Below are 57,671 nucleotides of genomic sequence, written 5' to 3'. Positions count from 1 at the left end.
GGTTCCTTGCAGTAGGAGCACACGCGCTTGAGCAACCGTTGCGCGGCGGCCAGCGCCACCGACGATTGCACGAGGAAAGGCTCGACGCCCATGTCGGTCAAGCGGGGGAAAACGCCCGCCGCGTCGTTCGTGTGCAGCGTGCTCAGCACCAAATGACCGGTCAACGCCGCCTTCACGGCCACATCGGCCGTTTCGTGATCGCGGATTTCGCCCAGCATGACGATGTCGGGGTCCTGTCGCAAAATCTGGCGAAGCGCCTCGGCGAAGGTAAGGCCAATCGCCGCGTGCGTCTGAACCTGGGTGATGCCGAACAGTTCGTACTCGATGGGGTCCTCGACCGTGACGATGTTGCGGCTGACCACGTTGAGTTTGTTGAGTGCGCTGTAGAGTGTGGTGGTTTTCCCCGAACCGGTGGGGCCTGTCATCAGAATCATGCCGTGGGGCAGTTTGAGGGCGTGGTTGAAGGCTTCCATGGGTTGTTTCTCGAAGCCCATGCCTTCCAAGTCCAGGGTCAGGTTGCTCTTGTCCAGCACACGCAGCACGACCTTTTCGCCGTATTTCGAGGGCAGATACGCCACGCGGAAGTCTATGTCGCGGTTATTGTATCGGATGTGAATGCGCCCGTCTTGGGGTTTGCGCGTCTCGTCAATGCGGTTGCCGCTGAGAATCTTTAGCCGGGCGACCAAGTTGCTTTGCAAATTTTTGGGCGGCCCTTTGGCCTCCTCGAGGGTACCGTCCACGCGGTACCGGACCCGGACGATCTTCTCGAAGGGTTCGATATGGATATCGCTGGCACCCAATTCGAGTCCGTTGAAAAGAATAAGGCGCACCAGCCGCTTGACGGGCTCGTCTTCCGCGCCCGCTTCCAAAGCGGAAACGTCCTCGACCTGATCGTTCTCTTCGACGACTTCGAGTTCTTTTTCCTCTTTGTTGGCGGCCAGCAGTTCGTCGTACAAATCGTGCGCTTTGCCGCCGCCGTAATTCTTTTCGATGGCCGCGAGCAGTTCCGACTCGATGGCCACGACCGGCTCGATTTCATAACTGGTCAGCATCCGGAGGTCGTCCAGCGCCATGATGTTCAGCGGATTCGACATGGCCAGCGTGAGCACGTCGCCCGTGATCGAAATCGGCAGCATGGTGTGCTGGCGCGCGAGGGTTTCCGGCACCTCGGCCAAGACGTTCTTCGGGATGTTGTAATTGGCCACCCGCATGTGGGGAATGCCAAGTTGCTCGCTCAGCGTGATAACCAGATCTTCTTCGGAAAGGTATTTGCGCTCAACAAGAATATGCGCCAGATTCTGGCCGGTGGCGCGTTGGAGGGCGATGCATTCCTTGAGTTGCTCCTCGGTTACCAGACCCTGTTCAAGCAGCAAATCGGGCAGGCGTCGTTTGATCACTTTCGTTGCCATGACTCAGTACCTCCAAACAGGACATTATGCATCATAGGGGCCGAAAGAAAAAACCGCCTTCTGTCGTTCCGGCGTCATGCCACCTCCACGATTCCCAGCTGGATCAGAATGTCGTTGGCCGTTTCGGGGGTAATGTCCCCCTCCTGAAGTTTCGCAAAGGCCATGATTTTTCTCAGCGCGCCGATCATCTTGCGCATGTCGTGTGTCACGCGCCGGGCCACCAGCGCCAGGATGTCGGCGGACAACGTTGCGCCGCTTTTCTCCGCTATCCGTTCCAGAATGGCCACGCGCGCCTCGAATTCGGGCGGGCGCACATTGGCCACAATGCCTCCCGAAAAGCGGGAAATCAACCGTTGTTCAAGCATGCCGAGGCGGTCGGGGGGCTTGTCCCCCGCGATAATTATCTGGCGGTTTTGCTGTTGCAACGCGTTGAAAATGTGAAAAAATTCCTCCTGCGCCTCGACGCGTCCGCCGAGAAACTGGATATCGTCGAGTATCAGCACGTCCCAATGGCCGTAACTGGATCGAAATGCGTCCACAGCGTCGTCGCGTTGGGCTTCGGCGAGGCGCGTGGCGAAGCGGCTTGCCGACACATAGCCGATGCGCATGTCGGGATGGACTTCCGCGATGGCGTTTCCAATCGCGTTGACCAGATGGGTCTTGCCAAGTCCGACATCGCCGTAAATAAAAAAGGGATTGTATTCGCCGCCGGGCTGGCTGGCGACGGCCCGGCACAATTTCACCGTGAAGGCATTGCCTTTTCCCACCACGAAGGTCTCGAACCGGTACTCGTCCAACAGATGGTCTGAATTGAAAGCATCCAAGACTTGATCGTCGGACTCGATTCGGGCTTCGGAACGGGCGGCGAAACCGCGTCCCATGGCCGGCGCATGTTTTTGTCGCTTGAGACGTTCGGCGTCGCGCATTTCGAGATCATGCAGGGTCGTGCGGGCCACGGCGGCGGCTTCGTTGCCGCGCAACGCCTCCTGAACGGCCGCCCGTAATAGTGTTTGAATCTCGTCTTGTGTCTTGGATCCCGCGGTGTTACGACCACCCAGCGTTTCTTGCATTGCCGCCGCAACGCTTTCCCGGATCATGGCGCTCAAATCCGTTCCCTGCGCGGTTTTCGCCGGCATGGGCGAAACCGCCATGACTTCCCGAACCGCGTCGGCGACACTTTCGCGAATGGCCCAATTCAAGTCGTCCCTTGAAAGCGTCGTCGCCTTGGCGCCCTTTTGGTCCTGTTTTCCCATGTTGCCGGCCATAAGATTGGCCATGGCGTCCTGCAGGATGCCCCCCACGCTTTCCCGCACCATGGCCGTAATGTCGGAGGCCGGGGCGTCGGCGAGGTTCGGCTGGACAGGGGCTTGCGGGATGGCGGGTTTCGGCGAGACCCTTTCCGTTGCCGATTGTTGGATGAGGTCTTTCGCGACGGCATCCAGTTGGGTCATCACATCCGCGTCCGGTTCGCTTGCCTTGTCAAATTGCCGCTTGGGTCCCAAGGGGAGGCTGTGTTCGTCGAGATTCTGCCGGGCCGCGCCGTAAGTCCGTGTAAATACCGTTTGGAGGTGTTGCCAATCGCACAAGATCGGCTTGATCCGAAGATCCGGACACACTTTCTTGACTTCGTCGAGCGCGGCGGTGTCCAGCGGATTCACCATGGCGACGGTCAAAATCCGGCCCAGTTTGTCTATGGGGATTAGGTTGTGGGTCTGGCACAATTCCTTGGGCACCAGTTGGAGCACTTCCTTCGAGATATCGTAGTCGAGCAGGCTGATATGGGGAATCCGGCATTGCTTGACCAGGCACAATACCAAATCGTTCTGACTGATATAGCCCATTTCAACCAAAATTTGCCCCAAAAATCCCCCGTGTTCCCGCTGATAGGCCAAGGCCTCCTCGATTTGTGCCTGGGAAACCAGATGTTCCTCGACCAGAATGGATCCCAGCCTTTTCGGCGGCACGGCCAATGGTGTTCCATCCGCCGGAACGCGTGGCAATTCCGAAGCACCGGGCGGATCCGCCGTTTCGCCGGAAACAGTCCCGCCCGATTCCACGGGGTCCGGGGTAGTTCTGGCCGTCTGGGCGGCCCGTGAACGGAAACCTAACATCTTTCGCCGTTTTCCTCTCGCGTAAATCCTAGCACCATTTGGGTTTTACATCAACCGCCATCAAAACCGCCGGGACGGGGCGCGCCGGCGCCCGCTGGCTTGCTTGTGTGTTTGACAAGCGCGCGGCGTTGGCATAGGATACGCCTTTGGTGGGGCCAGACAGGCTCCGTGATGCGTGTGTAGCTGAGAGAGGGCTTTCGATCGTGGTTAAGAAAATCGTGCTCATCGTAGTGTTGTGTTTGATTGCCGCCGTGGTGGTGGCGGCGCTGGTGGTGGACAGCAAGTTTGGGGTGATCTGGGGATCGCCGCGCATTCCCCACGCCACGCTGGTAAAACCGGAAACGCGCGCGATGTTGTCGGTGGACGTGCCGCGCGCGAAGGATTTCATCAAGCGGCAATTCCTCAAGAACCTCCGGGTGCCCGATTCGGTCATTCCCTATGCGCTACCTTACGAGGCGGGCCTGATCGTTACGCCGGACTATGTCCTGGGCGAGATGAACATGACGCTGTTCGTGAACGATCGCCGCCTGGCGCCAGTCATTGCCGACAAGGTCAACGGTTTCAAACTGCCGGCCCCGATGGACGAGTGGTTTACCGAAAAAATGGCCGCAAAGCAGCGCGGCCTGTTGCGGCGGGACGGCACGGCGAAAATGGACAAGCTGTTCCTGGCCAAGCTGAAGACGCTGTGGAACAAGCCGGCCCCCGGCGACACGCTGAAAATCGAGGGCGGGCACACGCTTGAACTGGTGTTGGACAACCGCGACGGGAGCCTCCTCGCAATGGCTTCGGCGGTGGCGTCCGCCAAAGGTTTCGACTTGAGCACCGTATTGACGGAGGGCCGGATGGGCGTGTTCACGAACATCGGATCGATCCGGTTGCAGGGCGACATTCTTCCGGACGACTCCATCAAGCTGCTGTTGACCGTCGAATGCACGCCGGAAGCGGAGGAGGCCATGGCGAAGGTGCTGGGAATGGCGCTGGAAATGGGCTTCAACCAGCTGCAGATGATGGCCAAGATGAAAGGCATTTCCATCGAAGGCAAGGCGGCGGTGGAAGGCAAGCGGGTCAGGGGCGAATACACGCTGACAAACGTGATTGAACTCCTGAATTGACCTCGGGAACAAATGGCGCGCCCCAAACGGTTGGGGTTGCAGACGCTTGAACAGGATAAAGGAACTCGACGATGAACAAGATAACGCGAATACACGGGGCGGCGCTCGCATTCGTTTTTCTATTTGGAGCGCTTGGAGGCGTGGCATGCGGGGCATCGGACCACCCGCTGCTCGGCAAGGCCGCGCCGGCGCTGTCGCTCGATTTGATGGGCGGCGGCAAACTCGACCTTGCGGCGCTCAAGGGCAAGGTGGTCGTCATGGATTTTTGGGCGACATGGTGTCCGCCATGCCGCGCCGCCATGCCCGTCTATGTCCGGGTAACCGACAAACTGAAAGAAAAGGGCGTGGTGTTTTACGGTGTCAACCTGAAAGAAACGCCCGAACAAATCAAGACCTTCCAGGAAAAGAACAATCTGAAGTTTTCCGTGGCGCTCGACAGCCAACTCGAGGCGGCGAAATTGTATGAAGTCGAGAGCATTCCCCAACTGGTGATCGTCGGCAAGGACGGCGTAATCGAGGCTGTGCATGTCGGCATGGCGCCCGGCGCCGAGGAAACACTCACCAAGGAATTGGAAACCCTGCTGGCCGGCAAGAGCCTCGTCAAGAAAGACGAAAAAAAGTAGCGATTACGCGCGCGCGGTAAAGCGGTCGAGGAGCACCGCGGCCAGGATGACGAGGCCGAGGATTACCTGCTGGCCGAAACTTTCGACGCCGATCCAGTTCAGGCCGCTGTTGAGCACCGACACGATCAAGAGGCCGATGAAGGTGCCGGGGATGGTTCCGCGTCCGCCGCTGAGGCTCGTCCCGCCGACCACCACCGCCGCGATAACGCTCAATTCGTCGCCAAGGCCGGACTTGGGGTCGCCGCTGCCCAGCTTGGACGACGCGATCAGGCCGCCCAACACGGCCAGCATGCCGCACATCATGTAGACGACCGTCTTGATGCGTGCGACGGGCACGCCGCTCAGTCGGGCGGCTTCCTCGTTGCCGCCAATCGCGCGGACATGACGCCCGAAACGCGTCGCGTTGAGCAGAATCCCGCCCAGCACGAATACGGCGAGCATGACGAGCACACCCAGGGGAATCAAATCGAACAGGCGGTAACGGCCCAGGATCGTGTAGGCGGAGGGTAGCGGGGCGATGGGCTGGCCGCCCGCCAGAATGTATCCCAATCCGCGCAACGAACTCATGAGCGCGAGCGTCGCGATGAAGGGCGGCACATGGACGCGCGTGACCAGCAAGCCCGTCGCGCCGCCGCACAGGGTTCCCACGGCAAGCGCCGCCATCCAACCCGCGAATATCCATGGCGCGGGCGGCGCGCCCCCCCACCGGACAATCCATGCCGCGATGATGCCGCCAAAGGCAATCAACGAGCCGACGCTCAGATCGATGCCGCCCGTCAGGATGACAAAGGTCATGCCGACGGACAACACCCCGTAAACGGCCGATTGATTGAGGATGTTCACAAGACTCGCGACGGACAGGAACGGGGGGCGCTCCCGGTATTCCGCGGCGACCGCAAACACGACGCATTCGATGACGATGGCCGCCAGCAGAAAACCGTACGCGCCCAGAAAACGCCGAAAACCTCCGGTCATCCGTCTGCCTTTGCCGCGCTCAGGGCGGCCCCCGTGGCCAACTGCATGATGCGTTCCTGCGTGGCCTCGGCGCGGCTCAACTCGCCGGCCAACCGGCCCTCGTGCATGACGAGAATCCTGTCGCACATGCCGAGCACTTCGGGCAGTTCGCTCGAGATCATGAGGATGCACGCTCCCCGGCGGGCAAGGTCGTTCATGAGCTTGTAGATTTCAACCTTCGCGCCAACGTCAATCCCGCGGGTTGGCTCGTCGAATATCAGAATTTTCGATTCCGTGAAGAGCCACTTTGCGAGCACCACCTTCTGCTGGTTGCCGCCGCTGAGGTTCTGCGCGGACTGTTCGATGGACGGGGTCTTGATTTGCAGTTCCTTGACGTATTGCTCGGTGATGGCTCGCTCGCGGCGGCGGTCCACAAACAGGATGCGCACCAGCGACTTCAAGTTCGCCAAGGTCGTGTTTTCCCGGACCGTCATGCCGAGCACGAGACCCTGGCCCTTTCGGTCTTCGGTCAGCAGGCCGATGCCCTGCCGGATCGCGTCCTGCGGCGAGGCGACGGTCACCGGCTTGCCGTCGAGCGTCAGGGTTCCCGCATCGGGCGTGTCGGCGCCGAAAATCGCGCGCGCCACCTCTGTCCGCCCCGCGCCGACGAGCCCGGTGAGGCCGACGATTTCGCCCGCGCGCAGCGAGAATGACACATTGTTGAATGCGCCGTGCCGTGAAAGGCCCTCGACGCGCAACCGTTCCGCCCCCGGCGTGAAGATTTCCTTGGGAAACTCGTCCTTGAGTTCGCGTCCGACCATCATGCGGATAATGTCGTCGCGCTTGAGATCGCAGACGGCGTGCGTGCCGATGTATTGTCCGTCGCGCATAACGGTGAGGCGGTCGCCGATCTCGAAGATTTCCTCGAGGCGGTGCGAAATGTAGACAAGCCCGATATCCTGCCGGCGCAGCGTGCGAATTAGATCGAACAACGCGCGCAGTTCGTGATCGGTAAGGGTCGCGGAGGGCTCGTCCATGACGATAATCTTCGAGTTGAACGAGATGGCCTTGGCGATTTCGACCATTTGCTGCTGGGCGACGCTGCATTCGTTGACCGGTTTCCGGACGTCTATTTCGACCCGGATGCGGCCCAGCACTTCGCGCGCATCGGCATACATTTTGGACCAGTTGATGAAGGGCGTCTTGCCGATGCGCGGTTCACGGCCCAAAAAGATATTCTCGGCGACGCTTAGATACGGGCTGAGATTGAACTCCTGGTAGATCATGCTAATGCCGAGTTGTTGGGCATGATGCGGGGAGTGTATATCCACCCGCTCGCCAGACAGCCGGATTTCGCCGGAATCCATCGGCTGCGCGCCCGAAAGGATTTTCATCAGCGTGGATTTGCCCGCGCCGTTCTCGCCGACGAGGCAGTGGACCTCGCGGGGGCGCAGGTCGAACTGCACGTTGTCGAGGGCGAGCACGCCGGGAAACCGCTTGACGATATTGCGCATTTCGAGAACGAACTCACTCATTTCGACAACTCCGCTTTCAGGCTGGCCTGATCGATGATATCCACCTCGACGGGAATGACGGGCGGCACTTTCTCCCCGGCGAGATAGGCCGCGATGGCCCGAATGGCCTGTCGCCCGATTTCCTTTGGGTGCTGGACGGTGTCGGCCTTGAGCGCCGACCCTTTGAGAATGGCGTCGCGTGCTTCGGGTGTGCCGTCGTATCCGACAATGACGATGCGATTTTGGGCGCCGATGGCCTCGACGGCAGCCAGCGCGCCCAGCGCCGAGTCGTCGTTGATCGCGAAGATGCCGTCGAGATCGGGATTGGCCTGCACAAGATCCTGCGCGGCGCGGAAGGCCTTGTCGCGCTGGCCCTCGCCGGGCACCTTCTGGACGATTCGGATATCCGGATACCGTGCGATGGCCTTTTCGAATCCCGCCACGCGATCCTGGACCGACGCGACGGCGGGATGGTCAATAATCGCGACTTTACCCTTGCCGCCCATGGCCTTGGCGAGGTATTCGCCCACCAGTTCGCCGCCCATCACGTTGTCCGAGGCAATGTGCGACACCACGTCGGCGCCGTGCGCCGCAATGTCCACCGTGAACACGGGGATGCCTTTCGCGCGCGCATCCGCGATGACCGGCGCAATGCCCGCGGAATCGTTCGGCGCCACAATCAGCGCATCCACCTTCTGGATGACGAAGGTTTCGATGTGGTTATTTTGCTTGCTACTGTCGAAATCGGCGTACTGAAGAATGAGTTTGAACCCATGCTTGCGGCTTTCTTCCTGCAGCGCCGACACCATGTCCTGGTAGAAGACATGCGTCTGGGTCAGCAGCGCCGCGCCGATCGTCTTGCCGGACGATGTCGCCGGGGCGGACGTATCCGGCGGCGGATTCGGATGTCCGCAGCCGGTTGCCTGCAATACTATCGCCAACGCCGCCGCGGCCAGCGTGACCCGTCTTCCCATAAATTGTTCTCCGTTCGTATTGCTTTCCGTGTGCGCGCCGCCCTCCCGGTATGTCGGGCGAGGCGCGAACCATTGTCAAGGCTCGAATTCGTATGCGCCCATGTCGTATTCCGATCCGTCTCCGGTGGCGGCCCCGAGGCCGTCGCCGTCCAAACCGCGCGCCACGCCGAGAATGTCCGTCGAGACCGATCCCAATCCGGGAACGTCCGCAAACCGGCCGGCGTCTATGCCCGGCGAACCCGCCTGCAACGCATAGGGATCGCTGCCGGTTCCAACAAATACTGGAGCGAATTCAATATTGCCGATGCCGGAGAACCCATTCCGGATGAGGCTGTATGTCACCGTGTAGGAAGCATCGGGCACGAGCGGCAATTCGAATATGCCGGGATTCCACAGGATGCAGTTGCCGATTCGGGCGGTCGCTTCGGATTCGTTTCGGACGGCCTGCGCGGTGAAACCGACGCCGGTGTTGTTCACGATCGTGCAGTTGGTGACGACCGCCGCCGCCGCGCGATTGTGAATGCCGGCCCCGTTGCTCGCGGTGTTGTTTGCGATGACGCAGTTGGCGATGATCGGCGCCGAACCCTGGTCGTTTCCGATGGCGCCGCCGACCGCCGCCTCGTTGCCGATGAAGTACGATCGCTGGATCAGCGGCTTTGCGCCGGATCCGTTGAGTATCCCCGCGCCCAAACCGTCGCAGCGATTGCCCACAAAACGGCAATCGGCGACACGCGGCTCCGCCTCGCCGTTGTTGAACATGCCCGCGCCGCCTTGGAGCGATTCGTTGTAATAGAACGCCGAACTGGTGAACAGCGCCAGGGAAGTCTGATTGAAGACCGCGCCCCCCACGGAAGCGTAGTTGGCCTCGAAGGAGCAGTTGACAAACGAAGGCGATCCACCGGCATTGAACAGCGCGCCGCCGGAACCCGAGTCCGTCGTGGAATTCGACGCGAAAACGCAATTATCGAAGACCGAGGAACCTTCCGAATTGAACGCGGCCGCACCCCATTCCGCCGAATTGAACATGAACATGCAATTGCGGACGGTGGGCGAACCCGCCGGATTGTATAACCCGCCGCCATAATCGGCCGCATGGCCGCGCAGCAGGAGGAAACCGTCCAGGAGCGCGCCGTCGGCGCCGATAACGCACCGCCGCGTATCCTCGCCGTCAATAACGGTCAACGCGGGGTCCGTGCCCCGTTGTTCACGGACTGTCTCCGTTCCGGCAAAGCCGCCGTAGACCGCCACGCCCGGCGCGAGCGTAAGCACCGCGTCGCCCGCGTCCGTGTAGACGCCCGCGGCCACCCATACCTCGCCGATACCGTCCGAGGCCGCATCGTCCACGCCCTGTTGGAGGGTGGCGTAAGCCGTGGCCCACGACAAGCCGTCGTTCGTGCCGCCGGTGTTGCGTGCGTCCACGTGCACGGGTTTTTTGACCACGACGCAGCCGGTGCGCGCCATGGCATTCGTGCCGATCGAGGTCCTGACCGTCAACGTCACGTTGTACGTGCCCACTTCCGCGTAGACGTGCGAGGGATTCGCGATATTGCTGGTGGCGCCGTCGCCGAAATCCCACGTCCATTGCGTAATCGGAGCGCCGGCCGGCCACGAAAGATCGCTGAACACCACCGTCAATGGCGCCACGCCCTTGACCGGCGTTGCATCGAATATGGCAGCGGGAAGGCCTTGGGAGCGAATCTCGAAAGCGCCGCGGTCGGCCCGGCCGTTCTGCGGCCGCGCCACGCCGAGGCGATCCGTCGCGGGGACGCCCTGCAACGCGCCCGTGTCCATGCACGGCGAAGCATAGCCGATGCGCAGATCGCCGCCGGCCAGATTCGCGAATTTCGGATTGGCGTTGATATTGGCCACGCCCATATAGCCGCCCTGGACATCGCAGTAGGAAAACTGGGCGTCGTCTTCGAGATTGGCGATTTCCTCGGGCGCGTCGGCCCAGAAGATACTGTTGACCACGGTCGGAGCAGCCTTGTTGTTGCGCATTCCTCCGCCTGCCTGCGTTGCGACATTGCCGCCGAACGTGCAACTGTCCACGGTGGGCGTCGAGGCGCGCCCCCAATTGTACAGGCCCGCGCCCCACCCCGCCTTGTTGTTCCAGAACACGCAATTCGTAAACGTGGGCGAGGCGTTGTTGACGGACGCGCCGCCGCCGTTGCCTGACGCGTCGTTGCGACCGAAGGTGCACTGGCTCACGGCCATCGTCGAACCGAGACTTGCAAACAGGCCCGCGCCCTGCGAACCGGAGTTGCCGTTGAAAGTGCACTCCGTAATCGAGCCTTTTCCGCCGCGCAGGAAAATCGCGCCGCCGGACGATCCGGAATTCGACGCAAAATCGCTCTTTTCGATGACGGGACTCGCCGCGTCGAAGAACAACGCGCCGCCGTCGCGGCCCGCCGTGTTGCCGGTCAGCGTGCATCGCGCAAGCGACGCCGATCCGCCGTCGGACGACATCGCGCCGCCGTCGTTCGACGCTTCGTTGTTCGTGAACGTGCAATCCGCGATCGCCGGCGAGGCATTGGCGTTGGCGATGGCGGCCCCGTTATTTCGGGCCGTGTTCCCGCTGAACGCGCAGGATTCGATGGACGGCGATGAATCCAGATTCCGGATGGCGCCGCCCGAACCGGTGGCGCTGTTTCCGGTAAACGTACAGTTTTTGATTGCCACCGAGGAACCGGCGCGGGTGTAGAGGGCGCCGCCTTCGGTGGCGGAGTTGCCGGTGAAGGAACAATCAAACACTTCGCCTTCCGTGCCGCTGCTGAACACGGCACCGCCCGACGCGCCTTCGTTTTCCGTAAATGCACATCGCTCGATAGTGGGCGCGCCGCCGCTGGAAAACACCGCGCCGCCGTACCCGCCCTCGGTGGAGCGATTGCCCGTGAAAACGCAATCCTCGATGATCGGAGACGCCGAGGTGTTGAAAATCGCCCCGCCCCATTGCGCGGCGTTGTCCGTAAACGTGCAATTCGCGATCGTTGGCGACGTCTCCGAGTTGTAAATACCGCCGCCGTAGTCGGCCGCGTGTCCGCGGGTGATGGTAAAGCCATCCAGCACGGCGTCGTCGGCGCCCGTTACCCCCCGCCGCTTCTGTTCGCCGTCAATCACGGTGGGGTATTCGTTCCATTGGCGTTGATCCCGGGCGGTTTCATTGCCGGCGAATCCACCGTAAACTTGAACCTTTTCGCGCAACGTCACGACGGTGTCACCGGTTCCCGTGTAGGTTCCTCCGGCCACCCATACCTCGCCCGCCTCGGCTTCCGCCGCCTTTTCGATGGCGGGTTGTATCGTTTTGAACGCCGTTTCCCACGACATGCCGTCTTCGACGCCCGAAGCATTGCGCGCGTCCACCAATATCGCCGTGTTGACCGTCACGGCGTTGGCGACCGTCTTCGTGTCGGCGCCGAGCGACGTGGTAACGGTCAGCGTGACGGTATAAATGCCTGCCTCGGTGTACGTGTGGGTGGGATTGCGCAGGATGCTCGTGGCGCCATCGCCGAAATTCCACGCCCATGCCGTAATCGGCGCGCCGCCCGTCCAGGATTCATCCCTGAATTGCACCCGCAGGGGCTTGGCGCCGATGCCCGGTTCCACGTTGAACAGGGCCTGCGGCGGACCTGACGCCGTCACTTCGTACGCGCCGATGTCTATTCCGCCGCCCTGCGGGCGCGCCACGCCCGCAAAATCCGTCGCGGGCGCGCCTTCGCCGGTCCCGGCGTCCACGCAGGGCGAATTGGCGGAAATGCGCAGGTCGCCGCCCGCCACATCCGCAAAGATCGGATCGGCATCCATGTTGGTGTTTTCCGCGTCGGCATAGCCTCCTTCGATGTTGCTGTGGGTGACTATAACCGCGTCGCCGTCGAATGCATCACTCTCGTTGCCCCACACAATGCTGTTCGTGACCCGCGGTCCGGCGTTGAACGAATAGATGGCGCCCCGCCGCGCCTCGTTTCCGGTAATCGAACAATTCATCAGACGGGATGCGCCATACCCGTCGAACAACGCGCCGCCCGCCCCGTTCGCCGCTTTGTTGCCGTAAAACAGGCAGTTGACAGCGTTGACGGATGCGCTGGCATTGTATATTGCGCCGCCATCCAGCGCCTCGTTGTTCCGCAGGATGCAATTCGTCATTTTGACCTGGGCGCCATAATTGAACATCGCGCCGCCCTTGTAGGCGGTATTGCCCTCGAAGATGCAATTCGCGACCTGCGGCGAGACGCCGTAGTTGTACATGCCCGCGCCGTTTCCGCTGGATTCGCCCTCGATGGCGTCCGCTTTTCCGCCCGTAACGGTGAATCCGTCCAAAATGGCGCCATCGGCGCCGAGAACCACATGCCATGCCGCCTTGCCCGACCACGATTTTGACCCGTCAATGATGGTGGGATTTGCGGCGGGATTGCGCTGGGATCGATCCTTTTCCGTGCCGGCAAATCCACCGTACAGGGCGATACCCTTCGCCATGACGAGTGAACCGTTCGCCGCGCTGGCGCGGATTTCGTCGTAGGTTCCACCGGCCACCCATACCTCGCCGATGCCGTTTTCCCGCGCGGCGTCTATGCCGGATTGGATGGCATGAAACGCCGTCTTCCACGTTTTTCCGTCGCGAACGTTGCTTGGATTGTTCTTGTTGACAAAGATGGCTTTCCCGTAGGGCACGAACGGACAGCCCGTGAGGACCACCGCCAACAACCCCAACAGCACGACGATGTGTGGCTTTTTCGGACGCATTCCTATCCCCTTACCATTTTCCGGCGCAAAACTGAACGCCGTACGCCATCCAGCCAAACTTCTTCACCCTAGATATTATGAATAACCACGGGCGGCGGTCAAGAAATAATCCGCTCATTTGCGCCGCCTTCAAATGTTCTTCAAGAGACTCGCGCGCGCCTTGGCGGGATCCATCGCGGGCGTTGCGTCGAGCAACGTGCGCGTATGGGCATGCCGCGGCCGGTCGAACACGTCCCCCGCGGGGCCGATCTCGATGATTCGGCCTTCTTTCATGACCGCCACGCGGTGCGCCAAATGCCGCACAACGGCCAAATCGTGCGAAACCAGAATGAGCGCCAGCCCGCGCGCCCGAATCAGGTCCGACAACAGATTGAGAATCTGCGCCTGGACCGAAACGTCCAGCGCGGAGACCGGTTCGTCGGCAATAATCAGTCTCGGATCCAGGGCCAATGCCCGGGCAATCGCGATACGCTGGCGTTGGCCGCCGGAAAACTCGTGTGGATACTTGCGCGCAAAGCGTCCTGCGAGGCCCACTTGCTCCATCAGCCGGACGACGCGGCCGGCCGTGTCGCGGCGTGCCACGCGGCCATGCACCCGCAGCGGTTCGGCGATCGTGTCGAAAACCGTCATGCGGGGGTTCAGCGAAGAGTAGGGATCCTGGAAAATCATCTGGAGCCGCGGGCGTATCCCGTTCAAAAGACGCCGCGGTAGGCCGGCAAGATCCACGCCCTCGAACCGGATACGCCCGGCGGTCAGCGGAACAAGCCGCATGACGGCGCGCGCCAAGGTCGTTTTGCCACATCCCGATTCACCGACCAATCCCAGCACCTCGCCTTCCGCGACCGAAAGGTCCACGCCGTCCACCGCTCGGACGCACGACGCCCCTTTCGTGAAATAGACCCGGACCTCCTCGATCTCAAGCAACGGGGAGGTCATAACTCGCCTTCCTGGACGCGCAGGCAAGCGCTCGCATGGTTTTCGGCAATCGCCGCCAGAACCGGCGTCTCCTTCCGGCATTTTGCCGCCACGTGCGCGCAACGGGGGGCGAACGGACAGCCCGTGACCGGCCGTAGCGGATCGGGCGGCATGCCGGGTATCGTATACAGCGTCTTGCGCGCCGCGTCCAGCGAAGGAACCGCTTCCATCAGCGCTTGCGTATAGGGATGCCGGGGACGCCGGAACAACACGTCTACCGGCGCGGATTCGACCATGCGGCCCGCATACATGATCAATACGCGATCGCACACGCCCGCCACCACGCCGAGATTGTGGGTGATCAGCAAAACCGACAAGTTGCGCGCGCGCTGCGTCCGCGCGATGAGCGACAGAATTTGCGCCTGAACCGTCGTGTCCAGCGCCGTCGTCGGTTCGTCGGCCAGCAGCAGGACGGGGCGCAGCATCAGCGCCATGGCGATAGTCGCGCGCTGGCGCATGCCGCCGCTGAATTCATGCGGATACGAGCGCATGCGATCCGCCGCGTTCGATATCCCGACGGATTCCATCATTTCCGCGGCCCGCGCCCATGCCTCCGCGCGCGTACAACCCTCGTGAACCCGTAACGGCTCGGCGACCTGATCGCCGATGGTCTTGTACGGATTCAGCGCCGTCATCGGATCCTGAAAGACCATGGAAATGCGCCGTCCGCGGATCCGCCGCAACTCGGCGTTGCCGCAATGAAGCAGGTCAAGGCCGTCGAAGCAAGCCTCGCCCGATTCGATGCGGCCCGGAGGCATTGGAATCAGCCGCAGCAGCGCATACGCCGTGACGCTCTTGCCCGAACCCGACTCGCCAACGAGTCCGACCGTCTCTCCTTTTCCAATCCCGAACGACACGCCGTCCACCGCGCGCGCCACGCCGTTGCGCGTGTGAAAATGGACCCGCAAATCCCGGACGTCCAGCAACGATTCCATGATCATCACTCCAGGACGCCATCATAAGATCCCAACCCCGCAAATCCAAGCCGGAATTTGAACGCGTTGCAGGGCCGAAGGCGGCGTACCCGTTGCACGCGATCCATTCGCAGGCATCTCTGTGCCTACGATCGCGGATCGCCGAGCCGGATTGTGCGGCCTTCAGCGGCCGAATCGAACACGGCCTGAATCACCTGCATGTAACGGAGCCCGTCCTCGAAATCGGGATGATAGGGCCGTCCTTCCCGGATGGCGGCGATGAAATCGCGTTCAACGCGCCAGTTGGCCACGTCGTAGACGTCCTCCGGCAGAATCTCGACGCGCTCGACAGCGTTCGATTGCCGCGTGATTACAGCCGTATCCGACGCGACATGGTAGTGCAAAGTCGCGCGTGTTCCGTAAATTTCGATGGCGTCCGCGCCGCCGGCGACGACCCCGCTGAAAACATATTGCACGGGCAATCCCGATTCCATCTCGGACAGGATCATAATCTGGTCCGGAATTCGCACGGGCATGCGGCGGCCTTCGGCATCCACGCGTTCGGGAGTGAAGGTCTGCGTCCATGCATGGACCACGCGCGTCCAGCCGAACCAACGATGAATGACCTCGATGAACATGCCCAGCGTCAGTGTGTTGAGTCCGCTCAGGCGGTGATCTTTTCGCCAATTCATCGGGGCTTCTGGATCGGCATAGGCATCCGTGAAACTCTGGGCGCGGACACACCGCACCTCGCCCATCCGGCCTTCCCGTAGCCAGCGCGCCATCGTGGCGTCCATGGAAAGACCGAAAGGCACCGGACAAAGCGCCGCCACGAGTCCAGACTTCCGTGCGGCCTCGTACATCATCCGGGCTTCGGCCAAATTCATCGCCATGCGCGCCTGGCAGAACACGTGCTTGCCGGCTTCGAGCGCCGCAAGGCTTATTGGACAGTGCATGTAGGGCCATGTCCCGATGAAGACCGCGTCGAGGTCGTCGCGGGCGACCAATTCCTGCCAGGAATCGCAGACGTCCGGGATGCCGAATTCGCGCGCCGCGGCTTCGCCCGATGCACGCGTCCGGTTGGCCACGGCCACGATTTCGACGCCCTCGATGCGTTTCAGACCCGGGACATGCCGTTGCCGGCAAATACCGCCCAGTCCCACGAATCCCACACGAATGATTTTCATTTGTCCGCCTCCCTGATGGCCTTTGCGATGGCATCCACCTGATCGTACAGGTGTTGCAGCGACCCGTCATTATGGATAATCCAATCCGCACAGGGGATCTTGCGTTCGGGCGGCGTTTGCGCCCGAATGCGCCGCAGCGCCTCCCCGCGATCGAGACGACGCAATGCGACCAGCCGGTTGACTCGGTCCGTTTCGGCGCACAATACAAGAATCAAGCCCTGTAAATAATCGTCCCGGCGTCCTTGTTCCGCAAGCAGCGCCGCCTCCACCACGGCCGTGCCGTGCCCTGCCTCCGCCAACGCGGCGCACCGCCGGCCGATTTCCATGCCGACAAGGGGATGCATTATGGCATTCAGCCGTTCCAGCCGTTCAGGATGGCCGAACACCTTCTCCGCCACGCGCGCGCGATCAATACGACCACGGACAAGGATATCCCCTCCAAGGGCGTCCAATACCGCCTGTTCCGCCGCGCCCCCCGGCGCGATCAACTCATGGGCTATTTCGTCCGCATCGAGAACGGGTATGCCGTTTTCGGAAAAGCGGCGGCCCGCCTCCGACTTGCCGCACCCGATCCCTCCGGTCAATCCTATGATCCGCATGGTCTGCCGTTACCTTGTCCTGCCCGGCCCCGCCGGAATGATGATCGGAAAGTATATCACGCCCGATTCGGTCAATTGCGTCTATCCGTCGAATTTTTGTACGGTATTTCGACCCACGACACGATTCGTGGACGGTTTTTCGGTTTTGCGAAGGAGGTCGGCTATGAGTTCAACAAAGGAACATCCAGTTGAAACCAGGGAATTTCAGGCCGAGGCCCGGCAGGTACTGGACCTCATGGTACACGCCATTTATTCGAACCGGGACATCTTTCTGCGCGAGTTGATCTCGAACGCGTCGGACGCGCTCGACCGGCTGCGCTTCGAGGCCATCGCGAAGCCGGAACTCGTTCCGCCGGATACGGAACTAAAAATCGTCCTCGTCGTGGACAAGCAGGCGCGCACGTTGGCCGTCAGCGACAACGGCATCGGCATGACCCGCGACGAGGTGATCAATCTGATCGGCACCATCGCGAAATCCGGCACGAAGGACTTCGTCCGACAGATTCAGGAGGCGCGCAACGCCGCTGCGCCGGAACTGATCGGGCAATTCGGCGTCGGTTTTTATTCGGCGTTCATGGTGGCCGACAAGGTCACGCTGATTACGCGCCGCGCCGGCGAACCGGCGGCCACGAAATGGGAATCCGCCGGGGAATCCACCTACACCATCGGGGAGGCCGAACGGCCCGAACAGGGCACGACGGTCATCGTTCATCTCAGGCCGCCCGACGAGGATAACGCGCTGGCGGACTACACGCAGACATGGAAGATAAAGGAAATCGTCAAGAAATACTCCGACTTCGTCGCCTATCCGATCCGCATGGACGTCGAGCACACGGACGACAAGGGCAAGACCTCCGTCGAAACCGAAACGTTGAATTCGATGAAGGCGATCTGGCTGCGTGAGGACGGCGTAAGCGACGAGGAATACCACGAATTCTACAAGCATATCTCGCACGACTGGAACGAGCCGCTCGAAATCATCCGCGCGCGCATGGAGGGCGTGTTGCTGTACCGGCTGCTGCTGTTCATTCCATCGCGCGCGCCGTTCGATTTGTTTTTCCGCGATGCGCGCCACGGTGTGCAACTGTATGTGAAGCGGGTTTTCATCATGGACGATTGCGAGGCGTTGTTGCCCCCGTATCTGCGCTTCGTGCGCGGCGTGGTTGATTCGGAAGACCTTTCGCTGAACATTTCCCGCGAGCTGTTGCAGCAGGACAGGCAAATCGAGCGCATGCGCAAGGGCATCACGGGCAAGGTGCTCGAATCGCTGCGCGACATGCGCGAACGCAATCCGGAAAAATACCGCGCATTCTGGAAGGAATTCGGGCGCGTGCTCAAGGAGGGGCTTTTCCATGCGCCGGAGAAGCGCGGGGAACTTCTGGACCTGTGCCTGTTCGCATCCACGCATTCCGAAAGCGATCCCACAACGCTCAAGGAGTATGTCGCGCGCATGAAGGAAGGCCAAGAAGCCATCTATTACATGACCGGCGAATCGCGCAAGGCCATCGAGAATTCACCCCACCTCGAGGCGTTCCGCGCGAAGGGGTATGAAGTCCTGATACTGGACGAACCCGTTGACGAGGTCTGGACCACCGCCGTCTTCGAATACGAGGGCAAGCGCCTGCAAAACGCGGGCAAGGGCGACATCGAACTGGGCAGCGACGACGAGCGTAAACAGGAGGAATCTTCGCGAAAGGAAAAGATCGAACGGCACGCGTCGTTGCTGGAATGCCTGAAAACCAAACTGGACGAATATGTGAAGGAAGTCCGGCTGTCGTCGCGCCTGACCGAGTCGCCAGCGTGCCTTGTCGGCGAGCCGGGCGATCTGTCCCCGCAACTTGAACAATTGCTGCGCGCCGCAAACCAGCCGGTTCCGACAGTCAAGCGTATACTGGAAGTCAACGCGGATCACGCGATCCTGCGCGCGCTGCAATCCATTTACGACGCCCATCGCGAGGATCCGCGCATCGGGGACTACGCCCGGTTGCTGTACGGCGTCGCAACCCTCGCGGAAGGCGGGCAGGTTCCCGATCCGGCCGAATTCAGCAAGTGCATGGCCCGTGTCATGGTCGAGGCGATGCGGTAGCGCCGCCGCGCGTCAATTGCATTCGGCGACAAGCGGCCCGGCGAGTTCCTTGAGGAAAAACAGCCGTCCGGCCAGCGTCGGCATGAACGTGCTGGGAATCCATGGCGTCGGTTCGTGATGCAGCGTCGCCCAGAGCGACATGCCCTGCCACATCATGCCGCGTCCCAGCGCGCCGTCCGCGCCGCCGATGATGCGGTCCGATTTCAGGAACAATCCCGGTCCGATGGTGTTGGCGGTCGTCGGAACGAGCGTTGTGCGGCTCTTGAAGCTGGTGATGGCGTTCTGCTCGATCGTCAGCGGGTGGAGGCGCGCGCCAAGACGGAACTCCTGCGACTTCCATTCCTTGAGCGTTTTGAACTCGGACGCGAAATGCGGTTCCCAGAACGCGATATGGCAGACGCGGCCAATGCCGAACACGGTGACAAGCCGCGCGCCTTTCTTGCGCAGGGCGGCGATTCGATTGCCGTAGGTTGGCAGTTCCGATTTCGTGGCGAAATGGCGCTGCGCCTTCGGAACCGTCAGCGCGCCCAGCGGACCGTAAAACGCGCCTTCCATGGCGTTTTGAAACGCGCCGGGATCTTTGGCCGGCAAGGTGGCGCCCTTCGGATCGCTCCACTCGTCCATGTTGAAACCATGGACGTGCCGGCAATCGCATTTCCATTCTTTCAGGAAATAGACGGCCCACCGGTACATGCCCATCGGGCCGACGGGCAAAATGAAGGCGATGGGCTTTCCGGCCTTTTTGGCGTTCGCGATTTCAAGGGCGATTTCGTGGCCCATCATCATGTCGAAATCGGCGAGGGATTCGCAGGCGACCGGCTCGAATCTTTTATTCCACCACGGCTCCCGCCGTGTGATGGATTCCGGTGGCCGGGAACAAATCTCGTCCAGAACGTCGAGGTTCCATCCCGCCGGAAAGAACCCTTCCAACAACGATCCCTTCAACGTGCTCATCAGGTTGACAGCCATGGTTTTTCCTCCCTGCGCGATTGGATCGCGCCAGTTTCCACCACCGAAGGCGATACCAAGAACCTATCGGACGAAAACACTACAAGGGACAATGCGCCACGATTATGGTCCTTTTCGTCCGTCCAACGTCAAAACCGGGCGCCGTCATCAGAATTTTGGACACGTTCCGTCGCGGCGGCTGCAACAGGATTCGCATCCCGGCGGCATCGCGCCGCCCGAATCGCCGCCGCGCGCGGCCGGCGCGAACGCGCTTGCCTGCTTAATCAACCGCGGGGAACCGCAATTCGGACACGCGGGCGATTCCTGGCCTCTGACCAGAATCTCCCGATCCTGCCCGCAATCTTCACACACAAAACGAAACAAGGGCATATCGCTTCACCTCGTCGGGAATCGTAGCAAGTCGGCCAATCGCAAGGCAACCGGCCCGCATCCAAAGAACGCGGCAAGGACGCCGCGTCCACGGTAGAAGCGGCATCTTGCCGCTTGTCCGCCGCCTCGTTCGATCAAGAGCGCCATACCCCAACGAGCAGACGGCCGGCCTTGGGTGCGGATTGTGGGCCCAGTAAACTTATCCGGGGTGCGCGCTCGAGAAACGGGTCTTGAGGCAAAGCGCGTTTCCAATGACCGTGAGCGAACTGGCGGCCATCGCGATTTCGGCGACAATCGGATGCAAAAGACCCAGCATCGCCAGCGGAACCGCCAGCGCGTTGTAACCGATGGCCCAGAACAGGTTCTGGCGGATGGTGCGGAACGTGGCGTCGGCCACCCGGAAGGACTCGACCAATCCCAACAGGCTGCCGCGCACGAGGATGATGCCGGCGGATTCGATGGCAATGTCCGATCCCGCGCCGATGGCGATGCCGGCGTCGGCTTCCGTCAAGGCCGCCGCGTCGTTTATGCCGTCGCCCGCCATCGCAACACTTCCATATCGTTCCCGCAGCGTCCGCACCACGCCGGCTTTGGCGCCCGGCATGACGTTCGCGACGACTTCGTCAATGCCCGCATCGCGTGCGATGTGCTTCGCGGCGGCCTCGTGATCGCCGGTCAGCATGACGACGTGCAGGCCACGGCCGCGCAACAGACGCACGGCCTCCGCCGATTCCGGCTTGAGGGTGTCGGATACGCCGATGGCGGCGGCGGCCGCGCCGTCTCGCGCGACGAGTACGACGGTCTTGCCTTCAGCCTCGAATCGTTCTATTGTTTTCTGAATCGGCGCGGTGTTCACACCCCGCGCTTCCAGAAATTGCCGCTTGCCCACGAGAACGGAATGACCCGCGACGATCGCCGACGCGCCCTGTCCCGGTTCCGTCAGAAACATATCGGCGGGTTCAATCGCCGCTTTGTCGCCGGTTGCATGCACAATCGCGGCGGCTATCGGGTGCTCCGACAAGGCTTCGACAGACGCCGCCCACGCCAGCACTTCGGCGGCATCGTGGCCGGGAGCGGCCGTTACGGCGGTCACGGTCGGTTTGCCGGTTGTCAACGTGCCGGTTTTATCGAGACAAACGGCGCGCACCGAACGCAGGGTCTGCAGGGCTTCCCCCGATCGCACGAGTATGCCGCGCGACGCGGCCAGTCCCGTTCCCGCCATCAATGCGGTGGGCGTGGCGAGTCCCATCGCGCACGGACACGCGATCACGAGCACGGCCACCGCCGCGAAGACGGCCTGCGTCGCCGTCGCTCCGGACACCGGTTGCATCCACGGCAGGAAGGGCACGGCGAATCCGGCAATCGCGCGCATCCATTCCGGCGCAATCATCCATGCCCCGAAGGTCGCCAGCGCCACGCAAAGGATAATCGGAACGAAAACCGCCGTGACGCGGTCCACGAACGCCTGGACCGGTATTTTGCCGGTTTGCGCCTCGGCGACCATGCGCGCGACCTGGGCAAGGAACGTATCCTCGCCGACGCGCGTGGCGCGCACACGCAACACGCCGAATGCGTTGATTGTCGCGCCGATCACGGAATCGCCGGGGCCTTTGTCCACCGGCAACGGTTCGCCGGTCGCCATGGATTCGTCCACGGCGCTTGCGCCGTCCACGACGATGCCGTCCGCCGGAATCTTTTCGCCGGGCCGCACGATCATGACATCGCCCACGACCACATCCTGAATGGGAACTTCCATTTCCACGCCTTCGCGTTCAATACAGGCCGTTTTTGCGCCAAGTTCCATCAGGCGGCGAATGGCATGCGAAGCGCGGCCGCGCGCACGCGCTTCCAGGTAGCGGCCCGTAAGGTGAAACGCCACGATCATCGCGGCGACCCCGCTGAAATTCGCGACGGGCAATCCCGCAAGCGCCAACGGCCCCGTGAGGAACGCCGATCCGGATCCCAGCGCGATAAGCGCATCCATGTTGGGGCTGCCGTGCCGCGCCGTGCGCCATGCCATCGAAAAGGTTTCCGCTCCGGCAATCGCCAGCACCGGAAACGCCAGTAGCGTCTCCAGCCAGCCGTGATGGATAAAGCCATGCACGCCCGCCGCCGGCAACAGCATGATCGACATGCCCGGTGCAGTCAACGCCCATGCCAAGGCCACCCGGCGCAAGGCCGCGACACGCCGCTGTTCGGCCTCGTCCGGCGCTTCGGTGAGCAACGCCGAACGCTTTTCCTCGGCATCGTAGCCGATCGTGCGGACCTTCCCGATAATCGTCGCCAAGGCGGCCTGTTCCGAATCGAAGACGACCGTTGCCTCCTCTGCGAGGAGGTTGACGGCGGCCGACACGACGCCGGGCGTCCGGCCCAAGGCCGTTTCGACACGCCGGGCGCATCCCGCGCACGTCATGCCCGTGATTTTCAATCGCCGCTGTTCCACCGCCATGCGCGTTTCTCCATGAGGTTCATTTTATGATAACGTGCATGGCGCAGGTGATATTTCGGCCATCCGGCGTTCGACTTTCATTTTCACCGCCAAAAACGCAAAGGAAAGAGGAACATAAAAGACGCAAACGACATACGAGATCGTTTCCGGCGCCTCGACAAGCGCGAAGCCGTGGGCGCCGCGATTTGCGTCGTGTTGTTGATTGCCGGGCTGTTGCTCACGTATCAACGCATTGTATTCGGCGACCGGACGACCCTCCTTGGGCGGTACGACGTGTACCGCTACTTCGGCCCGCTGGCGCACTATATGGATGCGTCCATTCACGACGGCACATGGCCGCTGTGGAATCCCCTGATATTCTGCGGGGCGCCGTTCGCCGCGAATCCGCAGGCGATGCTGTGGTATCCGCCGAATATCATCCGATCGTTGCTGACCTTCCATCCGACGCCGATGGCGACGCAAATCGGTCTCGCGATCATGATGGGGCTGCATCTGCTGCTTGCCGGATTGGGTGTGCAACGGTTGGCGCGGGCGCATGGTTCGAGCGCCCCGGCGGCCCTTGCCTCGGCCCTTGTGTTTGTGTTCAGCGCGCTCATGGTGCGCCGGGTGTGCGAATACCATTTCCTGATGACGCTGGCATGGCTGCCGTGGCTGTTGCTGGCGGTCAAGCGCATGATGGATGCGCCGGATCGCCGATCATGCGCCCGCCATGCCCTGTTGGGCGGCCTCGCTGTCGGAATGGCCGTGCTGGGCGGTTCGTTTCAGATCATGAACTATATGGGCGTGGCCGCGCTCGCGTACGCGTGCCTGTATCGCGCGCTGGCTCCCCGGCCGTTCTCCGATACAGGGGATGGCGTCGGGGACATTCGATCGTGGCGGCGGCGCCTGCTTTTCGATGCGCTTGCCCTTGGCGTCATGTTCGGACTGGGCGCGCTACTGGCCTCGGTTCTGTTGTTGCCCGCGATGGAACTGGCCGGACTCGGCTCGCGGCAGGACGGCAACGTGGCCTTGTATGCAAATCTGTTGAATCAATCGCCTGTGAGCCTGATCCAGCGACTCATTGTGTATCCGGGGATGCGCTACGAGGCCGAAACCATTCGCGGGGCGGGCGTGGCCGCGCTGTTGCTGGCGATGGCATCGCTTCTGCGTGCGCGGCGGCGCGACGCGTGGGTTTTCATGGGCGTGTTGCTCGTGCTGGTGGATTGCTGTTTCGGTCCGCCGTTTCCGCTCGCGACGCTGGTCACCGCTTTCACGCCATTCACGATTTCGGCCTATGTGCGCGCGTGCGACGTGGCCATGCTGCCGTTTGCGATACTGGCCGGGTTCGGCGTGGATGCGGTCGCCGGGGTTGAACCGTCGGTGCGGCGCAGATGGTGGCGAAGCCTGTTTATCCTTGCAGCGGGAACGGCTGTACTGGCAGGGCTTGTGCGATGGGCGGGCCAAGGGCCTTTTGTGCCGGCCACGGCATGGACGATTCTGATTCCATGCGCGGCGGCGATCACGATGGCCGCGGGCGGATGGATCCCGTGGAAAAACGCCGTCCGGTGGGCGCTGCCTATCCTATTGTTCGCGGAAACGCTCACATGGAACGTGCGATACGTCCCGGCGCTTGTGGAGTCCCCGCCAAACCGAAAGCCGGACCATATTACCGTTGCACATCCGTTTCCGCAGGACAACGCGCGCGAGACGGATCCGGTCGCGAATCATCGCCTGTACGAGCGGGCGTGCGTCATCAACGGGTACGATCCGCTGAACATCGCCGCCGTACGTTCCGTCATCAGCGGACCGCCGCGCGACAAGCGTTACCACCGCTTGGTCACCGATGCCGAGGTCACGGAGGCCAATGTGCGCGGCAACCTGTTCTTGAAGCGGTCGTTTTGGCTCGTGCGGGAATACGCCGAAGGCCCGCTTCCTCCGAAGGACACCCTCTACCCGGCCGCCGCGATCGCTTTCCTGCCACAGGGGACCGACGTGCCCGTTCCCCAGGCGAAACATGTTCCCCGCACCGCCATTTCCGCGCCCGGAATGCAAACCGAGATCCCATTGAACGGCGCAACGTCCGAGCGGCGTTCCATTCGGATGCGCCTCGCGACCAACGGCGTCCATTCGTCCCTGTTCGTCGAATACGAGGCCGCGACGGAGGGGGGGCTGGAAAGCCTTTTTACGGCATTGGAAGGCCGGAAAAGCGTGCGCGGTTTCCAAACCCGCCTGATACCGACGCGAGGCAAGGCCCGCACGGCGGAAATTGTGCTACCCGATTATCCCCGCATGGACGCTTTGCTGAAAGCGCCGCCGGGCGTTCGCATAACCCGCGCCCATGTAATGAGCGATCCGAACGACGACGGGAACCGGCTGCGTATCGTGCGCCGCACGGCGAACCGCGCCGAAATCGAAACCGGCCCGATCGACGGCAATCGCCTGCTTGTGTTCACCGATGCCGATTATCCCGGCTGGCGCGCGTATCTGGACGGGATAGAAACGCCGATCCAGAGGGCAAACGAAGCGTTCAAGGCTGTCGTCGTGCCGCCGGGAACCCATCGCGTCGAATTCGTTTTCCGGCCGGTCCGTGTCTACGTCGGGGCCGGGATGTCATTGGCCACGCTTCTTGCCGTGCTGTTGGGGCTGTGGAAGGCCGTGCAGGGTCCATAGCGTTATTGCGGCTTTTTTCGGCTTTTTTCGGCATGGCGGGCTTTTTCGGACGGGGGAGACGTCTCGGACGCCACGATGGGCGTTGCCCCGGCCTCCACGGGGCGCGCGGCCAGTCCGGCCGCCGCGCAATACAGACACAGCACCAGGAGCATGCAGGACATCAAAAACGAAAGGAACACGTCCAGCGGCATGAACACATTGAGAAGTTCCATTGTGATGGATACCGCGAACATGCCCATGACGCCGGCCATCCGCAACGGTTGGTCCCGCTTCGGCAGGAACAGCAGGAGCAGGGGCGTCATCATGATGTGATAATAAAAGGTGGGCGCGGTCAGGAAATAAGCGGGAACGTATCCGTACGCCAGCGATTCGTAGTCTTCGAGTTTTCGCACCGCCAGCAACGAGACGGCCAGCGCCGCGCCGATCATCAGCCACCATTGCGCTTTTCGCTCGTTGAACTGCCGTGTCATGGCCGCCTTGTAAACGTTCCATGATCCCGACGGTTTCGTGTGCGCCATCAGGAAAACGTACTTGAATCCGACCCGGACCGGAGCGATGTGCGCGTTGTGTACGCCGATCTTGCCGGCAAATTCCTTCCAGCCGTGCAGGCCGCCGTCATCCCATGCCGAAACGGCGAACAGCGCGGCGCACACCATCGCCAGCACCGAGAAAAACTCGGCGTATTTGCGTTCAATCCGGCGTGTCCGCCACAGGCTCCATAAAAATTTCGCGCCCATGCCGAATCCGAAGATAATCGGAAACACGCGAGCCATGCCCGCGTAGCCGAGCAAGCCGGCGGCCGTCTTGTAACGGCCCGTCTTGATCGCGCACACGCACATGACAAGGAATGCGAGCCAATCCATCCGCAGGAATCCGCCCCGGATGTGCGTGTAACTCATGCAGAAATGCGTGCAGAAAAACATCATGGTGAATAGTCCCGCGCGCCAGCCGAAAGTCCGCCCGACGACGGAGAATGTGGCGGCCAGCAGGGCCAGATCGATTGCGACCAGGAAATTCATTCCCGCCGTGCTTTCGGTTGGCACGCGATTGGTCAAAAAACGCCCCGTCATGTTCCACACCGGCGTCGGATTGTACCCCATGTCGAGGGTAATCCCGCGCCAGTGGCGCTTGGTGACAAGCGACTCGAAATAGCGGACATCCTTCTTGAATTCCTGCCACCGATCGCGGGAAAAGGGACGCTTGAATGTATCCGCCTTGGCGAGGACCTCTTTTCCGGACACAAAGGAATAATCGTCCATCTTGCGGATGGTGGGATGGAGAATTTCTCCCCTGTGGTTTTCGGCGGTGGCGATGGCCACGCACTCGTAGAGGTTCGCGAATCCGATTTCGCGTGAATACTTCGATCCAAGGTAGTAGTGAAACACATCGTGCGGATTCATGAAGCGGCGGTACTTGGGGAACTGCCCAAAGTCGAAATACGAGGCCGCGCAGACGGCGGCCAGCAGGATCAACAAGACGTCGAGCGCCGGGCGCCCCTTCGCGACGCGCCAGCGATCCAAACACCAGTACGCCGCCGCCAATGCCACGACGGCGCCGGCCAGAATGCCCTTGATGGTATGCAGCGTTTCGAGCGTCAACGAATCGGCCCACCCGCACCCGTGTTTGCCGCATGGTAGGGCTTGCGCGCCTCGAATTCAAGGAAGCGGACCCGAACACTTCCACGATTCGACAGGTCGTGGGGGTGTCGTCTATAATTCTCTCCGCAGGAGCACCAGAGAGTCTCGATGACCTCGCGCATTCTCATTCCCCATATCGGAGTAGTGTCCACGGCGTCCGGTGTCGTTCCGCTTGAAACGAGCAGCGACGGATTGTTCGCCGCGGGACGCCATGGCGTCGTCTCCGTCACGGCGACCGGCGATCGCAAAGTGGAGTTTATCGCTTTCGACCGGCATACGCTTGCCTGCGTGCGATCCTCGATGGGGTATCCGGCGTATTATCCCGTCCATCCGGTCGAATTGCGCAAGCCGGTCAAAGCCGTCCTGATGGATCTGGACGGAACAAGCGTCCGCAGCGAATCGTTTTGGATATGGATCATCCAACTGACGGTGGCCCGTCTCCTCGGCAATCCCCGGTTTGAACTCGAAGACGCCGATTGGCCGCACGTGTCGGGACACAGCGTGTCGGAGCATCTCCAGTACTGCATCGAAAAGTACTGTCCCGATAAAACGGTCGAAGAAGCCCGGCGTTTCTATTTCGAACATACGGACCGGGAGTTGCAGGCCATTGTGCAGGGGCGCGGGCGGCGCGACGCGTTCACGCCGTCCCCGGGACTCAAGCCGTTTCTGCTGGCCTTGAAGGCGCGGGGCATCCGAATCGGACTCGTCACGTCCGGACTGTATGAGAAAGCGTGGCCTGAAATCGTCTCGGCGTTTCAAACGCTCGGCATGGGCGATCCGGCGCAGTTTTACGACGCGATCGTGACGGCGGGCTTTGCCATACGCCACGGACAACCCGGCACGCTCGGCGAACTGTCGCCCAAGCCGCATCCCTGGCTTTACGCGGAAACGGCGCGCGTCGGCCTGGGGCTGCCGTTCGAGGAACGCTGCCACACGGTGGGCATCGAAGACAGCGGCGCGGGCATTTGCGCGATACGCCTGGCGGGCTTTCCTGCCATCGGGTACGGCGGCGGAAACATCGTCGAAAGCGGCGCCCGCGGCCTGTGCCAGTATTATTGCAAGACGTTTGAAGAGATAATGGACATCATTTTCTGATATTATCCGAACAAGAGGAGCATGAAATCATGCGGAAACGCGGGTTTACGTTGATCGAACTGCTGGTGGTCATCGCCATCATCGGCGTGCTGGCGGCCATTTTGCTGCCGGCCTTGGCGCGGGCGCGCGAATCGGCGCGTCGCATTAGTTGCGCCAACAACCTCAAGCAGGTCGGGCTGAGCGTCAAGATGTATGCCGGCGAGGCGCGGGACGCGCTGTTTCCGTCCATCAAGCACTACATTTACGACGAAACGTCCGGCGCATGCGACCGCCCCAACGGGCGCCTGTTGACCGCGCCGCCGGACGCCCCCTCGCCGGAATTCTTCTTCGACGCCAAGAGTATGTACCCGGAATACCTGTCCGACTTGTCCGTGCTGGTTTGTCCGTCCGATTCAAATGCCGCCGATTTCCGCAAAGGCGTCTGGAATGAACAAAACGATCCGGCCAAGCCGTTCGAACCGTGCAGGGTCGGCCCGCTTTCCTACATCTACATTTCCTGGGCCTTCCGGGGCGAACGCGATTATATTACCTCGGGCACGGAAAACGACAATCCGCCGAATATTTCGGCCCGGTTTCTCCTGGTGCTGGCCCAGACGCTCGACAAGGCCGCCAAAGGCGATTTTACCGTGTACGACGCGGACATCAAGTACGATCACGAGGTATACGGTCCCGTCACGGCGTATCGCATCCGGGACGGCATCGAACGGTTTCTCGTTACGGACATCAACAATCCCGCGGCGACGGCGGCCGCCCAAAGCCATCTCGGCTATTACTGCGACTTCATTTCACCCAAGACACAAGACTTCAATCATGTGCCCGGCGGCGGAAATGTCCTGTACATGGACGGGCATGTGGAATTTCTCAAGTATCCGGGGCAATTTCCCTTCAGCCGGGCCTGGACGCAGATTGTGGCGCTTGCCGGGCTGTAATCCGGAATCCCCTTGGGACCTTATTTCGCGGCCGACCAGCGGATGGCCTGCAAGACCATCCGACGGTAAAATTCGTTGGCGTATGCTTCCCTGCCGTGACCCGGTTGAATAAAGCAAACTTTCGCGTTGCGGTAGGTCCGTGTCCACGCGACCTCTTTTTGGCTGCCGGGATTGTCGCAGGACAGAAGGAGGCGATTGTCCGGCTCAAGATGGTAGCCCTTGTAGGTTTCGTCGTGCAGGACGAAATCCCGAATGCCGGCCAATATCGGGTGGGAAGGGTCTTCAACGCGCAAGGCCATGTCCACCCCTTCCTTCCACTGGCTGCGGGGGTATTTCACACCGTTCTCCTCGGTGTCTTCCAGAAAATACCTGGCGCCGATGATCTTGCGGTATTCGGGCCAATCCGGAAACGCGGCGATTGCGTGATGGAGCACGACAAGCCCGATGCCCCTGTCGAGCAACGCTACGAAGTTCCGTTGGCGTTTTTCCGAAATGGCGCGGGTCATGTTGTATAGCACGATGACCTTGTACGGCCATTTCGAGATGTCCTCGAAAATCTCGCTCTCATCCGCGAGCGCCACGAACGCGCAGTCGAGGTCGCGATAACTCCCGAACATCGTTTTGAACGGCTTCTCTTCGAATCCGTGGCCGCCCGTCACCACGACGACTTTCATCTTCTCCGCGGGATACGCGCCGACGCTCCAGGCAATGGCCGCCACGAAAACAAGACATGGCCCGATGAAACGACCGTTCGTCATGCCGGATTCCCTTCTTCTTTGTTCTTTGTTCTTAGTTCTTATACCTGCCACGGCGCCCGCATGGCGCGCACCAACATCCGATTGGCTTCAGCGTCGTTCTCGAAACGTTCCATGGCCGGGTTCCAGCGCAGCCTTCGGCCGAGACGCATCGCGATGTCGCTCAGATGGCAGATCATGTCGGAACGAACGGTGACGTCAATTGGACAGACGGTTTCCCGCCGCGACCTGACGCAATCGAGAAAGTTGCCGACATGATTCCGGCTTTCGTAAAGCCGGATGTCATTTCCGCCGAACTTCGTTTGCACAAGCGACTTCGGTTCCGTCTCGATTACGCCCCGCGCGACATGCACCCATCCCTCGGTTCCCTCGAACCGGATGCCGTGCCGGTTCTGGGCCTCATCCGTGTAGTCGAGCACGACGCCGTTGTCGTATCGCATAATTACGTTCCACCGGGTGGCGCAATCGCAGAAACCGTCGCGCGGGAAGACGCCTGTTCCCTCGACCTCGACCGGTCCGGTCGAATCGCTGCCGTTGCCCCATTGGGCGATGTCCACATGATGAATGCCCCATCCCGCCACGAACCCAAGGGCATAATCGGTGTTGTGCCACCAATAATGGTTCACAATCCGGTTGTCGGCAAAGGGCGCCCACGGCGCCGGGCCCAGCCACATGTCATAGTCGAGCCATTCGGGCACGGGCGCCGGCGCAAGATTTTCGGATTCCCGGCTGGCGGGCGATCCCACCTTGATCGTCTTCAATTCGCCGATCCGGCGGTTCCGCACCAGTTCGCAGGCGAGCCGGAATTCCTGCGAAGATCGCTGCTGCGTGCCGTATTGAAACACCCGCCCATGCCGGTGAATCGCATCCCGAAGGGCCTGCCCCTGCGACAAACTCAGCATGAGGGGCTTCTCGACGTACATGTCTTTTCCGGCATGGGCGGCCGCCACCGCGTGCGGCACATGCCAATGATCCGGCGTCGCAATCAGGACCGCGTCAATATCGTCCCGCGCGAGCAACACGCGAAAATCGCCATACGCCGCGCAACCGTGGTCGCCGTAATGTCCGTTCACGATGTTCTGCGCGGCCTCACGCCGCTGCGCGTTCACGTCGCACACGGCCACCACCCGGGCGTTTTCGTTCCGGAGGAAATTGCCCATGACCCCGTTGCCTTGGGGGCCGTTGCCGATGCAGCCCACCGCGATGCGGTTGCTGGGCGAGACATGACCTTCCAGTCCCAACGCCCGCGCGGGCACAATGTACGGAAAAGACGACGCGGCGGCAGCCCCCATGGCGGCATTCAGAAACGCGCGCCGCGTCATTGTCGGTTTGCGCAGCGATCCTTTTTTCGACATGGCTTGTCCTTCTCGGTTCACGACCTCGTCGTTTCCCGCCCGTCCAAACTGGGATCGCTTACGTCAATTTCGGCGCCGGCGCTTTTTCGGGCGAATTGACAACCTTGATGCCGTACATCTGGCAGAAATTTTGCAGGTCCCTGCGGAAGTCGCCAAGGAAAACCACTTGGTGGAAGCCGAGCACGTCCCGGGCATCCTCGACGCGATCCATCGCGATTTCGACGCTGGTGCGGCATCCGCCGGCGGGCGGCGTGTCCACATTCCCGGCGACCGTGCCGGTATCCACGATCAATTCGTTCGGATTCTGGAACCGGGCAAGCGTCACGCGTTCTCCTTCGGGCCACAACACCTGGACGGACACCCCGATGTTCGACTCGGAATGGCTCCGCAGGATATAGGGAGCATGTTCCGTGTCAAGGCCCCGGATCTTGGTTCCCGCCACGCAATGCGAGGCAATCAGGAGGTTTTTCACCGTTTCGGGCACCGGATCGTTCATATAGCCGGGGCGATCGAACAGGTAACTCGTCAGCATGAGCGACATAGCGCCAAACACGTCCGCTTCGCAGCCGTAGGTGACGCCGGCGTCCTGGAACATCGAGGCGGCCATGCACGGCGGCGTCGGCACGACTTTCTGCGTGACCATGCCCAGACAATCCGTCGTCAGCGCGTTGGCATCCTCCAGTTTGAGCAACTGCTTCGCGGCGATATACGTTCGCGCGGCGTTCACGCCGTCCTCGTCGGAAGGTTCGACCACTTTCCGGGCATCCTTGAACATCTTCCGGGCCACCTCGTGCGCCTCGTCGTTCGCGGGAACCTGGGCGAACATTTCCTCCATGGATTTGCGTGGAATGTGGCGCACTTTCGTGCCGAGGCGTTCCAGCACGGATTCGCTGCGCTTGTCTCCCGCAATGACCAGCAGCCGCGACGCCTCGAACTGCTTCTTGGCGCGGACGATCCGGAACGCCTGCTCGACCGCGGACGATTCGAGCGAAGAAATGACCAGCACCCCCTGCCGCCGCGACAGTTCGAGCACGTGGCCGGTGAAACAGGTGCCGACCGGCGCGAACACGATCATCGGCACGCCGGCCTTGTAAATGCGGTCCATGTGCCGCCATGAATCCATGTGCTGAAGCATCAGCAATACCGCGTCCGGCTTTTCCGCCTCGATGGCCTTCGCAAAGGCGTCAACGGCCTCGTTGGTTTCCAGGGGATCTTCGACCGCCTCGAGTTGCACGCCGACGCGTCCGGCTGATTCCGCAAACTGACGGGCATATTCCTGGCGATGGCCTTCGAGATCGTAGGCCGCTCCCGGCCAGCCCAGCCAGTACGGCGGATGGAGGCGCACCACCGCGCTCTTGATTCTAACCAGCGGTTTCGGACGGAACTGGGCAATGTCGAGGGGACCCGAAACATCCCCCGCCGCCCATGCGGAACGCGCCGCGCCCGCCGTGATTGCCGCGCCCGCCGCTCCCGCAGCCGACGCCAGAAAACAACGCCGCGACATCGAACAACACGTGCATTGACTGCCTTGCGATTGCCGGCTCATGTGAAAGTCCCTCCGTTATGGTTGCCATCCACCGCAGACTCGACTGGAATCCAGAATATCAGTCTTTCACGAAAAAACACAAAATACGATCGCGATCCCGCTATTTTCGCCGCACGCAAGAAACGCGGCAGGGCGCCGCGTCCACGGTGTAAGCGCGGGTACGTAAAATCCCTTGGGCACGGAACGTAGGACAGGCTGTCCAGCCTGTCATCCTGGAACCGGAAAATTTACAAGGACGACAGATTGGACAGGCTGTCCCACGCCCTTTCCGTACACGCTCTAAGCGGCATTTGTTTTATTCGTACGCGCAATCGTGATCGAAGATCGCCGATCCAGGTTTTCAATTCCAACAACCAAGGACTGATGGCGGATAGTCCATCGGTAACCCGTTTGATCCCCGTTGACTCATGAGACAAGGTTTGTTACGATGGATCCATGATCGGTGCGTCGGCGCGACGAAAAGGCCGTCCATTCGGATGGATCGGTGTGGCGTGTGTGTTGTGGGCATCGGCACAAGCCCTTGCGGATTCCAGCATCCATGCCGGGACAGCCGGGACAGCCATGCAGTATGCCCGGGCCTGCCAGAACGGCGCGTGGGATGCCGTAATGGACATGACGGCATGGATGCGCGACCGTTTGGATTGCGCCGGTTCCGGCAGCGAAGGACGCGATGCCATCAAGAAGGAACTACAGGCATCTTTGGCCCGGAAGACGGCGGAAGGGAACCGTTTGCGCCCGGAAGGCATTGAAGACGTGTACCTATTTGCGCCCACGGCGATGCTGCGGGTCGTGCGAACCGATTCCGGCCGGGCCGATCTGGATCGCCCGGCCTGTGGCCGTGCCTGGATGGAAGTGGTGTATCCCGTGCGCGCACAGGCGCCGCGGGACGAACAAGGCCGCGCCATCCGGAAGATGGTCGTGGGCGTGAATGTCGCATGCGACGAATTGATATTGAAAGCGAACGTTGTTGGCAATATGGAAGTGGAACCGGATTCGATGGCGTATTATCCGGGAGAACGATGAGGGAGGTGTCCAATGCCTTTGGCAACATGTCCTCGCTGTAAAAAGATATTCGAGAAAACCCGGACAATCGTGTGCGCGAAATGCCAAGAGGCCGAGAACGCGGATTACGACAAGATCCGGGCGGTACTGGAGCGGGATCCAAGCCTGAACGCGGAGGAAACCGCCGAAGCGGCCGGCGTGACGGTTCAGTGCGTTTCGCGCATGTTGCAGGAAGGACTGATCGCGAATGTCAGTCTTGCCGAGTCGGTCAAATGCGGCCGTTGCGGCGCCCCGGCCATCAGCCTGAACAAAAAACTGTGCCAAGCCTGCCTTGAAAAACTCAACGCGGAAGTGGCGGCCGCGCAGAGCAAGATCAAACTGGCCCAGAAAAAGCGGGTTCAGGTGGGCGAATATCAACTGGCGCGCAAGGTGTTTGAGGCAAAACGGCGTTCGTAAGGGCTGGCGGTGGCGCCGGAATTTCAATGCAACGGACAGGGGCGTTTTTCCGCCCCGGAAGGGTAGGTCCTAGTGACGCTCGCGGGTGTTTTTCTGGCCTTGGCGCGAAGCCTGTTTTTCATCGTTCCGCCGTTGTTGAAGATTGCGGTGGTATTGTTGGATGTATGGGCGCGATGAGACCGTTTCCCGCTATTGCTTTGTTTGGGGTCGTGGCGGTCGCGTGGTGTCCGGCGTGGGGGGAACTCGCGTCGTTTTCCGTCCGGGTGCAAGACGATTTGCGCGTCGCAGACGTGGAACTCGTGCCGATGGGGGATACTCCGTATGTTTCGCTGTCTTCGTTGGCGAGCCAGATGGGCGGCGCCTGTCGCGTGACGCCTGAACGGGTGCAGGTGGATTTGGCCGCGAAAGCGGCGTGGTTAAGTTTGGGAACCGCCCAAGTGAGTTCTTCCTTGGGATTGTTCGATCTTGCCCATCCCGTGCAGGAACGGAACGGGGAGGCGCTCATCGCATTGGAGGATGTGGTCCCCTTGTTCCGGAAGGCGTTCAATCTGGCCATCAAACAGGATTTGCCCGTCCAGCCGCCGGCCCCCGCGCCTTCCCCCGAGTTGCCGCCGTCGGCAGACCCCGTTTCCGAGCCTGCGCCCGTTTCCCCTCCCGTCCAACCGATCGAAACACCGCCGGAAGCGCCTCTTCCTTCCGCGCCCGTCGAACCCCCCAAAATGCCGGCTTCCGATCGGGCGAAGGATCGGCCTGTTCAGATCGTCATCCTCGATCCGGGACACGGCGGATCGGATTCCGGTTGTGAGGGGCACGGCGGTCTGCAGGAAAAACAGGCTGTTTTCCATATCGCCCTGAAAACAAGCAAAGCCCTGGCGGGCGCACCGGTTACCGTTTTGCTCACTCGTGATTCGGATAAGGACGTTTCCCGTGCCGAACGAACCGCCTTTGCCAACCAAAACAAGGGGGATCTTTATATTTCCATTCACCTGGGATCAGGACTTTCGCAGTCGGGGCGGGGCATCGAGGCCTTCTATTGGGATCCGGACCAAGGACACGTCCCAAATGCCGATGGAAAGATCACCGAGCGCCCCGGAGCTCCATACGCCGAACGCAGCCTGGCCGCGGCCAAGGCGCTGGCGGATGCCGTGGCCGCGGCATCCGGTCAGGAAGTGCGCGGGGTTCATCCGTCGCCGTGCGCGCTACTGGGCGACATCGGGATGCCGGGCGTACTTCTGGAAGCCGGTTATCTCGGAAATCCCGCCGAGGAATCGCTGCTGCTGACGGAGGATCATCAGGCCAAAATCGCCAACGGAATCGCGGAAGGCATCAAAGCCCTTGCCGCTCCCGCGGCCGAGGGCAAGCCATGATGAACCGGGCTTGGCGGCGGGCCATGATACGGCGCACGTTGCTTTGGATTTGGGCCATGGCAACGGTGGCGCTTGTGGCGTGCGTGGGACTGCTTGTGCGCGAACTGATGCGGGAAGGCGGCGATCCCCTTGCGATCGTGAAGCACGAATCCAAAGCCGCGCCGTCAGCCGCGCCGCCAGCCGTTCCTTCTTATGCCACGGCGACCAAGGAAATCGTGCTGTATTTTGCCGATGCGGAGGGGAAAACGCTGGTAGCCGAAACAGCCCGAATCGAAACCGGCGATTCGACCGTGGAAAATTGCCGCAAAGCGCTTGAAGCGTTGATTCGCGGGCCCCGCGACATTTTGACGCCCATTCTTCCAGCCTCGACCCGCATTCGCGGAATGTATTTGCTGGAAGGCGGCGAATTGGTCGTGGATTTTTCGATGGAAATGGCTAACGAATTGAAGAAGGTTCGCAGCGCCTCGCTGGAATCGCTCATGGTTTACGGCGTGGTCAACACGTTGGCCGCCGATGCGTTGCGGGGCGGGAAAGGCGAAGCCGGGGTCTCGCGCGTGCGTTTTCTGATCGAAGGCAGCGCACCGCACGAGAATTTTCCCGCCCATCTGGATCTCGGTGGCCCGGTGAAACCCGATTCCCGATGGATCGCCGGAAACGGCGCATGAGGGGGCCATGCCTGTAAACGAACCGGCCATAGGCATTTTTGACAGCGGAGTCGGCGGATTGACCGTCTTGCGGCAGATCGCGGAACGGCTGCCCAACGAATCGCTCATCTATCTCGGCGACACCGCGCGCGTTCCCTATGGAACCAAGTCCGCCAATACCGTAATCCGATATGCGCGGACGTGCGCGGATGTTCTGCTCAAGGAAGGCGTGAAACTGCTGGTTGTCGCGTGCAACACGGCTTCGGCTTTTGCGCTTGAAAGACTTCAGGCCGATTTGGACGTGCCGGTTGTCGGCGTGATTGAGCCGGGCGCCGCATCTGCGCTGGCCAAGACGCGCAACCGGCGGATCGGCGTCATCGGGACCGCCGGCACCATCGGCAGCGGGGCGTATCCGGCCGCCCTGCGCGCGCGCGATCCGAACGTGGATGTTTTCGTGCAGGCCTGTCCGCTGTTTGTCCCCCTCGCGGAAGAAGGCTGGACAACCGGTGACATCCCGTTGCTGATTGCGCGCACGTACCTGGAGCCGCTGATTCGCAACCGGGCCGACACGCTTGTGCTCGGTTGCACGCACTACCCCCTTCTGCATGCCGTCATTGCACAGACCATGGGCGAATCGGTCGCCATCGTGGACAGCGCCGAAGCGACGGCGGAGGCGGTGGCGGCCATTGTGGAAGGGATGGGCCTCGGCGCCGAAGCGGATTCAACGGCATGGCGGCGGTTTCTGGTGACCGACGCTCCGGAGAATTTCAGACGCATCGGCCGGCAATTCCTCGGCTGGGATACCGGCCCGGTCGAGTGGGTAGACGTCCAATGACCAAGAACGAATCCACGCCGGCGCCGGACGGGCCGATTCCGGGCCAGTTGCCGCATTCATGGGTTGGCGTAGCCGCGGGATTGGGCGTTTGCCTCGTCGCGCTGCTGGCCGCCGGCATGCTGGCCCGGCAATACGTGAAATCGCGGCCCTTGAATCTGCGGGATCGGACCACGGAACTGGCCGGCGTGCTGGAGCGGACACTCGTCAACTGTCGCGTTCCCAAAGAAAATATCGCGCGGGGCGAACCGGAACCCTGCTCGGACGAGGAGGCCTTTTGGACGGCAACATCGTTCGACGTGGCGCTTCCGGACATCATGGACGGCGCGGCGCTGGTCGGACTGGTTGCGCGGCGCATGCAACCGTTCGACGTGGCGCTGGTCGAAACCGCCTTTGCGGACTCGGTGCGCGAAATGCGCGCTTCGCTGGGTAATCGCGTATTTGCCACGCTGCGCATACGGGAAAAGAAGCCCAAAACGGATTTGACGTCCGCATGCGAACATGTGCTTCAAGGGGTGAATGCGTGGCTGGCGGACCAAAACATCCCGGCGGAGTTTGTCGAGACCGTTCCCTCCGAAAGAAAGGAAGACGATAAAACCATTTGGCAATATGCGCGTTTGAACGCGCCCTATCCGTCGGGACTTTCGTTCGACAAGGTCGAAACAGGATTGCGTGAAGCCGTGTCCGGGGCGCCGGAAACGGAAGGGCATTCAGCCAACGTGGCTGCCCATATCGGAACCGGCGGCACGACCACGTTCTCTGTTGCTTTGGACGATTATGTGTGCGCGGACATCGTTTTTTCTCGCACCGGGGTCGAACCGCCGTCCGATGAATTTCCGGCAAGCGCCCTGGCTCCGCTGCAGGCGGGTCTCGTCAACGGGGAATGGATGAATGGAGTTTCGGACATCGAGGAGGTGCCGTTGGATTCAACGGGGCTCGACGAAATGGAACTGGGTCGGAAACTGGCCGGGATTTCCACGCCGAGCGATCAAATCCCCCGTATTGCGATCATCTTGGATGACGGCGGGTACGGCGGGCCGGTCACGGCGCGCATCCTTGCGCTCGATCCCAATCTGACCCTCGCCATCCTGCCCGGCACGCCCTTCGGAGCCCGCACCGCAAAACGGGCATCCGAACTTGGGTTTGAAGTGATGCTCCATATGCCGATGGAAGGGGCGAACATGCCCGGCAGCCTTCTGACCGGCATGACGGAAGCCGAAATGCGGGGGCGACTCGACGAGGCCCTGGCGGGCATTCCCGAAGCGGTAGGCGTCAACAATCACATGGGATCCGTGTTTACATCCAATGCGAACGCCATCAACCGGTTTATGAACATTTTGGCCGGACGCGGCCTGTATTTTATAGACAGCCGCACGACACCGCGCAGCGTGGCGTTCGACGGCGCCCTGAAGCACGGGATTCCCGCGGGAAGCCGAGACGTTTTTCTCGACCATCAAAAAGAACCCAACTACATCATCGGCCAGTTCAACCATCTCATGGAGGTTGCCAAGGAACGGGGTTACGCCATCGGGATCGGCCATTTCCGCCCGACCACGGTCCAAGTGCTCGTCTCCATGCTGCCACAACTGGAAAAGAACGGGATCAAACTGGTCCATGCGTCCGAACTGGTCTTGCGCCCCGCCGTGGCCAAACCCTTGGAAGGGCCCGTGGCCATTCCGGGGGAATCCGCGGGCAACACAGAGCCGATTCCGGTGAAATCGGGCAAGAAACGCCCGAAAAGTTGAAGGCGCGATCGCGCCGGAACGCCGGGCAATGGCCGTTTACGCCTTGACGGTTCAGCGGTTGCCTTATTGATCTCCCGTGTGTCCGAAACCGCCCTCGTTCCGTTCGGTCGGCGGCAGTTCCCGAACCGGGACCCATTCCGCGAAGGCGACCGGGCCAATGACCAATTGCGCGATGCGGTCGCCGCGCTGGATGGTACAGGGTTCCTGGCCGAGATTGATGGCGATGAGGCGGATTTCCCCGCGATAGTCGGCGTCAATCGTGCCGGGGGAATTCAGCATTGTAAGGCCGTGCTTCCACGCCATGCCGGATCGCGGCCTGATTTGGGCCTCGTATCCCGGCGGCAGGGCGATTCGGATGCCTGTGGGAATCAGGGCGCGCCCGCCGGGCGCCAAGGTCACTGGCTCGCGCACGGCTGCGCGCAGATCCATGCCGGCGGCATGAACGGTTTCGTAGGCCGGCAGGGGCAAATCGTCCGTGCCGGGTTCGCGCAGGATGGCGACGCGAACCGCCGGAGTCACAGGGGGATGCCCTCCAGTGGGGTGGCCGGTTTCGGGCCGAGCACAAGCATGGTGCAGCGTTCGGGCCGGAAAATCTCGACCGCCACCTGATGCAGATCGTCCACGGTAACGGCGTCGAGTGCGCCGATAATTTCAGAAAGTCCCAGCAACCGCTTGTAGTAGATCATGGATTTGGCCATGCGCGACATTCGGTTGAACGTGCTTTCGAGCGACATCAGCATGCTGCCCTTGAGATGTTCCCGGTTGTTTTCGAGTTCCGTTTCGGGAATGGGCTTGGCGCGAAACTTGCCGATCTCCTCGAAGATAAGGCTCAGGGTGCGGTCAAAGTTTTCAGGGGCGACCGCCGCGTAGATGCCGAACATGCCCGCCGTGAAAAAACAGCTGTGGAATGAATAGATCGAATAGGCAAGGCCTTCTTCCTCGCGAATGCGTTCGAACAGGCGCGACGTGCTGCCGCCGCCCAACGCGCTGCTCAATATGTCGTAGACATACCGGCGTTCGTCGGACACCGTCGGTCCGGGAAAGGCCATGCAAAGATGGTTCTGCGCGATGTCCCGCTCGACGATTTCGATGCCAGGGGCGAATTCGGGCGGTCCGGAATGCTTGTGCGAGGGACTGGGCGGCAATCCGCCAAACTCGCGATCAACCTGTTCGAGCACGGCGCTCTCGTCGAAATTGCCCGCTATCGAAAAATACATGTTGCGGGGACGATACCATGCCTTGTAATAACTTTGTACGTCTTTGATCGTGATGTTGGCCACGCTTTCCACGCGCCCCGAAACCGGCCATCCCAAGGGATGATTGGGCCATAACCGCGCGCTGAGCAAATCGTGCGCATAGTCTTCGGGCACATCCTCTATCGAGGCGATTTCCTCAAGGACGACATTGCGTTCCTTGTCGAGGTCGCAAAAGGTCGAATTCTTGATGACGTCGGCCAAGACTTCGATGCCGGCGGCGAGATGTTTGTCGAGCGTCTTGATATAGAGGCAGGTGTACTCGCGCGAGGTGAAGGCGTTCAGATGCCCTCCCTTGCTTTCGATAGGCTCCATGATTTGTCGGGCGGTGCGTGTTTTCGTGCCCTTGAAGAAGAGGTGTTCGAGGAAGTGGGAGATGCCGGCCTGATCGGGCTGTTCGTTGGCGGACCCCGTCTTGACCCACACGCCCGCCGTGGCGGAATGCAGATAGGGCAGGCGTTCCAGGGTAACGGTCATCCCGTTGTCGAGCTTGCGCGCGACGGCATTGTCGGTGTAGAGCAGATCTTTCTCAGGCTGCATGAAACTTCCTTGCCGCGGCGCGCCGCAACGCCCGGACGCGCCGCCTCGAATGCGTTGGGATCAACGGCGCCGTCCGCCGTTCCGATCTCGATTGCGATCGGAATGTCCGCCCCGATCGCCGCCGCGTCCGCCCCGATCGCCGCCGCGTCCGCCCCGGTCGCGATCGCCACGGGAACGCGGTTCACGCGGAGGCGGCATGTCTTCGGCGGAAATACGGCCCAGTTCGAGATCCGCGGCGTTTTTGGACATATTGACGCGGCCCATGCGGTCTATTTCGATGACCTTGACGTCTATTTCATCGCCGATTTGCACCACGTCCGTTACTTCGCCCACGCGGTGCGGGGCCAACTCGGAAATATGCACCAACCCTTCGCGTCCGCCCAGAACGCTGACAAACGCGCCGAAATTCATTATGCGCGTCACGGTGCCGTGATAGACCTTTCCGACCTCCACCTCGGACACGATCAACTTGATCATGTCTATGGCGGCCTCGGCGCAGGCCTTGTCCACCGCCGCGACATTGACGGTGCCGTCGTCCTCGATTTCAATTTCGGCGCCGGTCTTGGTCTGTATCTCGCGGATGACCTTGCCGCCCGGCCCGATCACTTCGCGAATCTTGTCCACGGGGATGCTGATGGTGTAGATGCGTGGCGCGTAGGGCGAGATTTCCTTGCGCGGTTCGGGCAGACAGGCCAGCATCTTGTCCAGGATATACAAGCGTCCGTCGCGTGCCTGCATCAGCGCCCGGTGCATGACCTCGCGCGGAATGCCCCCGATTTTGGTGTCCATCTGGAACGCGGTGATGCCTTTGGCCGTGCCGCAGACCTTGAAATCCATGTCGCCGTAATGATCTTCCGCACCCAGGATGTCGGTCAAAACGCAGACATCGTCGCCTTCCTTGATCAAGCCCATCGCAATGCCGGCCACGGGGGCCTTGATGGGAACGCCCGCGTCCATCATGCTCATGGTTCCGCCGCACACCGACGCCATCGAACTCGACCCGTTGCTTTCCGTGATGTCCGACACGACGCGGATGACATAAGGGAACGCCTTTTCCGGATCGTCGTTGTCGTTGGGAAGAACGCATTCCAGCGCCCGCTCCGTCAATTTTCCGTGGCCAACTTCACGGCGTCCCGGTCCCGAAATCCGCCGGACTTCGCCGACCGACCAACTGGGGAAATTGTAATGGAGCATAAACCGTTTGAATTCTTCCCCGGTCAATTCATCGAGGCGCTGTTCATCGCGGCTTGTGCCCAGCGTCGTCGTGACGATGGCCTGCGTTTCACCGCGGGTAAACAAACACGATCCATGCGTGCGGGGCAGGATGCCGACCTCAATGGTGATGGGGCGAATTTCGTCGGGACGGCGTCCGTCAAGCCGGATTTTGTCCCGGATGGCCTTTTGCCGCATGAGTTTCTTTTCGGCGGCCGTAAAAGCCTCTGCAATGGCGCCGGCGCGCTCCGCGAAAAGGTCCGGCCCGTACTGTTCAGCCAGGGCATCGGCCACTTCCGCCTTCAGTCCATCCACCGCGGCCTGTCGCTCCTGTTTCTGAACAAGGGACAGGGCGGCTTCCAGGCGGCCGGCAATGGCCTCCTCGACATCCGCCACGACGGCCGGATCGAGCTCCTTGGGAACGAAGGGCATTTTCGGGACCCCGGCGCGGGTCTGCAATTCCTCGATGCCCTTGCAGATTTCAATGATGAAGGTGTGGCCGAATTCAAGCGCTTCGACCATTTTGTCTTCCGGCAGTTCCTTCGCGCTTCCTTCCACCATGCAGATGGCTTCCCGGGTGCCTGCCAACACCAAATCCAACTGGCTTTCAGCCATCTTGGACATCGGCGGATTGACTTCGAATTCGCCGTTGAAACACCCCACACGCACCGCGCCAATTGGGCCGAGGAACGGTACCGGCGAAACGCTCAGCGCCGCTGAGGCCGCATTGATCGACAAGACCCCCGGATCGTGTTCATTGTCCGCGGAAAACACGGTCTGACAGACCTGAAGTTCGTTGAAGAATCCTTTCGGGAACAAGGGGCGCACCGGACGATCCGTCAGGCGGCACACGAGGATTTCACGTTCCGTGGGACGGCCTTCGCGCCGGAAGAAGTTACCGGGAATGCGTCCGGCCGCAAAACTCTTTTCGCGGTAATCAACCGTCAAGGGAAAGAAGTCCTGACCCGGTGACGCTTCCGGCGCCACACATACCGCCGACAGGACCATCGTGTCGCCGAAAACAGCCATCACGGAACCGTGTGCCTGTTTGGCGATTTTGCCCGTTTCAAAATGGATCTCTTCGGATCCGACTCGTACTGAGAGACGTTCTACCATGGTGTTGTTTTGACACTCCCGCTGGGATGAGAACGCCCTCGGCGTCACATTCCAACCTGTTTTTTATTTTCTTAGACCCAGCGCCTTGACAATCGCGCGATAACGCTCGATGTCCTGATTGCGCACATAATTCAACAGATTGCGGCGCTTGCCGACCAGTTTCAGCAGGCCGCGGCGGCTCGCGAAATCCTTCGCGTGCTTTTGGAAATGCACGGTCAACTCGTTGATCCGTTCCGTCAGCAACGCGATCTGCACTTCCGCCGAACCGGTGTCGCCCTCATGCTTTGCGAACGACTTGATAACTTCGCCTTTACGTTCCTTGGTTACCGCCATGATTCACCTGTCCTTTCGCATTCGCCCACTTCCCAGTGCGCCGCCGGTGCAGCGGACGCCCGAGCAAGGGGCACCCACAGAAGTTACTTGTCCGTCAAGGCCGCCAGTCCCGGCAAAACCTTGCCTTCCAACATTTCGAGCGACGCGCCGCCGCCCGTTGATACATGAGACATCTTGTCTTCCAGGCCGAATTGCACCACCGCCGCGGCGGTATCGCCGCCGCCGATAATCGAGATGGCCTTGCCGTTTGCCAACGCTTCGGCGACGGCCTTGGTCCCCGATGCGAATTTTTCCATTTCGAACACGCCCATGGGGCCGTTCCACACGACCATTCCCGCCGTCCGGATGGCGTCCGTAAAAAGGGCCTCCGTTTTCGGTCCAATATCAAGGCTCATCCAACCGGATTCGATGCTCTTCACATCCACCACCTTGCTGTTCGCATCGGCCGCAAAGGCATCCGCCACGACCGTGTCCACCGGCAATAAAAGCGAAACGCCCTTTTCGGCCGCCTTCTGCAGCGCGGCCTTGGCGGTTTCGATGCCGGGTTCGTCCAGCAGGCTGTTGCCGATTTCATATCCTTGCGCCTTCAGGAATGTGCAGGCCATGCCCCCGCCGATGATCAACGTGTCAACCAGATTCAACAGGTTTTCGATGACCAGGATCTTGTCGGAAACCTTGGCGCCGCCCAAGATCGCCACCAACGGGCGTTCCGGGTTGTTCAACACGCGGTTGAAATACTCCATTTCCTTCGCGAGCAGAAAGCCGGCCGCGCTTTGCGCCACATATTTCGTGACACCTTCCGTCGAGGCATGGGCGCGATGGGCCGATCCGAACGCATCGTTGATGTATACGTCGGCCAGACGGCCCAGCTGGCGGCTCAACTCGGGATCGTTTTTTGTTTCGCCCTTGGTAAAACGCGTGTTTTCAAGAACAATGATGTCGCCGGGCTGCATCGCGGCCACCGCAGCCTCGACTTCCGGTCCCACCAGCGCATCGAGTTTCGTGACGTTTCCCCCAATCAACTCACGCAAGCGATCGGCGACGGGCCCCATCTTGAGCAGGGCGTTTTTCTTGAGGATTTTGGCTTTTTCCTCGTCCGATTCGGCCTTGGCGGGATCCTTCGGACGCCCCAGGTGCGACATTAGAATCAGTTTGCCCCCGCGTTCACGCACATAACTAATGCTCGCCAACGCGGCGCGGATGCGCGTGTCGTCGCGCACGGTTCCGTCCTCGTTTTGGGGCACGTTGAAATCCACGCGCATCAAGACGCGTTTACCCCGCACATCCAAATCTTCAATGCTCAACTTCCGCATTTCACGCCCTCTACCCATTCAACGATTTCACATTTTCAAAAAAGGCCCGCGCGGGGTTGGCCGCGCAGGCCCATTGGGAGATCGTCATACCATTTTCTTGAACAGATCAACGCAGCGGTTCGAATAACCCCACTCGTTGTCGTACCACGAAACGCACTTCGCAAAGTTGTCGCCCATCACAAAGGTCAACTTCGAGTCAAAAACGCTCGAATGCGGATTGCCGATTATGTCGCAGGACACGATTTCGTCCTCGCAATACTGCAGAATGCCCTTCAGGGGGCCTTCCGCGGCCGCTTTCATAGCCGAATTGATCGCGTCCACCGTTACCGTCTTTTCCAGTTCGACGACCAGATCCACGACCGATCCGTCAATGACGGGCACGCGCATCGCCATGCCGTCCAACTTGCCCTTCAACGCCGGCAGCACCTTGCCGACCGCGCGCGCAGCGCCGGTTGTCGTCGGGATAATCGAATTGGCGGCGGTGCGGGCGCGGCGCAAATCCTTGTGCGGCATGTCAAGCACGCGTTGATCGTTCGTGTACGCATGGATTGTGTTCATGAGGCCGCGCTTGATGCCGAAATTCTCGTGGAGGACCTTGGCGAACGGCGCCAGGCAGTTGGTCGTGCAACTGGCGTTCGATATGACTTGATCCGTCGGCTTCAGCGTGTCGTCGTTCACGCCCATCACGACGATGGCGTCCACATCGCCCTTCGGCGGAACCGTGAGCAACACTTTTTTGGCGCCGCCGGCCACGTGCTTCATGCAGAGTTCCTTCGAGGTGAAAATGCCCGTGGATTCGAGCACGAAATCAACGCCCAGATCCCCCCACGGCAACTCGGCCGGATCTTTCTTCGCCAATATCCTGATTTCCTTGCCATTAACCACGATGGCGTCGTCCTTTGCCTGGACCGATCCATCGAAAGGACCGTACGTACTGTCGTACTTGAGCAAGTGCGCCAGCGTCTTCGCATCGGTCAAGTCGTTTATGGCCGCCACTTCAAACGCGGACTCCTTCAGGAGCACCTTGAATACATTGCGTCCAATTCGCCCAAACCCGTTGATTCCGATCTTCATCGCCATGGTTCATTTCCTTTCGCCTACCGCGAGCACGTCCCCTGCCGCTGTCCGCGAAACACCTCGCGCACGTCGCCATTTGCGGCATGAGACACCTTTAGCCTGGATTGGAATAGAAAAATCGAGAAGATGACCCTACTGATCGCACTTTTGCACGAACACGGTATCGTGCGCCCATGCACAATCGTGGGAGGCTTGCCCGCCTCCCGGCAGGTATACGCCCACCCCGGCCCGTTTTACACGGACCCATGTCTCTCTTTGTTCCTTCAATCCGGGGCATACTATGCCATACGCGCGCGCCACAAGTCAAACCGCGGGCCGCCTAACCAATTTGCGGCAAGAACATGGCTGTGGTACGATTGCCTTGCCTTATGGATACGATGTGGCGTTTTGTACATCTGACGGACACCCATTTGGGCAGCATGGTGGACGGGGAGTGGAACAATCGCTTTCTGTGCACGATGATGCCCGATGTAATGCGATGTCTTCGTCGCGATCTTGCCAAGATCAACCCTGACTTCATTCTGGTTACGGGAGACATCGCGAGCCACCATTCGCGCGACGCCGTGTTTGCCGCGCGCGATTTGCTGGATTCGCTCGGATTTCCCTATTATCCGATGGGGGGCAACCACGATTTTCTGAGCGAGCGGATGCGCGAATGGTTTCTCGACGCGTTTCATGCCCGCCTGCCCGGCGGTGACACCGTCTATTCCTTCACGCACAAGAACCTGCATTTCTGCGTGCTCGATCCGTGGTGGAAATGGCGTGACGATTCGCTGTGCCCCGTGGCCGAGGCCTCGTTGCACGACGCGGGGGGAATATCCATGCATGGCGCGCGGTGGGCGATGCCGCCGCACGAACTGGCGTGGCTCGAAAACGACTTGGCGGAACATGCGGCGGGACCGGTTGTCATTGCCACGCATTATCCCGCGATAGGAATTCCGCGCCGCCTGCGACGGGCCGGCCTGTGCGATGCCGGGCACCTCGACAATGGCGAGATCCTGCTGGACATCTGCCGTCGCCATCCGCATGTCAAGGCCATTTTCAGCGGGCATGTGCATATGCACATCATTGAATCATGCGATGGACTGACACACGTCGTCACGGGTTCGATGCCGGAATTTCCCTGTGAATACCGTGATGTCCACGTGTACGACAACCGCATCGAAATTCACACCTGTGCGCTCAGCAACACGAGTTTCGCAAACCGATCGCTTATCCCCGGCCACGATTATACCGCCGGGATGCCGCAGGATCGCCGCGCGACGATATCGCTTTCATAACAACCCGGAAGCGCAACGAGGGGACCGGACTATCCATCCGATCCCCTCGTTTCTGTCTTACAGGGTTACGTTACGCCGCTTTTTTCACGCAGCAACCGCCGCCTTTTTGCGGATCGCATGCGGCGCCCGATTTGGTCTTGGGGCATTTGCACGCGCCCTCGGCGCACTTGCAATCGGCCCCGCATTTGCAGGCTTCGCCGCACTTGCAGGCCGCCGCCTTGCAGGCCTTGGGGCACTTGCACGCGCCCTCGGCGCACTTGCAATCGGCCCCGCATTTGCAGGCTTCGCCGCACTTGCAGGCCGCCGCCTTGCAGGCCTTTGGGCACTTGCACGCGCCCTCGACGCACTTGCAATCGGCTCCGCACTTGCAGGCTTCACCGCATTTGCATTTTGTGCATGCCGCATCCGCGGCCCATGCCGGACCCATGCCGGACCAGGCAAATCCCAATGCCAGCAAAACCACCGAAACCACAACGAGACTCTTGATTCTCATTTTTATCATCCTTGTTGTTTGTCGCGCCGCGTTGTTCCATCGCGATCCGCTCGGATCGCCCGAACGACAACGCGAACATTCCTTGCCGTTGAAACAGAGTTGAGGCGTGGGGCCCTTCGCGATCTATCAACATAGAAGCGCGCAGTGAAGCAAAAATGCAGGTCTTTTCGAAACAGGCAAGGATGCGAAAGATTCCGGAGGAATCCCATCGCCTCCCGGCGGAGCAACGTCCATGGGAACGCCCCATCCGGCGATCAGGCCTGTTTCAGGGAAAGCGGGAGGAGTCATCAAGGCCGCCGGCCATAAGGGCAAGCCGCCCGGACAATGGCAATTCCGCGTTTCGGACCGCCCGGTCTCCGAACGGCAACCGGGGCCGGCAACCGGCGCGGCTGTCGTGTCGCAACACGCTTCTTCCAAGGCTTTCACGTTGTTCGAACAGCAGCACGCAACCGGTTCCGGCGTTTCCGTTCCGCCTTTATTGGAACAGCACGCGGAAAAGCCGCAAACACAGGCAAGTCCCATGACAAAGGGTTGCACGGCCAATAGGACGGCCAATAGCCCGGCTTGAATTCGTTTCACTTGAGGCAGCCTTTTTTCATATTCACGGCAATTATACCACAACGAGACCAACTTGCGCGTATCGAATTCTCGGGGCTTGTTTCAGGTCTGAAATCTCCAAAGAAAGGGTATTTCCCTGGTTGAACGGGTTATGGAATTGTATTGAAGCATCGCCCATGGAGGGCCCGCATGACAGAAACAAGGGCTAATGCATGGGATAGGCTGTCCCACCGGCGGAGCCGGCGGGAACCTTGATGTGTTGTTCTGGAATCATAAAATAAAGAAGAAAATAAGCGGACGGATGCACTACAATGCAGCCTGGCCGTTTTGCCCAAGGAGGTTGAATATGAGGAACCGGCTATTCAGTATTGTTCTGGCGGCTGTTGCAGGGGCCGTTTGTCTCGGCCATGACGTCGCGTTGGCGGAGAAATCCGGCGAGTCCGCCCAAGCCAAGCCCGCGGCCGCAAAGCCCGCGGCCGCAAAGCCCGCCAAACCGTCCGTGCCGCCCGCGCCCGCCGGCACAATCATGGCCATACCGGCGGAAGTCCGTTTCAATTCGACGCGCGGGACGGCGCAGGTGGCGATTTTTTTCGATGAAACGCCCGCCAAGGCCGCGCATATCACCAAGGCCGCCTTTGTCAAAAAAGGCTGGATGTTCGAGGTGTCGAAATCCAAGACGGATCCCGGCGTGGTGACCGTCGCGACGAATCCGAACACGGTCGAGGATGGCAGTTACACCCTCGAAATCGTGGCCGGTGGCCAAACCGTCCATGTCGAGGTATACGTGACCTTGGACGGCCACGCGCCAAGCGCCGGGGAAATTCGATTGCCACCGCGGCTCGATCTCGATGCGTCGTACAAGAAAGGCACGACGCTCGAACTCAAGTTGGATGCACCGCTGGACGCCGAGTATGTTTGGACCGTCAACGGCCAAGTGGTGGCGCAGGGGCCCGGCGAAATCAAATTGGTGCATACCTTCGATCAAACCGGCCCGCAAATCATCCGCGTGCGCATGAAGGCGCCCAACGGCCGGACGGAGGAAAGCGTCGGCAAGACGGAAGTGATTCCGTAACGCCCATGGGTCTCGAACAGCCCGACATGCCGCCACTTTCGCGGGCGGAATGCGCCCGGTTGGGCTGGAAGGAAATAGATATCCTAATTGTCACGGGCGACGCCCTCGTGGATCATCCCGCATTCGGCGCAGCGCTGCTGGCCCGCTGGCTCATCGCCCACGGATATCGCACGGGCATCGTCGCCCAGCCGCGATGGACGGACACCGGGGACATCGCGGCGCTGGGGCGTCCACGGCTCTTCGCGGGGGTCACGGCGGGCGCGCTTGACTCGATGCTCGCCCACTATACCGCGTTCCGCAAAAAACGGCGCGACGACGCCTATACGCCGGGCGGACGCTCCGGAGCACGGCCCAATCGCGCCACGATCGTCTATGCGGGCCTTGTGCGCCAGGCCTTTCCCGGCCTGCCGGTGGTTGTCGGCGGCATCGAAGCCTCCCTGCGCCGCGCGACGCACTACGATTTCTGGTCGGATTCGTTCCGGCGGTCGATCCTGCTTGACAGCAAGGCCGACTGGCTCGTCTGCGGCATGGCGGAACGCGCCCTCCTCGACCTTGCGCGCGCGATGGAAGCCGGCGGACCTGTCGCCCCCTCCACGTTACGCGGCGTCGCCTGGGCCGAATCGAAACCGTGTCCGCCTCCCGGCGATTTTGCGGACGCCGAAACACTGCCTTCGCACGAGGACATCGCCGCCGATCCGCGCCGGTTGATGGCGGCCACGCTGGCGTTCGAGCGACAGACACACAACGGCGGTCCATGGCTGGCGCAATCTTCCGGCGGACGCCGGGTCTGGTTCGCACCGCCCGCCGCGCCGCTGGCGCCCGCCGAACTGGATGCATTATACGCCCTCCCATTCTCGCGCCGCGCCCACCCCCGATATGCCGAACCCGTGCCGGCGCTTGAAACGGTCCAATTCAGCATCACCGCGCATCGCGGCTGTGCGGGCGGCTGCACGTTCTGCTCGCTGGCGCTCCACCAAGGCCGCCGCATCCAGTCGCGCGGCGCGGAATCCATCGCCGCCGAAGCCGGGCGCATGACGCGCCATCCGGACTGGCGCGGCAGCGTGACGGATGTCGGCGGACCTTCCGCGAACATGTGGGGGGCGCGTTGTTTGCGCGAAGGGCATCCCTGCCGGCGCGCCAGTTGCCTGACCCCGGCTATTTGCCCGCATTTCGCGTGCGATCAACACGCCGCCGCGCATCTGCTCGACACGCTGGCGCGCATTCCCGGCGTGCGGCACGTCCGCGTGGCCAGCGGCATCCGGCACGACCTCGCCCTGCGCGACCCGGACTACCTGCAAGCGCTAACGGCGCGCCACACGGGCGGCCAGTTGAAACTCGCGCCCGAACATTGCCGCGAAAACGTGTTGCGCCTCATGCGCAAGCCGCCCTTTGACCGTTTTGAGCGGTTCATGGAGATTTTCCAGAACCTTTCGCGCGAGTCGGGCAAGGAGCAGTACATCGTTCCATATCTGATGAGCGCCTTTCCCGGATGCACCGACGAGGACATGCGCGCACTTGCCCGGTGGCTCGAATCGAAGGGCTGGAAACCCCGCCAGGTGCAGTGCTTCATCCCGACGCCCGGCACTGTCGCCACCGCCATGTACTGTGCCGGCATCGCCCCCGACGGCCGCCCCATCCCCGTTGCGCGCACCGACGCCGAACGCCTCCGGCAACACCGGATTCTGGTTTGCCGTCGCGGCGCGTAATGCGTACACTCGCGCCAGACCGGTTTTTCGTCGTGGACGGAGTGGACCCGGTGGACTTTGCGCCGAAGCCGGAGCCCTATCGTCCATAATGTTCATGTTGTTCATGCGATAAACCGAAAACCTTCAACGCTTTCTTCACAAGAAAATATACGCGGATTCAGACATGCAGACTGCACCGGCGCCGGAAACGCGATCCGGCCGCGAGGATTACCTCGATCATCTGCGCGTATTCCTGACGGCGCTGGTCGTGTGCCATCATCAGGCGATCGCCTTTGGCGCGCCGGGCGGCTGGTATTACGTGGCGGCCGCGCCGGGCGACATCGTTTCGCTTGTGGTCATGACGCTTTTCGTGGCGGTAAACCAGGCGTATTTCATGAGCCTGCTGTTTTTCGTGTCGGCGTATTTCACGCGCATGTCGCTGTTGAAAAAAGGCGTGCCGGCTTTCGTGAAAGGCCGCGCGATCCGGCTGCTTGTCCCATTGGCCGTGTTTTTCTTCCTGCTCAATCCCTCGGTAATCCATCTCGCGCGTTTCTTTCGGGGAGAAGCCGAGGCCGGTTATGCCGCATTCATGCTCAAGGAGGGCTGGCGCCATTTCGGGTTTGGGCCGATGTGGTTCGTTTTCGCGCTCATCCTCTTCACGGCGGGGTATCTGGCCTGCGCCGGATGCCGAAAAAGCGATCCCGCACGACGTCCGCTGCCCGGCAATTTTTCCGTGTTTGTCTTTGTACTGTCCATCGGCGTGATCACTTTCCTTGTGCGCCTGATGGTTCCCTTGGGCACCGAAGTGATCGGCCTGCAACTCGGCTATTTTCCCTTGTATATCTGCATGTTCGCTTTCGGGATCGTCGCCCACGGATCCGGATGGCTTGACCATCTGGGCGCACGCCAGGCAAACGCATGGTTCGCTTTGGCGCTGGCCGCCATGGTCCTGTTGCCCGTAATCGTGGTGCTTGGCGGCGCGCTGAAGGACAACGGCGACGCCTTCCGGGGCGGGCTGTCCTGGCAGGCGTTCGCCTATGCCGCATGGGAACCGTTTATTTGCGTGGGCGTCTCGATGAAACTCGTGTGTTTCTTTCGCGAAAGGCTGGGCCGCGCCAACACCCTTGCCGGACGTCTTTCCAAGAGTTCCTACGCCGTCTATATCATCCATCCTTTTTTCGTTGTTACAGCCACGTTTCTTGCCAAGGATCTTCCTTTGCCGCCGCTGGCGGTCGTCCTGTTTGTTTGCCCCTTGGTTCTTGTTGCGACATTTGCCTGCGCCAATCTCCTTCGCCAGGCGCCGGTCCTGAACAAAATCCTGTGAGGGTTTGCGCCGTTTTGAAACCGAATCCGCGGAGTAGGCAGTCTGAATCGGGATGAGCGTTTGAAGCGGCGCCGAATGGCGAGTAGAATCGTTGGAGCACCGCGCCAAATAATGAAAGCGTGTGCGCCGCAACGGACCGCAGGTCGGTAAGGAGACGTTTATGATTACCACGCAACATGCCGAAAACCGCGTATGGGCCTTTCGCGCCATCGGGGAATTGCAGACTTTTTTGGGCGATTGCGACTTCGAAGGTGATATCGGCGAGGAGCAGGCGCTGTTGGATCGAAAATGGCGGGAATTGCGCGACAACAAATACCGCGTGGTGTTTCTGGGCGCGTTCAATGTGGGCAAGAGCGCCCTGATCAACGCGATCCTGGGCGACGAGTACCTTCCGACGGTGCTCGAGGAATGCACGACGAAAATCACGCATGTAGTCAAGTCGGACACCATGAAGACGGTGTTGAGCCTGTCCGTGCCGGCGACCGAGGACGAATTTCGCGCATTGGGCGGCCTGATCGAAGCGTGCAACATGGGCGCATCCGTTGAACGCGCCGAATCGGGGGACGATCTAATCATCGTGTACGCGTCGAGCGCGGCCAAGGACCTGCTGAAAAGCCTGCGCCCGCTGGTCACGGTCAGCGCCGACGAGGATTTCCCGCTGTTGAAGTCGCTTCGGAACAAATTCGACGAAATTCATGTGCATCTGCCGACGGATTTGCTCGAGGAGGACATCGCACTGGTGGACTCGCCCGGCGTGCACAGCATCGCCGAAACCAACGAGAAAATCGCGCACGAAATCATCCCGAACAGCCACTTGGTGGTGTGCATGATTGAAAGCCAGAACGCCGGCAACGAACAAAACCGGGAATTCATTGAACAAATCGTCAAGTATCGCCACCGTAAGATCTTTTTTGTCATCAACAAGTCCGATCAACTCAACAAGGACGAGATCGATCCGCTCGGCCGCCGGGGTCCCGCCAAGGATCTACTGCGCAGTCTCGAAGGCATCGTGGACAATCCGGAAATTTTCTTCGTGTCGGCGCTGTACGCGCTGGTGTCGGCCCAGTTGTCCAATTACCATCTGCAGCTGTCGGATATCGAATACAACAACAAGATCAAGATTCCGTGGGCGATCCAGCGCGATCTGCTGCAATGCGAGGAGCCCACGAAGGGCGTGGCCAGTTATCTCATGATTCAGAGCAACATCGCCGCGCTCAAGAACCGCCTGATTGACTACCTTTACAAGGAGAACCGGGAGGGCGCCATCCTGGAATCGGTTTGCCGGGTGCTTGCGTCGCGCGCATGGGCCTATGCCCGGCCGCTTCAAATCAAGTTGGAAATGGTCATGGACAATCCCCGGCTCGACGAATTGACCCGGACGCGCGAACGGTTGACGGAGCGCCTGGAAGACTTGCGGGCGCAGTCGCAAAACATCCAGGAGTGGTTCCAGGTCATGGCGGCGGGCGGCTCGCGGGAAGGTTTGGTCTACACGGGATACGAAAGGCTGGTGGCCGAACTGTTCGACGACAAGGCCATCGAGGAGCAGGTGTTGAAACCGCTGGGCCAGTGGCTTGCGATCAAAGAGAACATCGCCACGGCCAAACGCGCGTCCTACGCGCCGCTGGCCGCGGAAATTCAGCGGGTCGTGGACGCCTTCGTCCAGCGCTGCCTGGATCGCCTGTTGGGCGAGGCGCAAACGGTGCAGCGCCGGGTTCTCGATGCCATGGGCGCGCTTGCGGAAGAGGTCGCGCCCGTTCCGGAGGGTCTTGTCCGCGTGTCGCGCGGTCCCATCGGCGCTTTGCAGGCCGGCATGGCCGCCTCGTACTTTGGCTTTCTCGTGTCGGGCGCGGTGCTGGGCGCGGTGGTGGGGGCGGTGGCATGGAGCGTGCTCATTGCGCGGCCCGACGTCCAGATTGCCCTGAACAATCTGTTGCGCGACTTCTTTTATCTCGATGCCCGGCTGGGCGCGGGGGCGGGTGCGGTGTTGGGCGGCGTTCTGGGCCTTCTGCTGCGCGGCGCCACCAGTACGGGCGTGCGCCGCGAGAAACTCGCGCGGTGTGTCCGTGAAAAAGTCATGCAGTTGCTGACGCAGGGCGGCAAAAGCGAAGTGGGCACGGTCTTCAACGCGGCCCGCGACCAACTGCGCGAGGGCATGTCTCAGTGCCGGGCCGCTTTCGCGGAAAACATCCGCAAGGCGTTCGATGATGCCTTGGCCGGTCTTTCGATGGAGATCGAAACCGTCCGCGCCGAAGAGGAAGAAATCCGCCGAAAGCAGGAGGAAGTCGTTGCCCGGCTCGAACCGAAACGGGCCGCGCTGGCGGAACTGGCGGAAAAGGCCCATGCGATAGCCGAGGCCAACGCGTCCAACGAGTCGGCCGCGGGTGTTGGCGCCTGACCGTCTTCGGGTGTTGTATGGATGTAAACGATTTGATACGCTTGGCATTGAATGGCCCCAAGCCGTTTGCTGGAATGGGCCGGTGAACGCGCAGTATGCGAACGGCGGGGCAATTACAATAGTACGATGAAAACCCGCCCCGCCAGGGCGTGAAACGATCCGTTGCATAATGCAGCGAAATCCATGAGGAGGAACGTACGATGAGACGCTATTCCCCGTTTTCGAGCGCCGGGGGTCCGGCGCTGGCGCTGGCCATTGCCTTTCTGCTGGCCGTTGTGGGCTGTTGGTCGAAGGAGCCGCCCGCGCCCGCGCCGGTGGTTCCCGCGCCGCCCGTCGCGCCGGTAACCGAACCCGCGCCCGCGCCCGTCGAACCGGCGCCCGTGCCGCCGTCCGGCCAGCCCGAATTGGGTCCCGTGGTTCCGTCAACGCTTCCGGTGCTGAAACTGGCGCCGGAATCCGCCATGCTGACGCTGGCGCTTCCCCCGCTGAACGGCATCATTGACAAGGCGCTGGCCTTGGCCAAACGCATTGCGCCGCCCGACTTCAACGTTGACGATGAAGTGGCCAAGGCGGTGTCCGATATTCGAAACGACTTGGGCGTGCCCGATGCCGCCAGTTTTGCCGATATCGCCACGGCCAAAGGCATCCAGCCCGACGCCCCGATAGGCGTCTTTGTGGATCTTGCGCCGACCGCCACGAGCGCCAAGGAGGCTTTCGCGGAGTTCAAGGCCGCGCTGGATGCCCAAAAGACCACTGAATCCGCGCCGGCGCCGGAAGGTGAAAAGAAAGAAGGCGGAGAAGCGCCGCCGGCTCCGCCTGCGGAACCGCCGAACATTGAAAAGTTTCTCGAATCCGTAAAACTGCCGGGCGTCGCGCTCGTATTTGGATGCGGCGATCCCGCCAAGGTCGAAGCCGCCATCAAGGATTTGCTCTCGTTGCCCGGCGGCGACATCGATCCGGAAAAAGTCGAAACCCTCGATGTCAACGGGGTGCAGGTCAAGTGTTTCGATCCGGAAAAACTCGCCTACGCGATGGCCGACGGCAAAATGTTTATTTCCAATTCGCTCGAAATGTTGAAGCAGACGCTTGCCCGCGTGGCCTCGCCCGCGGTGGTCCGGTACGGTTCGGTCGAATGTCCCGCCGAAGTCCCCGACGAATGGGTGCTGCTGTCCCGTTTCGACAAAATCGCCCCGCTCGTCAAGGATTTGATTCCGGCCGCGCTGGCCATGAACAAGGGAACCGCAAAATTCGCCGACACCCCCCTGCCTTCGATCGAGAAGAAACTGAACGCCATGGCCGGCGACGACCCCGGCGTGACGCGGCTGATCTGGACGGACAAGAAAATCGAACTAAAGACGCAGATGGACAACGCCAAACATCCGGCCTATGCCGAACTGTGCGGGGAGGCCAAACCGCTCCGCTTGGCGCCGTTGCTGCCGGAAGCCACGCTGGCCTTGTTGAGTCTTCGGTTCAACGCCATGGCGAAGGCGTCGTTTCGCGAGGGCTGGCTCAACGCGCTGCCGCCCGAGGTGCAAAAGGACGCGGGCTTGTCGCAGGTGACGATGTATATCAACCAGGCCGTGGAACTCATCGGGGACGAACTCACGTTCGGCATTTCGGCGGCCAGCGGCGGCATTCCGCAGGCGTTTCTGATGGCGAACCTTGCCCAACCCGATCAAGTCAAGGCCCTGATTCAAATGTTTGCCCCGATGACGCCCGCCGAAAAACACGAGGACGTGGATATTTCGATAGTGGCCGTGCCCCTTCCCGTGCCGATCTATATCGCATTCCCCGAAGACACGGTGATGGTCGCCAACGATCTCGACCGATTCAAGGAAGTCATCACGGCCATCAAGACCAAGACGCCGACTAATTTTCTGGGATCCTTGGACCCGCCTGTCGGCCTTGATGCGCCCATGTATGGCATTTTGATGCTCAAATCGGCCCTTGTCGGCGATATCGTCAAGCCCTTGGCCGGTCTTGGCGGGGGCTTGACGCCCGAAATGGAGATGCCGCTCGACAAACTGGTCGAAAATGTCCGCGAAATTCGCGCATCCCAGGATATCGAAAACAACTGGCAGGTCAGCAAGATTACCTTCTATCTCAACTGACCCGAATCGTCCACACTTCCATGCCCGGCTGTCTATTGTCAGCCGGGCTTTTTCGTGTTTGAACGCCGGAGAACCTCCGTGTTTTCTACTGACGCTTTCATCGCGAAGTTCCCCTTTTTGCCCCGATGATTATTTTCCGGCTATCGCGATATCATTTTTTCGTAGGTGTTTGTGTCGGTTTGCGCACGTGTCGTGCGGTTGAAAGCGGCTGCTTGTATGGAACGAAGGTCTTTTTTGAAGGCGCTGGGCGCTGGCGTCGCGGGGGCGATGTTGCCTTTGGGCGCCGATGCCTCGGATGCGCCCGGCGCGGCTTCGGGCTGCGGGATGTTGGTGGATACCACCGAGTGCATCGGGTGCCGCAAATGCGAATTCGCCTGCGCGCGCGCCAACGATTTGTCCCATGCTCCTTTGGAATCCTATGAGGACACGTCGGTTTTCGACACTCGCCGACGGATGACGGCGGGTGCCTACACGGTCGTCAACCGTTATCCGGACGCGGCCAACCCCGAAAAACCCACGTTCGTCAAGGTGAATTGCATGCACTGCTTGAAACCGGCGTGTGCATCGGCGTGCATCGTGGGCGCGTTGCACCGCCAGGAAAACGGCATGGTCACGTACGATGCGGGCAAATGCCTGGGCTGCCGGTACTGCATGATCGCCTGCCCGTTTCAGGTGCCCGCCTACGAATACGACAACGCACTGACGCCGGTCGTGTCCAAGTGTTCGTTCTGTTTCGATCGTGTGACGTCGGAAAACAAGCCGCCGGCCTGCGCGGAGATGTGCCCCCCGAATGCGTTGATGTTTGGCGAACGCAATAAACTGCTGCAGTTGGCCCACGAAAAAATTGCCACGAATCCGGATCGGTATGTGCCGCACGTCTACGGCGAAACGGAAGTAGGCGGAACCGCGTGGCTG

Annotated in this window: 43 protein-coding genes (2 of these 43 cut by a window edge); 19 read left to right on the top strand and 24 right to left on the bottom strand. The window is 61.1% G+C overall.

The features are described 5' to 3' along the window. Together P5540_07665 and P5540_07660 are read right to left on the bottom strand one after the other, a co-directional pair. On the bottom strand, positions 1–1,409 hold the 5' portion of the coding sequence (locus P5540_07665; protein HRT64694.1) for an ATPase, T2SS/T4P/T4SS family. 319 nt of this gene lie to the left of the window's left edge; only the first 1,409 of its 1,728 coding nucleotides appear in the window; it begins with the start codon at positions 1,407–1,409; its stop codon lies beyond the left edge, outside the window. Positions 1,410–1,483: 74 nt separating this feature from the next. Next, positions 1,484–3,520, bottom strand: a complete 2,037-nt coding sequence (locus P5540_07660) for a DnaA/Hda family protein (protein ID HRT64693.1) — start codon at positions 3,518–3,520, stop codon at positions 1,484–1,486. Between the two features lie 203 nt (positions 3,521–3,723). On the opposite strand from P5540_07660, the gene P5540_07655 reads away from it, so the two are divergent. Further along, a complete protein-coding gene (locus P5540_07655) occupies positions 3,724–4,632 on the top strand; it encodes a hypothetical protein (GenBank protein ID HRT64692.1) in 909 nt (302 codons plus the stop codon). A 71-nt stretch (positions 4,633–4,703) separates the two neighbouring features. Beyond that, positions 4,704–5,255, top strand: a complete 552-nt coding sequence (locus tag P5540_07650) for a TlpA disulfide reductase family protein (protein ID HRT64691.1) — start codon at positions 4,704–4,706, stop codon at positions 5,253–5,255. Positions 5,256–5,258: 3 nt separating this feature from the next. On the opposite strand, the gene P5540_07645 is transcribed toward P5540_07650, so the two are convergent. The 8 genes from P5540_07645 to coaE form a co-directional block, all read right to left on the bottom strand. Then, complete coding sequence (locus P5540_07645) at positions 5,259–6,230, bottom strand: ABC transporter permease (GenBank protein ID HRT64690.1); 972 nt, start codon at positions 6,228–6,230, stop codon at positions 5,259–5,261. Beyond that, entirely contained in the window at positions 6,227–7,744 is a 1,518-nt protein-coding gene (gene gguA / locus P5540_07640; protein HRT64689.1) for a sugar ABC transporter ATP-binding protein, read from the bottom strand. The genes P5540_07645 and gguA overlap by 4 nt, the downstream gene beginning before the upstream one ends. Continuing rightward, positions 7,741–8,697 carry a substrate-binding domain-containing protein gene (locus P5540_07635; GenBank protein HRT64688.1) on the bottom strand — a complete coding sequence of 319 codons (957 nt, stop codon included), beginning with the start codon at positions 8,695–8,697 and terminating at the stop codon, positions 7,741–7,743. Before P5540_07635 ends, gguA begins: the two co-directional genes overlap by 4 nt. A 75-nt stretch (positions 8,698–8,772) precedes the next feature. Further along, positions 8,773–13,434: a PKD domain-containing protein gene (locus P5540_07630; protein ID HRT64687.1), complete on the bottom strand. Its 4,662-nt coding sequence runs from the start codon at positions 13,432–13,434 to the stop codon at positions 8,773–8,775. A 129-nt stretch (positions 13,435–13,563) separates the two neighbouring features. Then, a complete protein-coding gene (locus P5540_07625; GenBank protein HRT64686.1) occupies positions 13,564–14,370 on the bottom strand; it encodes an ABC transporter ATP-binding protein in 807 nt (268 codons plus the stop codon). Continuing rightward, positions 14,367–15,344, bottom strand: a complete 978-nt coding sequence (locus tag P5540_07620) for an ABC transporter ATP-binding protein (protein ID HRT64685.1) — start codon at positions 15,342–15,344, stop codon at positions 14,367–14,369. The genes P5540_07625 and P5540_07620 overlap by 4 nt, the downstream gene beginning before the upstream one ends. A gap of 125 nt (positions 15,345–15,469) precedes the next feature. Next, positions 15,470–16,510, bottom strand: a complete 1,041-nt coding sequence (locus P5540_07615) for a Gfo/Idh/MocA family oxidoreductase (GenBank protein ID HRT64684.1) — start codon at positions 16,508–16,510, stop codon at positions 15,470–15,472. Then, entirely contained in the window at positions 16,507–17,109 is a 603-nt protein-coding gene (gene coaE / locus P5540_07610; protein ID HRT64683.1) for a dephospho-CoA kinase, read from the bottom strand. The genes P5540_07615 and coaE overlap by 4 nt, the downstream gene beginning before the upstream one ends. A 163-nt stretch (positions 17,110–17,272) precedes the next feature. Between coaE and htpG the strand changes: the two genes are divergently transcribed. Next, entirely contained in the window at positions 17,273–19,195 is a 1,923-nt protein-coding gene (gene htpG, locus P5540_07605) for a molecular chaperone HtpG (GenBank protein ID HRT64682.1), read from the top strand. Between the two features lie 12 nt (positions 19,196–19,207). Here htpG and P5540_07600 read toward each other — a convergent pair whose 3' ends face one another. The 3 genes from P5540_07600 to P5540_07590 all read right to left on the bottom strand — a co-directional run bounded on the left by P5540_07600 (position 19,208) and on the right by P5540_07590 (position 22,982). Further along, complete coding sequence (locus tag P5540_07600; protein ID HRT64681.1) at positions 19,208–20,164, bottom strand: glucosamine-6-phosphate isomerase; 957 nt, start codon at positions 20,162–20,164, stop codon at positions 19,208–19,210. Between the two features lie 147 nt (positions 20,165–20,311). Next, positions 20,312–20,533 carry a zinc ribbon domain-containing protein gene (locus tag P5540_07595; GenBank protein HRT64680.1) on the bottom strand — a complete coding sequence of 74 codons (222 nt, stop codon included), beginning with the start codon at positions 20,531–20,533 and terminating at the stop codon, positions 20,312–20,314. Between the two features lie 199 nt (positions 20,534–20,732). Beyond that, a complete protein-coding gene (locus P5540_07590; GenBank protein ID HRT64679.1) occupies positions 20,733–22,982 on the bottom strand; it encodes a heavy metal translocating P-type ATPase in 2,250 nt (749 codons plus the stop codon). A gap of 171 nt (positions 22,983–23,153) precedes the next feature. On the opposite strand from P5540_07590, the gene P5540_07585 reads away from it, so the two are divergent. Continuing rightward, complete coding sequence (locus tag P5540_07585; protein HRT64678.1) at positions 23,154–25,631, top strand: YfhO family protein; 2,478 nt, start codon at positions 23,154–23,156, stop codon at positions 25,629–25,631. 2 nt (positions 25,632–25,633) lie between these two features. Here P5540_07585 and P5540_07580 read toward each other — a convergent pair whose 3' ends face one another. Further along, positions 25,634–27,229, bottom strand: a complete 1,596-nt coding sequence (locus P5540_07580; protein HRT64677.1) for a hypothetical protein — start codon at positions 27,227–27,229, stop codon at positions 25,634–25,636. Between the two features lie 147 nt (positions 27,230–27,376). On the opposite strand from P5540_07580, the gene P5540_07575 reads away from it, so the two are divergent. Both P5540_07575 and P5540_07570 read left to right on the top strand, forming a co-directional pair. Further along, entirely contained in the window at positions 27,377–28,363 is a 987-nt protein-coding gene (locus tag P5540_07575) for an HAD family phosphatase (GenBank protein ID HRT64676.1), read from the top strand. Between the two features lie 29 nt (positions 28,364–28,392). Continuing rightward, complete coding sequence (locus P5540_07570) at positions 28,393–29,292, top strand: DUF1559 domain-containing protein (protein ID HRT64675.1); 900 nt, start codon at positions 28,393–28,395, stop codon at positions 29,290–29,292. A 20-nt stretch (positions 29,293–29,312) separates the two neighbouring features. Here the strand turns inward: P5540_07570 and P5540_07565 are convergent, their stop codons facing one another. The 3 genes from P5540_07565 to P5540_07555 are packed head-to-tail and all read right to left on the bottom strand — an operon-like array spanning position 29,313 to position 32,948. After that, the gene (locus tag P5540_07565; GenBank protein ID HRT64674.1) at positions 29,313–30,050 is read right to left on the bottom strand and encodes a ThuA domain-containing protein; all 738 of its coding nucleotides are present in this window, start codon (positions 30,048–30,050) and stop codon (positions 29,313–29,315) included. Between the two features lie 38 nt (positions 30,051–30,088). After that, positions 30,089–31,402: a Gfo/Idh/MocA family oxidoreductase gene (locus tag P5540_07560; GenBank protein ID HRT64673.1), complete on the bottom strand. Its 1,314-nt coding sequence runs from the start codon at positions 31,400–31,402 to the stop codon at positions 30,089–30,091. Between the two features lie 58 nt (positions 31,403–31,460). After that, positions 31,461–32,948 carry a hypothetical protein gene (locus tag P5540_07555; GenBank protein ID HRT64672.1) on the bottom strand — a complete coding sequence of 496 codons (1,488 nt, stop codon included), beginning with the start codon at positions 32,946–32,948 and terminating at the stop codon, positions 31,461–31,463. Positions 32,949–33,434: 486 nt separating this feature from the next. Between P5540_07555 and P5540_07550 the strand changes: the two genes are divergently transcribed. The 6 genes from P5540_07550 (at position 33,435) to P5540_07525 (ending at position 38,994) form a co-directional block, all read left to right on the top strand. Then, positions 33,435–33,971 carry a hypothetical protein gene (locus P5540_07550; GenBank protein ID HRT64671.1) on the top strand — a complete coding sequence of 179 codons (537 nt, stop codon included), beginning with the start codon at positions 33,435–33,437 and terminating at the stop codon, positions 33,969–33,971. Between the two features lie 12 nt (positions 33,972–33,983). Further along, positions 33,984–34,406 (top strand): hypothetical protein, encoded by a 423-nt coding sequence (locus P5540_07545; protein HRT64670.1) that lies wholly within the window; start codon positions 33,984–33,986, stop codon positions 34,404–34,406. 173 nt (positions 34,407–34,579) lie between these two features. Next, positions 34,580–35,773 carry an N-acetylmuramoyl-L-alanine amidase gene (locus tag P5540_07540; GenBank protein ID HRT64669.1) on the top strand — a complete coding sequence of 398 codons (1,194 nt, stop codon included), beginning with the start codon at positions 34,580–34,582 and terminating at the stop codon, positions 35,771–35,773. After that, positions 35,770–36,438: a GerMN domain-containing protein gene (locus tag P5540_07535; protein HRT64668.1), complete on the top strand. Its 669-nt coding sequence runs from the start codon at positions 35,770–35,772 to the stop codon at positions 36,436–36,438. Before P5540_07540 ends, P5540_07535 begins: the two co-directional genes overlap by 4 nt. Before the next feature lie 7 nt (positions 36,439–36,445). Next, positions 36,446–37,252 carry a glutamate racemase gene (gene murI, locus P5540_07530; GenBank protein ID HRT64667.1) on the top strand — a complete coding sequence of 269 codons (807 nt, stop codon included), beginning with the start codon at positions 36,446–36,448 and terminating at the stop codon, positions 37,250–37,252. Then, positions 37,249–38,994 carry a divergent polysaccharide deacetylase family protein gene (locus tag P5540_07525; protein HRT64666.1) on the top strand — a complete coding sequence of 582 codons (1,746 nt, stop codon included), beginning with the start codon at positions 37,249–37,251 and terminating at the stop codon, positions 38,992–38,994. Before murI ends, P5540_07525 begins: the two co-directional genes overlap by 4 nt. Positions 38,995–39,057: 63 nt before the next feature. On the opposite strand, the gene dut is transcribed toward P5540_07525, so the two are convergent. The 6 genes from dut to gap all read right to left on the bottom strand — a co-directional run bounded on the left by dut (position 39,058) and on the right by gap (position 45,841). Beyond that, complete coding sequence (gene dut, locus P5540_07520; protein ID HRT64665.1) at positions 39,058–39,513, bottom strand: dUTP diphosphatase; 456 nt, start codon at positions 39,511–39,513, stop codon at positions 39,058–39,060. After that, positions 39,510–40,787: a pitrilysin family protein gene (locus P5540_07515; protein HRT64664.1), complete on the bottom strand. Its 1,278-nt coding sequence runs from the start codon at positions 40,785–40,787 to the stop codon at positions 39,510–39,512. Before P5540_07515 ends, dut begins: the two co-directional genes overlap by 4 nt. Before the next feature lie 60 nt (positions 40,788–40,847). Then, the gene (gene pnp / locus P5540_07510; GenBank protein ID HRT64663.1) at positions 40,848–43,115 is read right to left on the bottom strand and encodes a polyribonucleotide nucleotidyltransferase; all 2,268 of its coding nucleotides are present in this window, start codon (positions 43,113–43,115) and stop codon (positions 40,848–40,850) included. A gap of 63 nt (positions 43,116–43,178) precedes the next feature. Next, on the bottom strand, positions 43,179–43,448 hold the full coding sequence (gene rpsO, locus P5540_07505) for a 30S ribosomal protein S15 (GenBank protein HRT64662.1): 270 nt from the start codon (positions 43,446–43,448) through the stop codon (positions 43,179–43,181). 83 nt (positions 43,449–43,531) lie between these two features. Further along, the gene (locus P5540_07500) at positions 43,532–44,761 is read right to left on the bottom strand and encodes a phosphoglycerate kinase (GenBank protein HRT64661.1); all 1,230 of its coding nucleotides are present in this window, start codon (positions 44,759–44,761) and stop codon (positions 43,532–43,534) included. An 84-nt stretch (positions 44,762–44,845) separates the two neighbouring features. Further along, positions 44,846–45,841: a type I glyceraldehyde-3-phosphate dehydrogenase gene (gene gap, locus P5540_07495; GenBank protein ID HRT64660.1), complete on the bottom strand. Its 996-nt coding sequence runs from the start codon at positions 45,839–45,841 to the stop codon at positions 44,846–44,848. Between the two features lie 374 nt (positions 45,842–46,215). Here gap and P5540_07490 point away from each other — a divergent pair, with 374 nt between their 5' ends. Beyond that, a complete protein-coding gene (locus P5540_07490; GenBank protein HRT64659.1) occupies positions 46,216–47,118 on the top strand; it encodes a metallophosphoesterase in 903 nt (300 codons plus the stop codon). 70 nt (positions 47,119–47,188) lie between these two features. On the opposite strand, the gene P5540_07485 is transcribed toward P5540_07490, so the two are convergent. After that, entirely contained in the window at positions 47,189–47,611 is a 423-nt protein-coding gene (locus P5540_07485) for a hypothetical protein (GenBank protein HRT64658.1), read from the bottom strand. Between the two features lie 904 nt (positions 47,612–48,515). Between P5540_07485 and P5540_07480 the strand changes: the two genes are divergently transcribed. The 6 genes from P5540_07480 to P5540_07455 form a co-directional block, all read left to right on the top strand. Continuing rightward, positions 48,516–49,241, top strand: coding sequence for a hypothetical protein (locus P5540_07480; protein ID HRT64657.1), 726 nt, complete (start codon positions 48,516–48,518; stop codon positions 49,239–49,241). A gap of 5 nt (positions 49,242–49,246) precedes the next feature. Continuing rightward, positions 49,247–50,947: a YgiQ family radical SAM protein gene (locus P5540_07475; GenBank protein ID HRT64656.1), complete on the top strand. Its 1,701-nt coding sequence runs from the start codon at positions 49,247–49,249 to the stop codon at positions 50,945–50,947. Between the two features lie 163 nt (positions 50,948–51,110). Next, on the top strand, positions 51,111–52,250 hold the full coding sequence (locus tag P5540_07470; protein HRT64655.1) for an acyltransferase: 1,140 nt from the start codon (positions 51,111–51,113) through the stop codon (positions 52,248–52,250). A gap of 160 nt (positions 52,251–52,410) precedes the next feature. Beyond that, positions 52,411–54,645, top strand: a complete 2,235-nt coding sequence (locus P5540_07465; GenBank protein ID HRT64654.1) for a dynamin family protein — start codon at positions 52,411–52,413, stop codon at positions 54,643–54,645. Between the two features lie 200 nt (positions 54,646–54,845). After that, a complete protein-coding gene (locus P5540_07460) occupies positions 54,846–56,756 on the top strand; it encodes a hypothetical protein (protein HRT64653.1) in 1,911 nt (636 codons plus the stop codon). Positions 56,757–56,972: 216 nt separating this feature from the next. Next, positions 56,973–57,671, top strand: partial view of a 4Fe-4S dicluster domain-containing protein gene (locus P5540_07455; protein ID HRT64652.1) — the 5' portion only. It continues 171 nt past the right edge of the window; only the first 699 of its 870 coding nucleotides appear in the window; its start codon is at positions 56,973–56,975; the stop codon falls past the right edge of the window.

The organism is Candidatus Hydrogenedentota bacterium (assembly GCA_035450225.1).
GTDB lineage: Bacteria > Hydrogenedentota > Hydrogenedentia > Hydrogenedentales > SLHB01 > DSVR01.
The sequence above is the reverse complement of the archived record's forward strand: the minus strand, read 5'-3'. Positions and strand labels throughout refer to the sequence as shown.

What these genes read in the sequence shown, in the direction of transcription:
- P5540_07515 (HRT64664.1), bottom strand. Translation starts at nt 40,787, where the DNA reads ATGCAGCCTGAGAAAGATCTGCTCTACACCGACAATGCCGTCGCGCGC.
- P5540_07475 (HRT64656.1), top strand. Translation starts at nt 49,247, where the DNA reads ATGGGTCTCGAACAGCCCGACATGCCGCCACTTTCGCGGGCGGAATGC.
- P5540_07545 (HRT64670.1), top strand. Translation starts at nt 33,984, where the DNA reads ATGCCTTTGGCAACATGTCCTCGCTGTAAAAAGATATTCGAGAAAACC.
- gguA (HRT64689.1), bottom strand. Translation starts at nt 7,744, where the DNA reads ATGAGTGAGTTCGTTCTCGAAATGCGCAATATCGTCAAGCGGTTTCCC.
- P5540_07630 (HRT64687.1), bottom strand. Translation starts at nt 13,434, where the DNA reads ATGCGTCCGAAAAAGCCACACATCGTCGTGCTGTTGGGGTTGTTGGCG.
- P5540_07535 (HRT64668.1), top strand. Translation starts at nt 35,770, where the DNA reads ATGATGAACCGGGCTTGGCGGCGGGCCATGATACGGCGCACGTTGCTT.
- rpsO (HRT64662.1), bottom strand. Translation starts at nt 43,448, where the DNA reads ATGGCGGTAACCAAGGAACGTAAAGGCGAAGTTATCAAGTCGTTCGCA.
- P5540_07500 (HRT64661.1), bottom strand. Translation starts at nt 44,761, where the DNA reads ATGCGGAAGTTGAGCATTGAAGATTTGGATGTGCGGGGTAAACGCGTC.
- P5540_07600 (HRT64681.1), bottom strand. Translation starts at nt 20,164, where the DNA reads ATGGCTGTCAACCTGATGAGCACGTTGAAGGGATCGTTGTTGGAAGGG.
- P5540_07650 (HRT64691.1), top strand. Translation starts at nt 4,704, where the DNA reads ATGAACAAGATAACGCGAATACACGGGGCGGCGCTCGCATTCGTTTTT.
- P5540_07460 (HRT64653.1), top strand. Translation starts at nt 54,846, where the DNA reads ATGAGACGCTATTCCCCGTTTTCGAGCGCCGGGGGTCCGGCGCTGGCG.
- P5540_07565 (HRT64674.1), bottom strand. Translation starts at nt 30,050, where the DNA reads ATGACGAACGGTCGTTTCATCGGGCCATGTCTTGTTTTCGTGGCGGCC.
- htpG (HRT64682.1), top strand. Translation starts at nt 17,273, where the DNA reads ATGAGTTCAACAAAGGAACATCCAGTTGAAACCAGGGAATTTCAGGCC.
- P5540_07525 (HRT64666.1), top strand. Translation starts at nt 37,249, where the DNA reads ATGACCAAGAACGAATCCACGCCGGCGCCGGACGGGCCGATTCCGGGC.
- P5540_07570 (HRT64675.1), top strand. Translation starts at nt 28,393, where the DNA reads ATGCGGAAACGCGGGTTTACGTTGATCGAACTGCTGGTGGTCATCGCC.
- pnp (HRT64663.1), bottom strand. Translation starts at nt 43,115, where the DNA reads ATGGTAGAACGTCTCTCAGTACGAGTCGGATCCGAAGAGATCCATTTT.
- P5540_07480 (HRT64657.1), top strand. Translation starts at nt 48,516, where the DNA reads ATGAGGAACCGGCTATTCAGTATTGTTCTGGCGGCTGTTGCAGGGGCC.
- P5540_07615 (HRT64684.1), bottom strand. Translation starts at nt 16,510, where the DNA reads ATGAAAATCATTCGTGTGGGATTCGTGGGACTGGGCGGTATTTGCCGG.
- coaE (HRT64683.1), bottom strand. Translation starts at nt 17,109, where the DNA reads ATGCGGATCATAGGATTGACCGGAGGGATCGGGTGCGGCAAGTCGGAG.
- P5540_07485 (HRT64658.1), bottom strand. Translation starts at nt 47,611, where the DNA reads ATGAGAATCAAGAGTCTCGTTGTGGTTTCGGTGGTTTTGCTGGCATTG.
- P5540_07595 (HRT64680.1), bottom strand. Translation starts at nt 20,533, where the DNA reads ATGCCCTTGTTTCGTTTTGTGTGTGAAGATTGCGGGCAGGATCGGGAG.
- P5540_07660 (HRT64693.1), bottom strand. Translation starts at nt 3,520, where the DNA reads ATGTTAGGTTTCCGTTCACGGGCCGCCCAGACGGCCAGAACTACCCCG.
- P5540_07465 (HRT64654.1), top strand. Translation starts at nt 52,411, where the DNA reads ATGATTACCACGCAACATGCCGAAAACCGCGTATGGGCCTTTCGCGCC.
- P5540_07645 (HRT64690.1), bottom strand. Translation starts at nt 6,230, where the DNA reads ATGACCGGAGGTTTTCGGCGTTTTCTGGGCGCGTACGGTTTTCTGCTG.
- P5540_07540 (HRT64669.1), top strand. Translation starts at nt 34,580, where the DNA reads ATGAGACCGTTTCCCGCTATTGCTTTGTTTGGGGTCGTGGCGGTCGCG.
- P5540_07625 (HRT64686.1), bottom strand. Translation starts at nt 14,370, where the DNA reads ATGACCTCCCCGTTGCTTGAGATCGAGGAGGTCCGGGTCTATTTCACG.
- gap (HRT64660.1), bottom strand. Translation starts at nt 45,841, where the DNA reads ATGGCGATGAAGATCGGAATCAACGGGTTTGGGCGAATTGGACGCAAT.
- murI (HRT64667.1), top strand. Translation starts at nt 36,446, where the DNA reads ATGCCTGTAAACGAACCGGCCATAGGCATTTTTGACAGCGGAGTCGGC.
- P5540_07635 (HRT64688.1), bottom strand. Translation starts at nt 8,697, where the DNA reads ATGGGAAGACGGGTCACGCTGGCCGCGGCGGCGTTGGCGATAGTATTG.
- P5540_07560 (HRT64673.1), bottom strand. Translation starts at nt 31,402, where the DNA reads ATGTCGAAAAAAGGATCGCTGCGCAAACCGACAATGACGCGGCGCGCG.
- P5540_07590 (HRT64679.1), bottom strand. Translation starts at nt 22,982, where the DNA reads ATGGCGGTGGAACAGCGGCGATTGAAAATCACGGGCATGACGTGCGCG.
- P5540_07620 (HRT64685.1), bottom strand. Translation starts at nt 15,344, where the DNA reads ATGGAATCGTTGCTGGACGTCCGGGATTTGCGGGTCCATTTTCACACG.
- P5540_07575 (HRT64676.1), top strand. Translation starts at nt 27,377, where the DNA reads ATGACCTCGCGCATTCTCATTCCCCATATCGGAGTAGTGTCCACGGCG.
- P5540_07470 (HRT64655.1), top strand. Translation starts at nt 51,111, where the DNA reads ATGCAGACTGCACCGGCGCCGGAAACGCGATCCGGCCGCGAGGATTAC.
- P5540_07555 (HRT64672.1), bottom strand. Translation starts at nt 32,948, where the DNA reads ATGAGCCGGCAATCGCAAGGCAGTCAATGCACGTGTTGTTCGATGTCG.
- P5540_07490 (HRT64659.1), top strand. Translation starts at nt 46,216, where the DNA reads ATGTGGCGTTTTGTACATCTGACGGACACCCATTTGGGCAGCATGGTG.